At 73.6% G+C, this 57671-nt stretch carries 46 protein-coding genes and 1 pseudogene (1 of these 47 running past the window's edge); 33 read left to right on the top strand and 14 right to left on the bottom strand.

Annotated features, from left to right (window positions below):
* Positions 1-120, bottom strand: partial view of a hypothetical protein gene (locus ACFV3R_RS19895; RefSeq protein ID WP_385584353.1) — the 5' portion only. It extends 66 nt beyond the left edge of the window; the window shows 120 of its 186 coding nt (coding positions 1-120); the start codon lies at positions 118-120; the stop codon falls past the left edge of the window.
* Complete coding sequence (locus ACFV3R_RS19890; protein WP_385584350.1) at positions 66-758, bottom strand: phosphotransferase family protein; 693 nt, start codon at positions 756-758, stop codon at positions 66-68. The genes ACFV3R_RS19895 and ACFV3R_RS19890 overlap by 55 nt, the downstream gene beginning before the upstream one ends.
* A gap of 128 nt (positions 759-886) precedes the next feature.
* Between ACFV3R_RS19890 and ACFV3R_RS19885 the strand changes: the two genes are divergently transcribed.
* From ACFV3R_RS19885 to ACFV3R_RS19865, 5 genes are all read left to right on the top strand, one after another.
* Positions 887-1492, top strand: a complete 606-nt coding sequence (locus tag ACFV3R_RS19885; RefSeq protein WP_385584347.1) for a YdbC family protein — start codon at positions 887-889, stop codon at positions 1490-1492.
* Between the two features lie 333 nt (positions 1493-1825).
* Positions 1826-2485 (top strand): histidine phosphatase family protein, encoded by a 660-nt coding sequence (locus tag ACFV3R_RS19880; RefSeq protein ID WP_385584344.1) that lies wholly within the window; start codon positions 1826-1828, stop codon positions 2483-2485.
* Positions 2486-2496: 11 nt separating this feature from the next.
* Positions 2497-3501 carry an ADP-ribosylglycohydrolase family protein gene (locus ACFV3R_RS19875; protein ID WP_385584341.1) on the top strand — a complete coding sequence of 335 codons (1005 nt, stop codon included), beginning with the start codon at positions 2497-2499 and terminating at the stop codon, positions 3499-3501.
* Positions 3502-3627: 126 nt separating this feature from the next.
* Positions 3628-4329: a ribonuclease HII gene (locus ACFV3R_RS19870; RefSeq protein WP_385584338.1), complete on the top strand. Its 702-nt coding sequence runs from the start codon at positions 3628-3630 to the stop codon at positions 4327-4329.
* A 65-nt stretch (positions 4330-4394) separates the two neighbouring features.
* Positions 4395-5027, top strand: coding sequence for a hypothetical protein (locus ACFV3R_RS19865; protein WP_385584336.1), 633 nt, complete (start codon positions 4395-4397; stop codon positions 5025-5027).
* Positions 5028-5827: 800 nt separating this feature from the next.
* On the opposite strand, the pseudogene ACFV3R_RS19860 reads toward ACFV3R_RS19865, so the two are convergent.
* Together ACFV3R_RS19860 and ACFV3R_RS19855 are read right to left on the bottom strand one after the other, a co-directional pair.
* Positions 5828-6358, bottom strand: a pseudogene (locus ACFV3R_RS19860) (hypothetical protein); the annotation flags it as partial.
* A 313-nt stretch (positions 6359-6671) separates the two neighbouring features.
* A complete protein-coding gene (locus tag ACFV3R_RS19855; protein ID WP_385584333.1) occupies positions 6672-8834 on the bottom strand; it encodes a RecQ family ATP-dependent DNA helicase in 2163 nt (720 codons plus the stop codon).
* Positions 8835-9252: 418 nt separating this feature from the next.
* On the opposite strand from ACFV3R_RS19855, the gene ACFV3R_RS19850 reads away from it, so the two are divergent.
* The 6 genes from ACFV3R_RS19850 to ACFV3R_RS19825 all read left to right on the top strand — a co-directional run bounded on the left by ACFV3R_RS19850 (position 9253) and on the right by ACFV3R_RS19825 (position 18767).
* Positions 9253-10614 carry a DUF4192 domain-containing protein gene (locus ACFV3R_RS19850; RefSeq protein WP_385584330.1) on the top strand — a complete coding sequence of 454 codons (1362 nt, stop codon included), beginning with the start codon at positions 9253-9255 and terminating at the stop codon, positions 10612-10614.
* A gap of 111 nt (positions 10615-10725) precedes the next feature.
* Positions 10726-11487 (top strand): NUDIX domain-containing protein, encoded by a 762-nt coding sequence (locus ACFV3R_RS19845; RefSeq protein WP_385584327.1) that lies wholly within the window; start codon positions 10726-10728, stop codon positions 11485-11487.
* A gap of 256 nt (positions 11488-11743) precedes the next feature.
* Positions 11744-14458: an ATP-binding cassette domain-containing protein gene (locus ACFV3R_RS19840; protein WP_385584324.1), complete on the top strand. Its 2715-nt coding sequence runs from the start codon at positions 11744-11746 to the stop codon at positions 14456-14458.
* A gap of 198 nt (positions 14459-14656) precedes the next feature.
* Entirely contained in the window at positions 14657-15628 is a 972-nt protein-coding gene (locus ACFV3R_RS19835; RefSeq protein WP_385584321.1) for a FadR/GntR family transcriptional regulator, read from the top strand.
* 609 nt (positions 15629-16237) lie between these two features.
* On the top strand, positions 16238-17803 hold the full coding sequence (locus ACFV3R_RS19830) for an RNA polymerase sigma factor (RefSeq protein ID WP_385584319.1): 1566 nt from the start codon (positions 16238-16240) through the stop codon (positions 17801-17803).
* A gap of 133 nt (positions 17804-17936) precedes the next feature.
* Positions 17937-18767, top strand: a complete 831-nt coding sequence (locus ACFV3R_RS19825; RefSeq protein WP_385584316.1) for a S1 family serine peptidase — start codon at positions 17937-17939, stop codon at positions 18765-18767.
* A gap of 462 nt (positions 18768-19229) precedes the next feature.
* Here the strand turns inward: ACFV3R_RS19825 and ACFV3R_RS19820 are convergent, their stop codons facing one another.
* Positions 19230-19460, bottom strand: a complete 231-nt coding sequence (locus tag ACFV3R_RS19820) for a hypothetical protein (protein WP_385584314.1) — start codon at positions 19458-19460, stop codon at positions 19230-19232.
* A 466-nt stretch (positions 19461-19926) separates the two neighbouring features.
* Between ACFV3R_RS19820 and ACFV3R_RS19815 the strand changes: the two genes are divergently transcribed.
* The 5 genes from ACFV3R_RS19815 (at position 19927) to ACFV3R_RS19795 (ending at position 25387) form a co-directional block, all read left to right on the top strand.
* A complete protein-coding gene (locus ACFV3R_RS19815; protein ID WP_385584311.1) occupies positions 19927-22053 on the top strand; it encodes a type IIA DNA topoisomerase subunit B in 2127 nt (708 codons plus the stop codon).
* 196 nt (positions 22054-22249) lie between these two features.
* On the top strand, positions 22250-22999 hold the full coding sequence (locus ACFV3R_RS19810; protein ID WP_385584308.1) for a VC0807 family protein: 750 nt from the start codon (positions 22250-22252) through the stop codon (positions 22997-22999).
* Entirely contained in the window at positions 22996-23484 is a 489-nt protein-coding gene (locus tag ACFV3R_RS19805; RefSeq protein WP_385584305.1) for a DUF1453 domain-containing protein, read from the top strand. Before ACFV3R_RS19810 ends, ACFV3R_RS19805 begins: the two co-directional genes overlap by 4 nt.
* 80 nt (positions 23485-23564) lie before the next feature.
* The gene (locus tag ACFV3R_RS19800; protein WP_385584302.1) at positions 23565-24740 is read left to right on the top strand and encodes a sensor histidine kinase; all 1176 of its coding nucleotides are present in this window, start codon (positions 23565-23567) and stop codon (positions 24738-24740) included.
* On the top strand, positions 24737-25387 hold the full coding sequence (locus ACFV3R_RS19795; RefSeq protein ID WP_385584299.1) for a response regulator: 651 nt from the start codon (positions 24737-24739) through the stop codon (positions 25385-25387). Before ACFV3R_RS19800 ends, ACFV3R_RS19795 begins: the two co-directional genes overlap by 4 nt.
* A 45-nt stretch (positions 25388-25432) precedes the next feature.
* Here ACFV3R_RS19795 and ACFV3R_RS19790 read toward each other — a convergent pair whose 3' ends face one another.
* Together ACFV3R_RS19790 and ACFV3R_RS19785 are read right to left on the bottom strand one after the other, a co-directional pair.
* Positions 25433-26140 carry a response regulator gene (locus ACFV3R_RS19790; RefSeq protein WP_385584296.1) on the bottom strand — a complete coding sequence of 236 codons (708 nt, stop codon included), beginning with the start codon at positions 26138-26140 and terminating at the stop codon, positions 25433-25435.
* Complete coding sequence (locus ACFV3R_RS19785) at positions 26137-27756, bottom strand: ATP-binding protein (protein ID WP_385584511.1); 1620 nt, start codon at positions 27754-27756, stop codon at positions 26137-26139. The genes ACFV3R_RS19790 and ACFV3R_RS19785 overlap by 4 nt, the downstream gene beginning before the upstream one ends.
* Positions 27757-28122: 366 nt before the next feature.
* Between ACFV3R_RS19785 and ACFV3R_RS19780 the strand changes: the two genes are divergently transcribed.
* The 5 genes from ACFV3R_RS19780 (at position 28123) to ACFV3R_RS19760 (ending at position 34241) form a co-directional block, all read left to right on the top strand.
* Positions 28123-29145, top strand: coding sequence for a LacI family DNA-binding transcriptional regulator (locus ACFV3R_RS19780; protein WP_385584294.1), 1023 nt, complete (start codon positions 28123-28125; stop codon positions 29143-29145).
* 161 nt (positions 29146-29306) lie between these two features.
* Entirely contained in the window at positions 29307-30671 is a 1365-nt protein-coding gene (locus ACFV3R_RS19775) for an ABC transporter substrate-binding protein (RefSeq protein WP_385584292.1), read from the top strand.
* Between the two features lie 17 nt (positions 30672-30688).
* Positions 30689-31636, top strand: coding sequence for a carbohydrate ABC transporter permease (locus ACFV3R_RS19770; protein ID WP_385584509.1), 948 nt, complete (start codon positions 30689-30691; stop codon positions 31634-31636).
* A gap of 17 nt (positions 31637-31653) precedes the next feature.
* Positions 31654-32547 carry a carbohydrate ABC transporter permease gene (locus ACFV3R_RS19765; RefSeq protein WP_385584289.1) on the top strand — a complete coding sequence of 298 codons (894 nt, stop codon included), beginning with the start codon at positions 31654-31656 and terminating at the stop codon, positions 32545-32547.
* The gene (locus tag ACFV3R_RS19760; protein WP_385584286.1) at positions 32544-34241 is read left to right on the top strand and encodes a glycoside hydrolase family 13 protein; all 1698 of its coding nucleotides are present in this window, start codon (positions 32544-32546) and stop codon (positions 34239-34241) included. Before ACFV3R_RS19765 ends, ACFV3R_RS19760 begins: the two co-directional genes overlap by 4 nt.
* A 126-nt stretch (positions 34242-34367) precedes the next feature.
* On the opposite strand, the gene ACFV3R_RS19755 is transcribed toward ACFV3R_RS19760, so the two are convergent.
* Positions 34368-35612: a citrate/2-methylcitrate synthase gene (locus tag ACFV3R_RS19755; protein ID WP_385584283.1), complete on the bottom strand. Its 1245-nt coding sequence runs from the start codon at positions 35610-35612 to the stop codon at positions 34368-34370.
* Positions 35613-35785: 173 nt separating this feature from the next.
* On the opposite strand from ACFV3R_RS19755, the gene ACFV3R_RS19750 reads away from it, so the two are divergent.
* Both ACFV3R_RS19750 and ACFV3R_RS19745 read left to right on the top strand, forming a co-directional pair.
* Positions 35786-36955 (top strand): citrate synthase, encoded by a 1170-nt coding sequence (locus tag ACFV3R_RS19750; protein WP_385584278.1) that lies wholly within the window; start codon positions 35786-35788, stop codon positions 36953-36955.
* A 60-nt stretch (positions 36956-37015) separates the two neighbouring features.
* Positions 37016-38182, top strand: a complete 1167-nt coding sequence (locus ACFV3R_RS19745; RefSeq protein ID WP_385584275.1) for a CobW family GTP-binding protein — start codon at positions 37016-37018, stop codon at positions 38180-38182.
* Between the two features lie 31 nt (positions 38183-38213).
* Here ACFV3R_RS19745 and ACFV3R_RS19740 read toward each other — a convergent pair whose 3' ends face one another.
* Entirely contained in the window at positions 38214-38894 is a 681-nt protein-coding gene (locus tag ACFV3R_RS19740; RefSeq protein WP_385584272.1) for an ABC transporter ATP-binding protein, read from the bottom strand.
* The gene (locus ACFV3R_RS19735; protein WP_385584269.1) at positions 38891-39979 is read right to left on the bottom strand and encodes an ABC transporter permease; all 1089 of its coding nucleotides are present in this window, start codon (positions 39977-39979) and stop codon (positions 38891-38893) included. Before ACFV3R_RS19735 ends, ACFV3R_RS19740 begins: the two co-directional genes overlap by 4 nt.
* Before the next feature lie 171 nt (positions 39980-40150).
* Here ACFV3R_RS19735 and ACFV3R_RS19730 point away from each other — a divergent pair, with 171 nt between their 5' ends.
* A complete protein-coding gene (locus tag ACFV3R_RS19730; RefSeq protein ID WP_385584266.1) occupies positions 40151-41362 on the top strand; it encodes a sensor histidine kinase in 1212 nt (403 codons plus the stop codon).
* Positions 41359-41994: a response regulator gene (locus tag ACFV3R_RS19725; RefSeq protein ID WP_385584263.1), complete on the top strand. Its 636-nt coding sequence runs from the start codon at positions 41359-41361 to the stop codon at positions 41992-41994. The genes ACFV3R_RS19730 and ACFV3R_RS19725 overlap by 4 nt, the downstream gene beginning before the upstream one ends.
* 143 nt (positions 41995-42137) lie before the next feature.
* Here ACFV3R_RS19725 and ACFV3R_RS19720 read toward each other — a convergent pair whose 3' ends face one another.
* Complete coding sequence (locus tag ACFV3R_RS19720) at positions 42138-44588, bottom strand: DNA topoisomerase (ATP-hydrolyzing) subunit A (protein WP_385584260.1); 2451 nt, start codon at positions 44586-44588, stop codon at positions 42138-42140.
* Positions 44589-45090: 502 nt separating this feature from the next.
* Between ACFV3R_RS19720 and ACFV3R_RS19715 the strand changes: the two genes are divergently transcribed.
* From ACFV3R_RS19715 to ACFV3R_RS19705, 3 genes are all read left to right on the top strand, one after another.
* Positions 45091-46497: a M16 family metallopeptidase gene (locus tag ACFV3R_RS19715; RefSeq protein WP_385584257.1), complete on the top strand. Its 1407-nt coding sequence runs from the start codon at positions 45091-45093 to the stop codon at positions 46495-46497.
* A gap of 20 nt (positions 46498-46517) precedes the next feature.
* The gene (locus ACFV3R_RS19710) at positions 46518-47885 is read left to right on the top strand and encodes a M16 family metallopeptidase (RefSeq protein ID WP_385584506.1); all 1368 of its coding nucleotides are present in this window, start codon (positions 46518-46520) and stop codon (positions 47883-47885) included.
* Between the two features lie 275 nt (positions 47886-48160).
* On the top strand, positions 48161-48901 hold the full coding sequence (locus ACFV3R_RS19705; RefSeq protein WP_385584254.1) for a GntR family transcriptional regulator: 741 nt from the start codon (positions 48161-48163) through the stop codon (positions 48899-48901).
* Positions 48902-49300: 399 nt separating this feature from the next.
* Here the strand turns inward: ACFV3R_RS19705 and ACFV3R_RS19700 are convergent, their stop codons facing one another.
* Positions 49301-49582, bottom strand: a complete 282-nt coding sequence (locus ACFV3R_RS19700; RefSeq protein WP_385584251.1) for an HPr family phosphocarrier protein — start codon at positions 49580-49582, stop codon at positions 49301-49303.
* Positions 49583-49790: 208 nt separating this feature from the next.
* On the opposite strand from ACFV3R_RS19700, the gene ACFV3R_RS19695 reads away from it, so the two are divergent.
* The 3 genes from ACFV3R_RS19695 to ACFV3R_RS19685 all read left to right on the top strand — a co-directional run bounded on the left by ACFV3R_RS19695 (position 49791) and on the right by ACFV3R_RS19685 (position 54701).
* Positions 49791-52763 carry a GNAT family N-acetyltransferase gene (locus tag ACFV3R_RS19695; RefSeq protein WP_385584247.1) on the top strand — a complete coding sequence of 991 codons (2973 nt, stop codon included), beginning with the start codon at positions 49791-49793 and terminating at the stop codon, positions 52761-52763.
* A gap of 151 nt (positions 52764-52914) precedes the next feature.
* Positions 52915-53517 carry a DUF5998 family protein gene (locus ACFV3R_RS19690; RefSeq protein WP_385584243.1) on the top strand — a complete coding sequence of 201 codons (603 nt, stop codon included), beginning with the start codon at positions 52915-52917 and terminating at the stop codon, positions 53515-53517.
* Entirely contained in the window at positions 53517-54701 is a 1185-nt protein-coding gene (locus ACFV3R_RS19685; RefSeq protein ID WP_385584240.1) for an alkaline phosphatase family protein, read from the top strand. Before ACFV3R_RS19690 ends, ACFV3R_RS19685 begins: the two co-directional genes overlap by 1 nt.
* Positions 54702-54714: 13 nt before the next feature.
* On the opposite strand, the gene ACFV3R_RS19680 is transcribed toward ACFV3R_RS19685, so the two are convergent.
* Together ACFV3R_RS19680 and ACFV3R_RS19675 are read right to left on the bottom strand one after the other, a co-directional pair.
* A complete protein-coding gene (locus ACFV3R_RS19680; RefSeq protein WP_385584237.1) occupies positions 54715-55518 on the bottom strand; it encodes a VOC family protein in 804 nt (267 codons plus the stop codon).
* Between the two features lie 182 nt (positions 55519-55700).
* On the bottom strand, positions 55701-56159 hold the full coding sequence (locus ACFV3R_RS19675; protein ID WP_385584234.1) for a MarR family winged helix-turn-helix transcriptional regulator: 459 nt from the start codon (positions 56157-56159) through the stop codon (positions 55701-55703).
* Positions 56160-56238: 79 nt separating this feature from the next.
* Between ACFV3R_RS19675 and ACFV3R_RS19670 the strand changes: the two genes are divergently transcribed.
* Both ACFV3R_RS19670 and ACFV3R_RS19665 read left to right on the top strand, forming a co-directional pair.
* Complete coding sequence (locus ACFV3R_RS19670; protein WP_385584231.1) at positions 56239-56610, top strand: VOC family protein; 372 nt, start codon at positions 56239-56241, stop codon at positions 56608-56610.
* A 175-nt stretch (positions 56611-56785) separates the two neighbouring features.
* Positions 56786-57622: a sulfurtransferase gene (locus ACFV3R_RS19665; RefSeq protein WP_385584228.1), complete on the top strand. Its 837-nt coding sequence runs from the start codon at positions 56786-56788 to the stop codon at positions 57620-57622.
* The last annotated feature ends 49 nt before the right edge of the window (positions 57623-57671 follow it).

The raw sequence follows: 57671 nt of genomic DNA, 5'->3' as shown, positions 1-57671 counted from the left end.
CTCCCGTTCAGCATCGAGGGCCAGCAGGAAGAGCCACACGAGGGCGAGCAGGCGCCGGCAGTCCGTCAGCCGCTCGCGTTCCGCCGCGGAGAGGTCGAAGCGGTGCAGGAAGGACGCCACGTCCAGCGGCGGGTCCTCCCAACTGGCCAATGCTCGGTGATCTCCGCCAGCTCGAGGACACGGTCGCTGCGCCCCGAGTCCTCGAAGTCGACCACGCGCACCCGCTCCCCGTCCCACAGGTAGTTGGCGAGGTTGCCGTCACCGGCCCCGAACACGGGCCGTGCCCCCGCCGTGCCCCCGGCGTCCAGCCCCGACCCGGCCAGCCAGAGGAGCCCGCGTTCCGCGGCCCGGGCCACCTCCCCGCCGTGCGGTGGCCCGGGCCGCGCGGACGCCCAGGAGCGGAGGCGTGCGACCAGGTCCTGCTGGTGCCCGGGCCGGAGTGGGAGGGAGCGCACCACCTCGGACGGCACGGCGCAGTGGAGCGTCCGCACCGCCTCGGCCAGAGCGTCCAGTCGCCGCTCGTCCAGCGGACGGCCGCGCAGCGCTACGCCGGGCAGCCGCGACATCACGACGAGCGGTCGGCCGGCCGTGAGCTCCGCCCGCCGGGGGACGGGGGCGAGCCCCGGCGCGTACCGGGCGAGCAGCGTCAGCCCGCGCCACTCGCGCGCACACCGCCCCCGCTCGCCGGCGGAGAACTGCTTGGTCACCTTCCGGCCGCTCGGTTCCACCGCGTGCGTGCGCCAGGAGACGGAGGACATGGGAGGCATCCTGCCAGGGGCCTCCACGGCCAGGGGATGTGTGCGGAAGGTGATCTTCTCGGGACTCCTGTGGGGGAACCTGATCCAATCCACCCGAGCGGCCGTGCACTTGGCCCTACCATGGCGCGGTGCTGGTGAAGTGGATCCGTTGCTCCGTCGTGGACCGTCGAGGGTTCGAGCGGGGGCAGCGGAAATGGGCGGGCCTGCTGGGCGAACCAGGTTTCCGGGCGCAGGCCGGAGGCTGGAGCCGGCTGCGGCCGGGCGTGGCGCACCTGGTCGCCTTCTGGGAGAGCAGGGCCTTCTACGACTCCTTCATGGCGCGCTCCCACGACCGCCTGGCCGCCGCCCAGGCCGGTACCTACTCGAAGGTACAGACGCGGCTTTTTGAATACGGTTTCGACGTCAAGGTGGGGTTCGAGCCGGTCTTCGCCGACGCGGACGTGCTCCGGCTCGCCCACTGCCAGGTGCACCCCGACCGCGTCGAGCACTTCACGCTCATGCAAGAGAAGGTCTGGAACCCCGCCATGGCCGGGTCACCGGGCATGCTCCGAGGGCTGCTGGGCAGCGCCGCGGGCGAGGAGTTCCTGATCCTCTCGGTGTGGCAGTCCTCGGCCGAACGGGGCAAGTACCGCCAGGAACGGGTGGAGCGGCTGGGACTGCGGGCGCAGACGGAGGCCGACGTCCGAGCGGTGGACGGGGACGTGGTCGCGCTGGAACCCTCCTGGACGGTGTGAGCCCGCTGTTTCCCGCCCCCGGCCACCCGAGCAGCGGCCCGGACCGGGGAGGAGCCGCCCGCCGCGCGGACGGAGCGCTTCGGCCCCCGCTTGCGGACGCCTGGGTGGCCTCGGTGGGCGCAGGCGCAGTGGGCAGCGGCCTGGCCGGGACGGCGGGCCCGCTCCGGGGTACGGCGACCCCGCGCGTTGACCGCGCCCGAAGGGGCGCAGCTGCGGTCCCGGACGGCGGGTGCGGTGCGCGGGCCGGCCGACACGCCGGTGGTGGCGGGGGAGTGGCGGATGCCGGAGGGGGAAGGAGGCGACTTCCGTACCTCAGGTCTTAGGGTGGTTCGCATGGCAAGGCCGCGACGCATCGTCCTCCTCCGGCACGGGGAGTCGGAGGGCAACATCGACGACACGGTCTACGAACGCGAACCGGATCACGCGCTCAGCCTCACCACCGCCGGTCTGCACCAGGCGGAGGAGGCCGGCGCGGAGCTGCGCGAGCTGTTCGGCGGCGAACGGATCTCCGCCTACGTCTCCCCCTACCGCCGCACCCACCAGACCTTCCAGGCCCTCGCGCTCGCGCCCGAGCGGGTGAGGATGCGCGAGGAGCCCAGGCTGCGGGAGCAGGACTGGGGGAACTGGCAGGACCGGGAGGACGTGCGTCTCCAGAAGGCCTACCGCGACGCCTACGGACACTTCTTCTACCGCTTCGCCCAGGGCGAGTCCGGCGCGGACGTCTACGACCGGGTGGGCGCCTTCCTGGAGAGCCTGTGGCGCAGCTTCGAGCACCCCGACCACCCGCCGAACGTGCTCATAGTGACCCACGGCCTCACCATGCGGCTCTTCTGCATGCGCTGGTTCCACTGGACGGTCGCCGAGTTCGAGTCGCTGTCGAACCCGGGCAACGCCGAGTACCGCGTCCTCGAACTCGGCACCAAGGGCAAGTACACGATGGACCGGCCCTTCGAGCACTGGTGCAGCCCCGAATCGATCGGCTTCACCGGTTAGAGTTCAGCCCGATGAGCGCTGACCGCCCGAACCCTCACGACCGCCGCCGCGCCCCCGCCGCCCGCCCCTCCACCGGCCCCGCAGAGGGTGACGGCGAGGCCGCCGCGCCCAGGTCCCCGGAGCCCGCCACGGACCGCCTGGAGCGGGCCGTGGCGAGCCTGCGGGGGCTCTCGGTGGGAGACGCCTGGGGCTCCCAGTTCTTCGTGCCCGCCAACCACCCCCTGCTGCGACGCCGGGAACTGCCGCCCGGGCCCTGGCAGTGGACGGACGACACCGAGATGGCCGCCTCCGTGGTGGCCGTACTGGCCCGCCACGGCCGGATCGACCAGGACGCCCTCGCCTCCTCCTTCGCGGCCCACCACGACTTCGACCGCGGTTACGGTCCCGCCGTGAACCGCATGCTGCGGCTGGTGCGGGAGGGCGGGGACTGGCGGGAGCTGGCCGCCGCCCTCTTCAACGGCCAGGGGTCGTGGGGCAACGGCGCGGCCATGCGCATCGCCCCCCTGGGGGCCTGGTACGCCGACGACCCGGAGCAGGCCACGCACCAGGCCGAGATCTCCGCCTACACCACGCACCAGCACCGGGAGGCCGTGGTGGGCGCCATGGCGGTGGCCGCCGCCACGGCCCTGCTGGCGGGCGCCGAGACGGCCACCGGGCCCCATGCCCTCCTGGAGGGGGTCACGGAGCTGGTGCCGCGCAGTGCGGTGAAGGCGGGGCTGCGGCGGGCCCGCGACATGCTCGACTACGCCGATCCGCAGACGGTCGCCGCCGTCCTCGGGTGCGGTCGCCGGACCAGCGCACACGACACGGTCCCCTTCGCGCTGTGGGCCGCCGCCCGCCACCTCGACGACTTCGAGGAGGCTCTGTGGGCGACCGCCAGAGCGGGCGGGGACGTGGACACCACCTGCGCCATCGTGGGCGGCGTCCTTGCCGGCGGGGGACGTCTCGCCCCGCCGGCGTCCTGGGAGAGGCAGACCGAACCGTTGCCCGCCTGGCTGCCCGACCGACCCGCCTGACCGGGGCCGTTGGCCGTGCCGTCCCGGCCTGCCGCCCCCGCTGAGCGAGGGCCGCGCCGACCGGGACAGCCGTGGGGGAGACCGGTGGCGACAGCGCGACCCGGGAGGCGTAACCTGGCAGGCGCCATGCCGTACGAGCCTCCCACCCACACCGTCGAGCGATCACTGCGCGCCACGACCGGGGCGAAGATCGTTGCCGGAGTGGACGAGGTGGGGCGCGGCGCCTGGGCGGGGCCGGTCACGGTCTGCGCGGCGATCACCGGACTGCGTCGGCCCCCCGAGGGGCTGACCGACTCCAAGCTGCTGACCGTCAAGCGCCGCACCGAACTGGCCGAGGTGCTCAGTACATGGGTCACGGCCCATGCGCTGGGACACGCCTCGGCGGAGGAGATCGACGAGCTCGGTATGACCGCGGCTCTCCGCCTGGCTGCCGGACGCGCCCTGGAGGCGCTGCCGGTGCGGCCGGACGCCGTGATCCTCGACGGCAAGCATGACTACCTGGGCCGTCCCTGGCGGGTACGCACCGTCATCAAGGGCGACCAGTCCTGCGTGGCGGTGGCTGCGGCCTCGGTGCTGGCCAAGGTGTTCCGGGACGGAATGATGGCCGAACTCGGCCTTCAGCACGCGGCGTTCGCCTTCGGCGAGAACGCCGGGTACCCCTCGCCGGTACACCGCGCGGCCCTGGAGGAGTACGGTCCTACGCCGTACCACCGGGTTTCGTGGTCGTACATGGACGCCCTCACGCGCTGGCAGCACCTGAAGAAGGTCCGGGTCGTCGCCGAGAACGCCGCTCTGGAGGCCGGAGGCCAACTCGGCTTCGACTTCTGAACGGTAGGCACGTGAAGTGGCACCCGCCGACACGTTCCGCACCCACGTTTGATAGACATCCCTTTATGCCTCTCATCCCCGAGGAGCCTCAGATTCACGAGAGTGTCCCGGGTCCCCGCGCCTCTTCGGCCGCCGGCCGCACCGCGTCGACCCCCCGCCCCGTACCTGGCCCCGGCCCGCGTCCCGCACCGCCGCGCGGTGCTCCCGCCTCCAGCGCCCGACCGGGCAGGCCGGGCCCGCCGCGAGGTCCCGCCCCCACCCCGCCGAACCCGCGGGCAGGGGCAGCCAAGCCGACGGCCCAGGCCGCACCGGCCCCCCAACTCCAGCTGATCCCCGCCCCGGTGAACGGTGCGGTCGACGCCGCCGACGAGGCGGTCGACCTGCTGCTCGACTCGGGCCGTGCCCCCGAGGACGTCCTGGTGCTCACCGTCGGTGAGGTCCACCCCTGGGCGTCGCACGAGCTGTCCTTCGGCGAGCAGTCCTACTGGGCGCAGCAGGACGCCGCGGACGACGTCTTCTACGCCGACGCCTCCTCGGACCGGCTCAAGGGCCGCCCCGTGGTCGTCGTCGCCGTGAACGGCGGCACGGACGAGACGACCGCCCGGGCCCTGCCCGCCGCCATGGGACTCGCGGGCGTGCTGCTCGTGGTCTGCGGCGACCCGCAGCGCATCAACACGGTCCTCGGCACGAACGCCTGAGCTCCACCCGGTGGTGACCGGCCCTCGACGGCCGTGAGCCACCGGACCCGAGCATGTCCCCGGTGACGTCGACGCCGCCGGGGACTTCTGCGTACCCCGGTGCGGCACTCGTCCGTGCTCCTGGCCTGCGGCTTCTCCGTACCGCCGCTGGGTGTGCGTTTGCACCCGGGCTTCTGCGTGATGTGGCGGGGCGGTCGCCTGTTCCCTGCCGGTGGGCTCGGGTGGCCGGCCGGTCGGGGGCGTGAGTGGCGATGCGATGTGGTGAGAGGCGGCGGTGGGGCGCTGAGGGCGGCGTCTCAGCGCGCGCTTCGCCGGTGTGTTCAGCCGGCTCCGCCTCTGTCAGCCGGCTCCGGTGTTCACGCCTGCGGTGTTCAGCTTGCTCCGCCGGTCTTGCGCCGGGGCGGTTCGGGGTGGTTCGGGCCGGACAGTCCCTTCGGCGCGCTGAGGGGCGCGGGCTGGCGGGCGGTCTGGCGGGCCGGGCCGGGGCGCCGTCCCGGCGTCTGCCCCGGGGTGGAGCGTTGCCGGCTTCCCCCCGCCACCGGTATCAGGGTTTCGGGCGCCGCCCCGGACGGACGCGGGGCTCCGGGCTCGTGGGAGGCGGGGCTACTCTGCGGCGTGAGGCCGTCGTGGCCGGTGAATGTGGTGCGTACGGCGGGGCCGTCATGGCCGGCGGGGACGTCCTGCGGGGTGGTGTCGGCCTCGGCGGCAGGGACGGAGGCGGGTTCGGTGACTGAGGAGGGCCCGGCCGGCAGTGTGCGGCTGCGCACCGCCCGGGGCTTGGGAACGCTGAGCAGCCTTGAGGGCGACCCCACCCGGGGACGACGCCCGCTACGGTCCTCTCCCTGCACCTGCCAGCCCTCGCCGGTCATGACGACGTACGCGCCGCAGCGCAGTCCGTGCAAGCTGCATGCGTCCCGCAACCCCCACATCCAGGCGCCGTCGTACACCGTCCAGAAGGTCTCCCCCTCGCGGCACAGCAGGAGGACCGCGGTCCGTACCGGTGTCCGGCGGCGCAGGTCGTGAGGGATGACGAGGCGCAGTTGGGCCAGGATGGCGTTGCGGAACCGCCAGCCGTCGCAGGGGCCCTCGGAGACGCGGAACGAGGCGCTGGCGACCAGGCGTTCGTCCGGGTCGAGGACGGCGATCGTGGCGGTCGTCGGGAGGGGGACGTGGCGGTCGTAGAGGGAGGTCACGGTCTGCCGGGACCCGCGGAGCGGAGGGATGCCGGCGTCAGCCCATTCGGCGGGCGTCAGCATGCGGCTGGGGCCCGCCTCCGGGTCGGTGGCTCCGGGGTCGCCGGGCGTGGCGGGGGTGGGGAATCCGAGGGACACGGGCCTCCCTTCGTCTGCGCGGTGCGAGTCCGGGTCGTCCGCGGCGCTGCGGTCGACGAGGATCCCCGGACGAGCAGGTACGGTCGACAGGGGAGGCTTCAATTCTCGTAGGTGAACAGGCCGTCGGCAACGGATAGTTCGGGCGAGTGCGCCGTTATCGCGGGACAGGTCCCGTATGTTTCGCCGCGCGGAGTACGGAGTGCGTCCGTGCCTCCGGCCGTCCACGCCCCGGCTGGTCTCCTTCTCGTCACGGCTCCCCGGTGGAGTGCCGCCGCTGCCGACGCGTGACTCGGCTGCTCACGGCGGCTCCGCCTCAGCCCTGGACGGCCAGGACGAACGGGTACACCCCCGGTGCCCCTGCCTGTCGCAGCAGCCGTGCGGCCACGGCGAGCGTCCACCCCGAGTCGGCGACGTCGTCGACCAGCAGGAGCGGCCCCTCCGCAGCCGACACCCGGGCAGCCAGCTCCGGCGGCAGGATCAGCGAGTCGTGCAGTGCGCGCAGACGCTGGGCACTGTTGGTCCGGGACGGACGGAGCGCCTCGGCATCCCGGTACGCCAGCGTTCCCAGGAACGGCATGCGCCCCACCCCGGCGATGTGCTCGGCCAACGACCCCACCAACTGCGGACGGCCGGCGGAGGGTACGGCCACGACGGCGGCCGGGCGGGGCGGGGCGTCGGACGCTCCGGTGGCCCAACCGCCCTGACCCTTGGCCCAGTCCGCCAGTACCTCCACCACGGCCGCCGCGACGTCCTCGGGCACCGGCCCGTCCTCGCTCCGGGCGTCCAGCAGCGGTCGCAGACGGTTGCCCCAGCCGATGTCCGAGAGCCGGCCCAGAGCCCGACCGGTGGCTGCCTGTTCGGAGGCCGGGATGCGGCCCTTCAGCTCGACACCCACGGCGGGGAGCCCGGTGGGCCACATGCGCCTGGGTTCCAACTCGAACCCGGGCCTGTTCAGTTCCCCGCGCGCTGCGGCCAGGGTCGCGGGCGAGACAGCCGGATCGAACCTTCTCCCCACGCAGTTGTCGCAGCGACCACAGGGTTTGGCGGCCTCGTCGTCGAGTTGTTCCCGCAGGAACTCCATACGGCAGCGCCCGGTGCTGACGTACTCACGCATGGCCTGCTGCTCGGCGGTGCGTTGGCGTGCCACCCAGTCGTAGCGCGCGTGGTCGTACTCCCAGGGCCGGCCGGTTGCGGTCCAACCGCCCTTGACGCGCCGTACGGCACCGTCGACGTCGAGCACCTTGAGCATCATCTCCAGCCGGGAGCGGCGCACGTCCACCATCGGTTCCAGAGCGGGCAGCGACAGAGGGCGGTCCGCTGCGCCCAGGACGTCCAGAGCGCGCCGCACCTGTTCCTCGGGAGGGAAGGCGAGCGAGGCGAAGTACTGCCAGATCGCCTGGTCCTCCGGCCCCGGCAGCAGCAGGACCTCCGCGTGTTCGACGCCGCGCCCCGCCCGGCCGACCTGCTGGTAGTAGGCAATGGGGGAGGAGGGCGAGCCGAGGTGCACGACGAACCCGAGGTCGGGCTTGTCGAAGCCCATGCCCAGCGCCGAGGTGGCCACCAGGGCCTTCACGCGGTTCTCGAGCAGGTCGTCCTCGGCCTGCTGGCGGTCCGCGTTCTCCGTTCTGCCGGTGTACGAGGCGACCTGGTGGCCGCGTTCCCGCAGGAAGGCGGTGACCTCCTGGGCCGCCGCCACGGTGAGGGTGTAGATGATGCCCGAACCCGGAAGGTCCGTCAGGTGGTCCGCGAGCCACGCCAGGCGGTGTGCGGCGTCCGGCAGTGGCAGCACCCCCAGGCTGAGGCTCTCGCGGTCCAGCGGCCCCCGCAGTACCAGTGCCTCGCCCGCTCCCTCACCCGTGCCGAGCTGGTCGGCGATGTCGGCGGTGACCCGGGCGTTGGCGGTGGCGGTGGTGGCGAGCACCGGCACCCCGGTCGGCAGCTCGCGCAGCATGGTGCGCAGCCGCCGGTAGTCGGGCCGGAAGTCGTGCCCCCAGTCGGAGATGCAGTGGGCCTCGTCCACCACGAGGAGGCCGGTGGCCGCGGCCAGTCGTGGCAGCACCTGGTCGCGGAAGTCCGGGTTGTTCAGCCTCTCGGGACTCACCAGCAGCACGTCGACCTCGCCGGCGGCGATCTCCGCCTGCACGCCCTCCCACTCCTCGGTGTTGGAGGAGTTGATCGTGCGCGCGGTGATCCCGGCCCGCGCCGCAGCAGCCACCTGGTTGCGCATGAGGGCGAGCAGGGGGGAGACGATCACGGTGGGCCCGCCGCCACGCTCGCGCAGCAGGGCCGTCGCGACGAAGTACACCGCGGACTTGCCCCAGCCCGTGCGCTGCACCACGAGGGTCCGCCGCCGCTCGGCCACCAGGGCGTACACGGCTCGCCACTGGTCCTCACGGAGACGCGCCGTGCCGTCCGGGCTGCCGACGAGACGGCTCAGGACGGCGTCGGCGGAGATCCGCAGTTCTTCCTCGTTCATGCCCCCATGCAACCCGATGGCACTGACACCGCGCGACCTCCCGCGCCCGCCTGTGGACAACTCACGATCCGTTGCCCCTGCCTGAACGGAGAGTTATCCACAGGGGTGGCGGTGAGTGCCCGGCCCGCGGGATCTTCGAGTCATGAACGAGAACGCCGAACAGGCACCCCACACGTCCGACCACCCGGCAACCACTTCAGGTGAGATGCCGTCGTCCGAGGCGCCCTCCGGCCCCCGCACCAGCGCCGGAGCACATCCCGCCACCGGCACGCCCGGGGCCGGAGCGGATGCCCCCGGCGGTTCGCGGCCCGCCCGACCACCGGCGCCCGCCACCCCTGCCGCAAGGGCCCGTGAGGGCCGCACCCCCGGTCCGCTCCCGACTCCGCCCGAGGGCGAGGGGACCGGCGAGACGCGGGTGATGCTGCGAGGCTCATCCGAACTCGCCGACGCACTGCCCTACCTGCTCGGCTACTACCCGGACGACAGCGTCGTCCTCGTCGCGCTGCACGGACCTCAGGGCCGGTTCGGGGGGCGGGTCCGGATCGGCATCCCGAGGGACCGGGAGCAGTGGGACCAGGTGGCGGACCAGTTGGCCGCCTGCCTGGTGGGCGCTGCCGAGGAGCGGGGCGGGCGACCGGAGGGCGTCATCGCCTACCTCTGCCAGGACCCGGTGGGGCCCGAGACGGGCGGTGACGTCAAACGGCGGCTGCAGCCGTTCGCGCAGCGGCTGCGCACCGCCTTCGGTGCGCTGGACGTGCCGGTGCTCGAGGCGCTGTGCCTGTCCAGCGGCCGCTACTGGTCCTACTGCTGCCCCGACTACCGCTGCTGCCCCGACGAGGGCACCCGCCTCGCTCTGCCGGGCACCTCGGTCATGGCTGCGACCGCCGCCTATACGGGGATGCGGGTGCGCGGGTCGCTGCGGGACATGGAGGCCCGCTTCGCGCCCTTCACGGGCCGGCGTGCCGTCGAACAGGAGAAGGCACTGGACGCCGTGGCCTCCGCCCTGGTCCCGCGCCTGCTCGACGCGGGGGAGACCGATCAGGTCGCAAGGGAGACCTCGCAGCTGCTCCACCACGTCCTGGACCGGTTCCGGAGCGACGTGCCGTCCGGCAGCACACGCGCCCGTGACGCCTGCGACGACGCCCTCCTCACGCCTGGTGAGAGCGCCGAACTGATCATCGGCCTCCAGGACCGCGAGGTGCGTGACGAGGCGGCTCGATGGATGGAGGACGACGCCGCGGCTCCCGCCCTGCGGCTCTGGCGGGCGCTGTCCAGGCGCTGCGTCGGCGGCTTCCGCGAGCACGCCGCCGCCCCGCTGGCACTGGCAGGCTGGGTGGCGTGGTCCAGCGGTGACGAGCCTTCTGCCAGGGTCGCTCTCGGCGCGGCCGTGCAGGCCGACCCCGAGTACGTCTTCGCCAGGCTCCTCCAGCAGGCGATCAACCAGGGGCTCGACGCGGAGGAGGTCCGGCGCTGCCTCCGCGGGGCCGGGGAGCCACGCGGACCGAAGACCTCTTCCGGCAACGGCAGCTCCGACCTGCTGCCCGGGACCGGCGGCAGGGGGGACGCAGGGGCGGTGCGGGCCGGTCGCAGGCCCGTCGGCCGTACCTCCGCCAAGCGACGCGGGGCGAAGGCCGGGCGTGGCGCGGAGACCAAGGGCCCGGCCGGCCCCGCCGGGGTACGACCGGCCGGGCCGTCGGCGGTGCGGCCGAGAAGCGGGGGGCGGGTCCCGGCTCCGCGGGTGTCGCCCGAGGGGCCGGGCGTGCGAGGTGACCGACCGTGAGCCCGCTCCCGCCGACCGGTCGCCGTCACAGGGACGGAGCCGGCTCCACAGCCTGTCGGGAGACCTCGCACATGGCCTGTTTATCGTCAGGGGGACGACTATGATCACGGCATGCCTCGCTACGACCCGTCGGCCTTTCCACCGTTCGCAGTCACCGTCGACCTGGTCGTTCTCACCGTCAGGCGACATGCCCTGTGCGCCCTGGTCGTACGGCGCGGCGAACCGCCGTTCCAGGGGCGGTGGGCGCTCCCGGGCGGCTTCGTCAGGGTGGACGAGGACCTCGACACGGCTGCTGAGCGTGAACTGGCCGAGGAGACCGGCCTGCGTGCCCACAGTGCCTTCGAGCCACCGTCCGCCGAGGGAGCGCACCTCGAGCAGTTGGCCACCTACGGCGCTCCCGACCGCGATCCCCGCATGCGGGTCGTCAGTGTGGCGCACCTCGCGCTGGCTCCGGACCTCCCGACGCCTCGGCCCGGCGGAGACGCCCGCGGCGCCCGATGGGCGCCCGTCGAGGAGCTGCTGGACGGCGCTGCCCCTGGGGAGGCAGCGGAGGGACGGGAGCCGCTCGCCTTCGACCACGCGCGCATCCTGTCGGACGGTGTGGAGCGCGCTCGCTCCAAGATCGAGTACTCGGCCCTGGCCACGGCGTTCTGCCCGCCCGAGTTCACCGTGGGCGAGCTGCGGCGCGTCTACGAGGCGGTCTGGGGTGTGGCCCTGGACCCACGCAACTTCCACCGCAAGGTCACCGGTACGCCAGGCTTCCTCGTCCCCACCGGGGGCACGACGACGCGTCAGGGCGGTCGCCCCGCGCAGCTCTTCCGGGCCGGCGGGGCGACGCTTCTCAACCCTCCGATGCTCCGTCCGGAGATCTGAGCAGCGGCACGGCGGCCACGTTCCCCAAGCGGGTCGCCGCCGTTCCGCGGCCTTCGGGTCGCGGTGGCGCAGGGTGGGGGCCGGGGCGAGCGGTGGGGTGGTCTCACCGCAGCCCCGCACGGACGGCAGGGGCCGGACACGGTGGGGGATCAGGTTTGCCGGTTACCGGCAAATCGGACATATCGCGCTACCTTGGGGCGGTGAGCCCCCTCGTCCGCCGAGCTGCCTCCCCGAGGCCCCACCTGTCAGGGACGCGATGATCCAGGCCATCGGACTGACCAGCCAAAGCGACCGCGGCCTTCCGCCCGCGGTCGACGATGTGAGCTTCGAGGCCCCGCCCGGCCGTGTGACCGTCCTCCACGGTGCCCGGGGAGCGGGTAAGAGCACCGCACTGCGGCTCATGCTGGAGATGGAACCGGGTCGGGGTGTGACCCTGTTCCGCGGTCGTCCGTTGCACCGCGTCCCCAACCCGGCCCGCGAGGTCGGAGTGCTCCTGGGGGACGTCCCGGGCCACCCCGCCCGCACCGCCCGCACTCACCTCCGCATGCTCACCGCCGCCGCAGGCGTGCCCGCGGAACGGGCGGAGGACGTCCTGGACGTGGTGGGCCTCAGCGGACTGGCGGACCACCGGCTGGGCGGGTTCTCCCGCGGGATGGACCGCCGGCTCGGTCTGGCCGCCGCGCTGCTGGGCGACCCGCACACCCTGGTCCTGGACGAACCGGCCGAGGGCCTGTCGCCGCGGGAGGCAGCCTGGCTGCGCGGCCTCCTCCGGCGCTACGCGGAGCAGGGCGGGGCGGTCCTGGTGGCCCTCCAGGACGTGAAGGAGACGGCCCGGCTGGCCGACCGGGTCGTCGTTCTCCAGGAGGGACGCCTCACGGCGGACCAGGACGCGGCGGAGTTCGCCCGCACGAGGCTCCGGCCCCGCGTCACGGTGAGGTCCCCGCAGGCGGATCGGCTCGCCGACCTCCTGGTGGACGAGTCGCAGCGGGCACTCCCCGGCAGCACGCCGACGGAGGTGGTCCGGGAGAACGGCACCACCATCGCCGTCTACGGCAGCAGTTGTGCGGTGATCGGCGAAGTCGCGTTCCGCCACGGCATCCTGGTGCACCGGCTGTCGGAGGAGAGCGGGCATGCCGCCCCGGTACGTCCCCTCAGCCGCGCCGACGGCAGACCCTCCACGGCAGGCCCCGCGACGGCCGAGGGCGACCGCAGGCCGGGACTCGCCACCTCTCGCGCCCACGGCGCACCGGCGCGGTGCGGCATCTCGACCGGGAGCCTCGGCACACCTGTCGCGGCGGCGCTCCGGCGGGTGATGCACGAGGTACCCGCCGGCGGAACCCGGCGCGAGGCGACGCCTGAGGAGAGCCCTGCGAGCGCCGAGGACCGCGTCGTCATGGCAGGGGCCCGCACGGCGCACGCCGGGGCCGATGACGATGGCCTCACAGTCCGACGGTCCCTCCGGACGGCCGGTGCGGCGGAGGAGCGGGAGACCGCTCCCGCGGGCGGCTCGGCGGCGGAGGTGACGGCCACCGTCGTCTCGGCCGCCGAACGCCTCCGCCCCGCCACGCGGGTGGGGCTCACCCGCGTGCCACCCGACGCGCGGCACCCCCTCCCGTCCCCCTCCGGCTCCGGGCAGGCGGGGGCGGGGGAGACCGATGGTCCGTCGGCTGCGGTGGGCGCCGAGACGGCCGAGGAGGCGGCTTCCTCCGGACCGCGGTTGCCACCACCGACGCCCACCAGCGTCTTCCGGCCGCTGCACAGTGACCTGACGGCGGGTTCGCTTCCGGCCGCTTCGAGCCGCGGCACGGGGGCCGGTGCCGGCACGGAGGCCGGGAGGGTCACGGCGCTCACCGGCCGGCTCTCCGTCGCTGCCCCGGACCGGAGCGCCGAGACCGCTTCCGGGCAGACGGCCGCGAAGGACGGCAGCCGCACCGGCGCGGAGAGCGGTGAGGGGCCCGGACCTGACGCCGAGGGCACCCCGGGGCGGCCCGGCTCCTCGGGGCCCGGCCTGAAAGACCTCCTCACCGGCCGCGGCTCGGCGGAGAACCGCAGTGCGACACCGCCCGCGACGCAGACCGGCCTGCCGGAGGAGTCTCCCGGCCGGCTGCCGACGGACGCCGTGCACGTCACCGTGGAAGCAGGCCGGGGGGACACCGCGACCCACGACGAGGCCGAACTTCCGCAGGCTGTCATCCGCCGAACCGCACCCGGCCCGGCCTGGCCCGTGCGGTACGAGATGCGACGGGTCACCAGCGACAGGCCGACGGCTGCGGTTCTTCTGCTGAGCGTCGCCGTGTCGGTGGCCATCGCCGTGTGGTGGGCCAGGACGGGTGAAACGCCCGCTCCGCGGACGCTGGCCGGGTGGCCCGGCGTACTGCCGCTGCCGGTCGCAGCGGTGGGGGCGGGCCTGGTCGGAGCACTGGCCTACGGACAGGAGTACCGCTACCCCGCCCTGGCCCCGGCGCGCGGTACGGTGCCGCACCGGCTGCGGCTGCTGCTCGCGAAACTGGGCGTCAGCGCCGGGGCTGCCCTCCTTCTCGCGGCGGTGGTGCTGGCGGCGGACAGCGCGGCGATCCGCCTGCTGTGGGGAACGGCAGCGGCGTCCCCGCCCGCGGACCGGGCGTTGTTCGCCGGCGGCTGGGCGGTTCTCATGGTCGCCTGCGCCTGGACGGGAGCGCTGGCTGCCGCGGTGTTCCGGTCAACCACTGTCGGCCTGGCCGCCGTGGTGGCCGTACCGGTGCTGGTCGGCAACCTGCTGCGGCTGGTCCTGGACGAACCCGCCGTCCGCATGATGACGGGGCTGAGAGCGCGGCTCGAGTCGACAGCCGAGCAGCTGTGGCCCGCGCTCAGGGAGCCGCTGGACGTGCTGCTGCGCCTCGTGGGCCAGCCTGTCGGCGGGGCGATGGCTCTCTCGCTGCTGGCTCTGCTGTGCGCTTTCGCCGCCACCGGGCTGAGGCGGCGGGCCCGATGAACTGGCGGGTGCAGCGGAACGCGTCGGTCTCTCACCAGACGGATCCGTCAGGGCGGTGTCCCGCCGCCGACCAGGGGGTGGGCGCGGTGCCGGGCGGCAGACGCAGGTGAGCTCGTCGCTGTCCACAACCACACGCGGTAAGTTCATTTCTTTCCGATAAAGCGTCAATTGAGGGAGAGCGGTCGATCACCCTTTCGTGTGCTTTTCACCAAAGACCTCAAGACGGCTCGGGGTGTCGCCGACAAAGGACACGTGAGTACCCTTGCGCACACCATGATGACCTCGGCTCGCCCCGCCGACTCCGGCCTCGCAGGCCCGGGCGAGCTCGACCGCTACCCGTACCCCGTGGGAGGCGGTGCCGAGCGGCATGACCGCTCTTCCGCCTGGGAAGCCTCGGAGTCCGACCTCGGCCGGGTCGGCCGACGCGCCGCCGGCAGCCGCGGCCGCGGCCTGCACGGCCAACTCGTCCAGCAGCTCGGCCAGATGATCGTCTCCGGTGACCTCGGGGCGGACCGTCCCCTGGTGCCGGAGGAGATCGGTCAGCGCTTCGAGGTCTCCCGCACCGTCGTACGTGAGTCGCTGCGCGTGCTGGAGGCCAAGGGCCTGGTCAGCGCACGCCCCAACGTCGGTACCCGGGTGCGTCCGGTCAGCGACTGGAACCTGCTCGACCCCGACATCATCGAATGGCGCGCCTACGGCCCACAGCGTGAGGACCAGCGACGCGAGCTGGCCGAACTGCGGTGGACGATCGAGCCGCTCGCCGCCCGGCTCGCGGTCGGACACGGCAGGGAGGACCTCCAGCAGCGCCTCGCCGACATGGTCGAGATCATGGGGCACGCGACGGCCCAGGGTGACTCCCTGACGTTCGCCCGCGCGGACTGCGAGTTCCACGCCCTGCTCCTCCAGCTCGCCGGCAACCGGATGCTGGAACACCTCTCCGGCATCGTCGCCGCCGCCCTCCACGTCTCGGGCGGTCCGCAGTCCGGTGGCTGCGACCGGCTGACGGAGGCGTCCGTGGGCCAGCACCTGCGCATCGTGCACGCCGTCGGTGCCGCGGACGCCGCAGCCGCGGAGAGCGCCATGCGTCAGCTCCTCGCGGTCCCCGGGGACGGCGGCCAGAGCACAGGCGCGCCGCTGGACCGTGTCGTGCCGCCGCCGAGGGAGCACTAGGGGGCCGGCCGGTCACCCCCGCGCCGGGCCCGCCGGAGCCCCGTCGACGACCGGCTGGGAGCTGCCGACGGAGAGGCCTTCGGCCCACGGAAGGGGCCCGGGACGGTAGCCGGGAAGCGGAGGCGCGCCGACAGCCGCCGGGCGGCCGGCGGAGCGGTGTGCGGCGCGCCCTCCCGGGGAAGCCGGGCGCGGGCCGGACCCTGTTGGGCGGCTCCGGGGCGGCAGGGCATGCTCTCAGGAGCGGGCCGTGAGGGGCGGGCCGGGTCTGCCGCGCTCGCGCCGGGCACGTCCGGCCGGAGCGGTGGGGGCCGCACGGCGGACTCCCGGCGGTGGCGACCGGACTCGCGGGGGGTTGTGCAGCCTCTGAGGGGGAATGTGCCGTTATGAGGTGTGACTCGGGCCACGTGGATTGGGCGTAACGCTCCTCCGGCAAGCGCGATGACCTAAGAGGTGGCAGCCGAAGAGGAATGCACGCGTCGTGACCGGCGCTGTGTCTACCCCGAGAGGTTGCTCCTCCGCGCCGTCGGCCCACGCACCGCCGACGGTCGTCGGCTCCGGTCCACAGTGGACGGGGCCGGAAGCCGTATCCAACGTTCCGAGAGGTTGTCCGTGTCGGCCAGCACATCCCGTACGCTCCCGCCGGAGATCGCCGAGTCCGAGTCTGTGATGGCGCTCATCGAGCGGGGAAAGGCTGATGGGCAGATCGCCGGCGACGACGTGCGTCGTGCCTTCGAGGCTGACCAGATTCCGCCAACCCAGTGGAAGAACGTCCTGCGCAGCCTCAACCAGATCCTCGACGAGGAGGGTGTGACGCTCATGGTCAGTGCCGCAGAGGCGCCCAAGCGCACCCGCAAGAGCGTCGCAGCGAAGAGCCCGGCCAAGCGCACCGCCACCAAGTCCGTCGCCTCCAAGCCCGCCGTGCAGGCGGGGAGGACCACGCCCGCCTCGGCCGCGCCGGGTGTGGCGGCCCCGCAGGAGGCGGAGGAGGGCGAAGGCGCCCCCGAGAAGAAGGCGGCGGCCAGGAAGACCACCGCCAAGAAGGCCACGGCGAAGAAGACCGCCACGGCGAAGAAGAGCGCGGCCAAGAAGACGGCTGCCGCCAAGAAGGACGTCGACGAGATCCTCGAGGACGAGGCCGTCGAGGACGCGCCGGCGGCGCCCGGCAAGGGCGACGCCCCCGAGACCGAGGGCGCTGAGAACGCCGGTTTCGTGCTCTCCGACGAGGACGAGGACGACGCCCCGGCCCAGCAGGTCGCGGCGGCGGGAGCCACCGCCGACCCGGTGAAGGACTACCTCAAGCAGATCGGCAAGGTCCCGCTCCTCAACGCCGAGCAGGAGGTCGAGCTGGCCAAGCGCATCGAGGCCGGCCTGTTCGCCGAGGACAAGCTCGCCAACTCCGACAAGCTGGCGCCGAAGCTCAAGCGCGAGCTGGAGATCATCGCCGAGGACGGCCGCCGTGCCAAGAACCACCTGCTGGAGGCCAACCTCCGCCTCGTGGTCTCGCTGGCCAAGCGCTACACCGGCCGCGGCATGCTGTTCCTGGACCTGATCCAGGAGGGCAACCTCGGTCTGATCCGTGCGGTCGAGAAGTTCGACTACACCAAGGGTTACAAGTTCTCCACCTACGCGACGTGGTGGATCCGCCAGGCGATCACCCGCGCCATGGCCGACCAGGCCCGCACGATCCGTATCCCCGTCCACATGGTCGAGGTGATCAACAAGCTCGCCCGCGTCCAGCGGCAGATGCTCCAGGACCTCGGCCGTGAGCCGACCCCGGAGGAGCTGGCCAAGGAACTCGACATGACCCCCGAGAAGGTCATCGAGGTCCAGAAGTACGGTCGCGAGCCGATCTCCCTCCACACTCCGCTGGGCGAGGACGGCGACAGCGAGTTCGGTGACCTCATCGAGGACTCCGAGGCGGTCGTGCCCGCCGACGCGGTCAGCTTCACGCTGCTCCAGGAGCAGCTGCACTCCGTGCTCGACACGCTCTCCGAGCGTGAGGCGGGCGTGGTCTCGATGCGCTTCGGCCTCACCGACGGCCAGCCCAAGACGCTGGACGAGATCGGCAAGGTGTACGGCGTCACGCGTGAGCGGATTCGCCAGATCGAGTCGAAGACGATGTCGAAGCTGCGCCACCCCTCGCGGTCCCAGGTGCTGCGCGACTACCTCGACTAGTCGCCTCAAGCCCCGACTGCTACCGGGCCCGGTCCTTGACGTCAAGGACCGGGCCCGCGGCCGTCCGGGTGCGCGGGGCGCCGGGCTGGCTCACTCTGGGTGTGGAATCTCTGCCGCAGAGTAAGGAGCTCTTATGCGTCCGCACCTGAGAGCAGCAGCCACCGCGTTCGCCCTCGTGGTCGCCGGCACGGCGACGGCGATAGCCGTTCCGGGTACGGCGGCGGCGGACGGGTCCGTCGTCGGCGGCAAGCCCGTACACGCCTCCCAGACGCCCTGGGTGGTCGCTGTGGCCTCCCGCGCCCGGTTCGGGGGCACACGGTCCGGCCAGTTCTGTGGAGGCGTCCTGGTGGCGCCCAGGACGGTCCTCACTGCCGCGCACTGCCTCAGCCGCGAGGTGCTGGGGGTGACGCACGAGAAGGTCAAGGACCTCAAGGTGCTCACCGGCCGGGAGGACCTCAGGAGTTCTGAGGGACGAGAAGTCGCCGTCCGCAGGGCCTGGGTCAACCCCTCCTACGACAGCTGGACCAACGCGGGTGATCTCGCGGTACTGACCTTGACGCAGTCCCAGCCTGCGTCCCACCTCGTCCCGCTGGCGCAGGCCGGGGACCGCGGTTACACCGCCGGAGCGAGGGCCTCCGTCTACGGCTGGGGTGACACCACCGGCGGCGGCCGGTACGCCGACACACTGCACGCCGCACACGTCCACGTCCTCGCCGACTCGGTCTGCCGCAGGGCCTACCCGGGCAGCGCGGACGGCACGTACAAGGCGTCGACCATGCTGTGTGCCGGAGCGGTGCGTGGGGGGAAGGACGCCTGCCAGGGGGACAGCGGCGGACCGCTCGTGGCGGGCGGACGGCTCATCGGCCTGGTCTCCTGGGGCACCGGCTGCGGCGAGAAGGGCAACCCGGGCGTCTACACCCGCATCTCGGCCCTCTCCGCGTCAGTGGCCGCCCACAGCGGGTGACGGAAGCGGCGAAGCGCTACGGGCTGGCGGTGCCGCCGGCCCGTCGGTCGCGTGTCCGCCCCGGCGTGTGCGGGGCCACGACAGCTCTCCGGGCCGCCGAGCCCGGAGCCTCTGCCCGAGTAGGGCACCTGCCCCGGCCTGCGGCGCCGAGTCACGGCCGCCAGGGGGCGCGTTCCCGGCTGCGCCACCGGGGTGCGCCGCCCATGGGGGGAGGGGACGAAAGCCGGCCGCACCGGTGCGTGCGGCGGCCGGGCCGGGGGTGCACGGGTGCCGTCAGGAGTGTCCCGACCGCCGAGCCGGGGCCCGGAGGGCCCGGAGTGGGGTGCCCAGGTGCCGCGTCCCGCGCGGGCAGCGGGGGAGTGGGATTCCGGACACGAGTACGGGCGGTGACTCCCGGTGAGGGAGTGCACCGCCCGTGTCGCGACCCGCGGCCGCTACTCGCTCGTCGTGGGGCGCGATGTGTCAGCGTTCCTCTTCGGATGTGGACGCGGGAGTGGCGGTCAGCCGCTCCGTCTCGTCCTGTATCTCCGCGGCGATCTTCTTGAGTTCCGGCTCGAACTTGCGACCGTGGTGGGCGCAGAAGAGCAGTTCGCCGCCGGACATCAGAACGACGCGCAGGTATGCCTGGGCGCCGCAGCGGTCGCAGCGGTCAGCGGCCGTCAGCGGGCTCGCGGGGGTCAGAACAGTAGTCACGTCGCCTCTTCTCTAGCTCGACGAGCTGTCGTACCAGGGTCAACATCCAACCAGGCCGAAAACGTTCCCGCTCGTGCCTTCTCTCCGAAGATTCCTTGAAAAAGTTCCTCGTAGGTCGGGTGCAGACGGTGGCGGCGAATGAGCCGTGGTGCGTTGGGGCTGATTCAGTCGGTCGTCGTTCTTCTGGTTACCAGGGTTGCAGAGTTCGTCCGGTCCGGCTGGCTTGCCGGGTTTGTTGGTGAGGACGTGCCCGGAGCCTAAATGGTTCATGCCTCGAAGGGAACGTGATGTTCGCGTCACACTCCGAAGCTGATCGAACATACTATCGATCCTCTACTACGATAGGAGCCCTCACGGGTGGCGTCACATCCGCTCAACAGGGCCTCGGTACCCTCTTGGCGGTGACAACGCCACAACCGGGCCCGCGGAATGCGAGCCACCAGAAATTCAGCGAGGAGCGAACCGCGTGACCGCCGACACGTCCGTGCCGTCCACCGCCGTGCTGACCGGGGCCGACCGGGACGGTGGTTCCAACTACACCGCGCGGCACCTCCTCGTCCTCGAGGGTCTTGAGGCGGTCCGCAAGCGGCCCGGCATGTACATCGGGTCCACCGACAGCCGCGGGCTCATGCACTGCCTCTGGGAGATCATCGACAACTCCGTCGACGAGGCCCTCGGCGGCTACTGCGACCACATCGAGGTCGTCCTCCACGACGACGGTTCCGTCGAGGTCCGGGACAACGGACGCGGCATCCCCGTCGACGTCGAGCCCAAGACGGGTCTCAGCGGCGTCGAGGTGGTCATGACCAAGCTCCACGCCGGCGGCAAGTTCGGCGGCGGCTCCTACGCGGCCTCGGGCGGCCTGCACGGCGTGGGTGCCTCCGTCGTCAACGCCCTCTCGGCCCGGCTCGACGTCGAGGTCGACCGCGACGGCCGCACCCACTCGGTGAGCTTCCGCCGCGGCGTCCCCGGCATCTTCACCGAGTCCGGGGCCGAGGCGCCCTTCGACCCCTCCACCGGCCTCCTCAAGGGCAAACGGATCAACAAGTCACGCACCGGCACCCGGGTGCGCTACTGGGCGGACCGGCAGATCTTCCTGAAGGACGCCAGGCTCTCCCTGGACACCCTCCACGCCCGCGCCCGCCAGACCGCCTTCCTGGTGCCCGGCCTCACCCTGGTGGTCCGCGACGAGCGCGCAACGGACGGTGACGAGGGCCCGTCGGTGGAGACCTTCCACTACGACGGCGGCATCAGCGAGTTCTGCGAGTACCTCGCCCAGGACAAGGCCGTCTGCGACGTGATCCGCCTGAGCGGGCAGGGCACCTTCAAGGAGACGGTTCCCGTTCTCGACGACCGCGGGCACATGACGCCCAAGGAGGTCACCCGGGAACTTGGCGTCGACATCGCACTGCGCTGGGGCACCGGCTACGACACCACCGTCCGCTCCTTCGTCAACATCATCGCCACCCCCAAGGGCGGCACCCACGTGGCCGGCTTCGAACGCTCCGTGACCAGGACCGTCAACGAGGTGTTGCGCTCCCAGAAGCTGCTGCGGGTGGCCGAGGACGACGTCGTCAAGGACGACGCCATGGAGGGCATGACCGCCGTCGTCACCGTGCGGCTGGCCGAGCCGCAGTTCGAGGGCCAGACGAAGGAGGTGCTGGGGACCTCGGCGGCCTCCCGCATCGTCTCGCAGGTCGTCGCCAGGGAACTGAAGGCCTTCCTGACCTCCACCAAGCGGGACGCCAAGGCGCAGGCCAGGTCGGTCCTGGAGAAGGTGGTCGCTGCGGCGCGGACCCGCATCGCCGCCCGCCAGCACAAGGAGGCGCAGCGCCGCAAGACCGCGCTGGAGTCCTCCTCGCTGCCCGCCAAGCTCGCCGACTGCCGCAGCGACGACGTGGAGCGCAGCGAACTCTTCATCGTCGAGGGCGACTCGGCCCTCGGTACGGCGAAGCTGGCCCGCAACTCCGAGTTCCAGGCGCTGCTCCCCATCCGGGGCAAGATCCTCAACGTCCAGAAGTCCTCGGTCTCGGACATGCTCAAGAACGCCGAGTGCGGCTCGATCATCCAGGTCATAGGAGCCGGGTCGGGCCGGACCTTCGACATCGACGCGGCGCGCTACGGCAAGGTGATCTTCCTTGCCGACGCGGACGTCGACGGCGCCCACATCCGCTGCCTGCTCCTGACGCTCTTCCAGCGCTACATGCGCCCCATGGTCGAGCAGGGCCGTGTCTTCTCCGCCGTACCGCCGCTGCACCGGGTGGAGCTGACCAACCCCAAGAAGGGCCAGGACAAGTACCTGTACACCTACTCCGACAACGAGCTGCGGCAGACGCTGCTGGAGCTCCAGCGCAAGGGCGTGCGGTACAAGGACTCCATCCAGCGCTACAAGGGCCTGGGCGAGATGGACGCCGACCAGCTGGCCGAGACCACGATGGACCCCCGCCACCGCACCCTGCGCCGCATCAACATCCAGGACCTGGAGGCCGCCGAGCGGACCTTCGACCTCCTGATGGGCAACGAGGTCGCGCCGCGCAAGGAGTTCATCAGCGCCTCCGCCGCGACCCTGGACCGTTCCCGCATCGACACCTGAGCGCCCGCCCCGTGAGGGGGTCCTCCACCCACGGGTGGAGGACCCCCTCACCGCGTTTTCCACCTGGCTCCCACCCCGGCGACGATCCGCCTCCCCCCACCGGATCCGTAGCGTCGGCGACGCCCCGCTCCACCACCGGCCGCCCACTGCGGCGGCCGGCCGCGGGGCGCCCGTCGATCCGTGAAGGAGAGCCGTCATGTCCCACCCACCGCTGTCCCCCGACCGGGGAGCCCCGGCCGGCCCCGAGGCGCCCGTGAGCCAGGACGGAGCGCCGAGCACGACAGGGCAGAGCCCCGCCGCCGCTCCCCACACCGCTGCTCCCCGGGCCGGCGGCCCGGCGCCGAGCCGCTCCGAGCGGCTGCGGCCCTTCCTCCTCGACGTCGTACTGCCGCTGGCCGGGTACTACCTGCTGCGGGCGCGGGGCGCCGACACCGTGGCCGCCTACACCGGCGCCGTGTGCATCAGTGCGGCCTGGATCGTGGTCTCCTCGGTGCGTCGGCGGAAGCTCGACGTCTTCGGGATCTGCATGCTCGTGCTCTTCGGCGTCGAGCTGACCGCCGCGCTGGTCTCCGACGACATCCGGTACGCGTTGGCCGCCCACTCCCTGCTGAGCGCCCTGGCCGGCATCGCCCTGCTGGTGAGCCGCCTGCTGGGACGTCCCGTCTTCGCGCAGGTCATGGCGCGCTCCGGCGCCCCGCGGCCCGGCTCCCGGCCGGCCGGCGGCCTGGCGGGACACCCGGCGGCCCACACCTTCGCGGCCCGGCTCACCACGGTCTGGGGCGTGGTCCTGCTGGTCGAGGCGGGCACGAGGCTGGCGCTGCTGACCGTCCTCACACCGGACGCGCTGATGGGCTACTCCCGGCTGATGCAACTGGGCACGGTCGCCGCCCTCGTGGCCTGGTCGGCCTGGTACGGCAAGCGCCTGCTGCACAGGGCCGCCCGGTGAACGGCCTCTCCTCGGTGCTGGTCACCGTCGCCCTGGTGGGGCTCGTCCTGGTGCGGCTGTTCCGGCCGCAGCGGCTGGACACCGCCGACAACCGGTGGTGGGTGCTGCCCCTGGTGCTCGCCGCCGTCGCCGTCGGCCGGCAGGGCACGCTCGACGCCGCGCACCCCGCGCTGTCCGTGGTGCTGCTGGTGGCCGGCGTGGTGATCGGCCTCCTCACCGGCGCCGGCTGGGCGATGACCACGCGGCTGCGGACGGAGACCGGAGGCACGGTCCTCTCCTCGCCCACCCCGGCGACCTTCGGGGTCTGGGGCGTCGGCATCCTGCTGCGCCTGGGCACGTACGCCGCCGGTGCCGCCCTGGACGTGCACACCGGGAACGGTCCGCTGCTCCTCTCGCTGGCCGTGACTCTGCTGGCCCGCGGCGGCCTCCTGCACTGGCGGGCCCGGAGCGGACCCGGCGCGTACCGTGTTCCCGCCGGAACGTGAGGACCGACCGGCAGGCCGGCCCGCCCCGCACCCTCGCGGGGCACCGTCGCCGACAGGACACGGACGAGGAGAGGACGCGAGTGCGAGAGGCCTGGGCGGTGTGGCCCGCATCCGAGACCCTGTCCCGCGTCGAACTGGGCGCCACCCGGGTGCGCATGGTGCGCCTGGTCCGGGTGGCGCTGGTCGTCGGCCTCGTGGTGAGCGTCGTGGCGCAGCGGAACCTGGACGGCCGGGACGTCGCGCTGCGGCTGGGCGTGGCGTTCCTGGCCGCCGCCTGGCTGTGGACCTTCTACCGCACCACCCGGCGCCACTGGCTGGCGCTCTCCCTGGTGCTGGTCGCCCTGCTGGTCGGGATCGGGATCGTCCTGCACCAGGGGCAGATCCCGGTGGCGGGGCAGATCCTGTGGTGCGCCTGCGCGGTGATCTCCATGGAGCGGTTGCCGTTGGCCGCGGCGGTGCCCGCGGCCCTGACGTCGATGGGCGTCTACGCCGCCTTCGAACACAAGGACCTCTTCACCACCGTACTGATCACCGTGGGCCTGATGCTCGCCGGCTACGTGCCGCGGCTGGACTCCGAGGCGCGTGGCGTCAGCCGGCGGCTGCTCGTCCAGGAGCGCGCCGCCCGCTCGGCCGAGGCGGAGACGGCTGCCCTGGAGGAGCGGGGCCGCATCGCCCGGGAGATCCACGACGTCCTCGCACACAGCCTCAGCGCACAGCTGGTCCATCTGGAAGCGGCCAGGCTGCTGTTGGACCGCAGCGAGAACCTGGAGGAGGACCGGGAGCAGTTGCGGGAGCGCGTCGTCTCGGCACGCCGCATGGCCCGGGAGGGGCTGGACGGCACCCGTCAGGCGCTGTCGGCGCTGCGGGGTGACGTGGAGCCGCTGGAGGACCACCTGCGGCGGCTCACCGACGCGGACGGCGTCACGCTGGTGCTCGCCGGCACCGTGCGGCCACTGCCACCGGACGCCCACCTCACCGTGCGCCGTGTGACCCAGGAGGCCCTCACCAACGTCCGCAAGCACGCCCCCGGCGCCCTCGTCACCGTCCGCCTCACCTACGGCGAGCGGGAGGTGGAGCTGGAGGTCTCCGACACGGGGGCCACCTCGGTGGGTGAGGCGGTCCCGGCCGAACTGGGCGGCAGTGGTTCCGGGTACGGTCTGGTGGGGATGCGGGAGCGCGCCGAACTGCTCGGCGGGACGCTCCGGTGCGGCCCCGGGGAGGACGGGTTCACAGTGCGGATGAGGCTGCCGGCATGAGCAGGCGCGTGGTCGTGGCGGACGATCAGACGGTGGTGCGTGAGGGCATCGTGATGCTGCTCGGGCTGCTCCCGGGCATCGAGGTGGTGGGCTCGGCCGGTGACGGCGAGGAGGCCGTGCGGCTGGTGGCCGAACTCGCCCCGGACGTCGTCCTGATGGACCTGCGCATGCCGCGTCTGGACGGCGTGGAGGCCACCCGGCGGGTCCGCGCCGAACACCCCGGCACCCAGGTGGTGGTCCTAACGACCTACGCCGACGACGACTCCCTCTTCCCCGCCCTCCAGGCAGGCGCCCGTGGTTACCTGACCAAGGACGCCGAGGCCGAGGACATCGTGCGGGCCATCGACGACGTCCTGGCCGGTGCCGCGGGCCTCTCGCCCGGCGTGCAGAGCCGCCTGCTGGAGCGCCTCGCGCAGCCCGCCGTCCAGGAGCCGCAGGTGCCGGACGGGCTGACTGCCCGTGAGGTGGAGGTGCTGCGGCTGGTGGCGGAGGGGCTGACCAACACCGAGATCGCCCGGCGGCTGCACGTCTCGGTCGCCACCGTGAAGACGCACATCAACAACATCTTCGCCAAGGCCCAGGTCCGGGACCGGGCGCAGGCCGTCAGCTACGCCTACCGGCACGGCCTGACCGGACCGGACGCCTGACCGGCCCGGGCGCCCGACCGCGACGCCCGGCGCCCCGCCGCGGGTTCACACCCACGCGTACCGGTGCTCGGGGCGTCCGGTCTCCCCGTAGCGCAGGCTGAGGCGGACCCGCCCGGTGCGCTCCAGCAGCTTGAGGTAGCGCTGGGCGGTCTGGCGGCTGACGCCGGCCAGTTCGGCGACGGCCTGCGCGGAGAGCGGCTCGGGGGCTGCGCGCAGCACGGTGGTGACGCGGTCCGCCGTCGCTGTGGAGTGCCCCTTGGGGAGGGTGGGGGCGCCCGCGGTGCCCAGGGTGCCGAACAACGCGTCCACCTCGGACTGTTCGGCGCGGTCGCCCAGGGCAAAGGCGTCCAGCAGCCGTGCGTACGCCTCCATCCTGGCGCGCAGGTCCGCGAAGGTGAAGGGTTTGACGAGGTAGTGCAGCGCGCCCAGGCGCATGGCGGCACGCACCGTCGCCACGTCCCGGGCCGCCGTCACCATGATCACGTCGGTCTCGACGCCCTGCCGCCGGATCCGCGCCACCAGGTCGAGGCCGTCGCCGTCGGGCAGGTAGTGGTCGAGGAGGACCAGGTCCACCGGCTCGCTCCGCAGCAGGGCGAGCGCCTCCTGGCAGGTGTGGGCCACCGCCCGGACCCGGAACCCCTCGATCCGGTCGACGTACGCCGCGTGGACCCGGGCCACCGCCCGGTCGTCGTCCACGACGAGGACTTCCAGGCCGGGACGTTCGCCGCCGGGGGCCTGTGCGTGCTCGCTCACCACTCCTCCGCTCCGGGAACCGGGTCCTTGCCGGGCGCACCGGCCGCGGACGCTGCCGTGCCCCTTTCCACCAGCGCGTCGGGCAGGGTGACGGTGAAGCGGGCGCCGCCGCCGTGCCGCTCGCCGACCTCGACCGTGCCGCCGTAGCGCTCGGTCAGCGAGCGCACCAGTGCCAGCCCGATCCCGCGGCGGCCGTGGGCGGGCGGAGGCTTGGTGGTCCAGCCCTCGGTGAAGATCTTCTCGCGGGCGGTGTCGGGGACCCCCGGTCCGTCGTCCGCCACCCGGACCACGAGGTCTCGGCCCCGACTGCGGATCTCCGCCTCCACGTGGCCCGCGCGGTGTGCGCCGTGTGCCCCCGAGGCCGCGTCCAGCGCGTTGTCCAACAGGTTGCCCACCAGCGTGACCACGTCCCTGGGGTCGACGAGGCGGTCGGGCAGGCGGGTGCCGCTGCCGAGCCGGAGGCTGACGCCCCGCTCGGCGGCGACGGTGGCCTTGCCCACCAGCAGCGCGGCCAGCAACGGGTCGTGCACGCGCTCGGTGATCTGCTCCGCGGTGGCGCGGTGCACGCCGACGGTCTCGTCGAGGAACTCCTCGGCCTCCTGGTACAGGCCGAGGGTGAGCAGGCCCAGGAGGGTGTGCAGCCGTCCGGCGTGCTCGTGGTCCTGGGCCCGCAGCGCGTCGATGAGGCCACGGGTGGCGTCCAGTTCCCGCCCGAGCCCCTCCACCTCGGTGCGGTCACGAAGGGTCACCACCGCGCCGCCGTCCTGGGTGGCCATCCGGTTGGCGACCAGGACCCGGCGGCCGCTGACGGCGAGCAGGTCGGAGCCGTCGGCCCGGCCGGAGAGCACGTCGGCGGTGCGTCCGGCGGGCAGGACGTCCGCCAGCGGGCGGCCGACCGCGTCCCCCGACAGCTCCAGCAGGCGGCGCGCCTCGTCGTTGACCAGACGCACCCGGCCCGCACCGTCCAGCGCGACGACGCCCTCGCGGATGCCGTGCAGCATGGCCTCCCGTTCCGCGAGCAGCGAGGAGATGTCGGAGAAGGCCAGGTCGTGGGTGCGGCGCTGCAACCGGCGGGAGACGGCCCAGGCGGCCAGCGCACCCGCCGCCAGTGCGCCTCCCGCGTAGGCCAGGAGCTGGGGGACGGTGGCGAGCAGCCGGGCCCGCACGCTGTCGTAGGCGATCCCGACCGAGACCGCACCGACGACGTGCCCCGAGCTGTCCCGCAGCGGCACCTTGCCCCGTGCGGAGCGCCCCAGGGTGCCCTGGTCGATCTGCATCACCTCGTGCCCGGCGAGGGCGGCGGCCGGATCGGTGGAGACGCGGTGGCCGATGCGGCGCGGGTCGGTGTGGGACCAGCGCACCCCGCGGCGGTCCATCACCACCACGTACCCGGCGCCGGTGGCGTGCCGGACGCGTTCCGCGGCCCGCTGGACGGGGCCGTGCGGGCTCGGGGGGCCCTCGCGCAGGGCCCGGTCCAGGCCCGGCAGGGTGGCCGTGGTCTGCGCCACCGCCAGGGCGCGGCGCATCGCCTGGTCGTCGAGCTGGTCGCTGAGCGGAGCGAGGAAGAGGCCCGTCGCCAGGGCGGTCACCCCCGCGGCGATGAGCAGTTGCACCAGCAACACCTGGGAGAAGACCCGGCGCGGCCACGGGCTGCGCCACCGGAAGGTGCCTGGGCGTCCGGTGGCGGCCGTGCCCTCCTCCTGGTGCCGTCGTCCGGGGACGGCCCGCCGCCGTGGGGTGGATGTCACCGTCCCGGGTCTCCTTCCGCTCCCTGCCCTGTGGGGTGGCTGCTCGCAGCTGCGAACCGTTCGAAGGGTACCGAGGGCTCGCAGGGAGGTCGGGCGCGGAAGGCGAGCGAGGGGGCGCCGCCCGGTGCGGGGCCGGGCCGGAGCCGGCGCGGAGAGTCCGAGCGGTTCCGGCTGCCCCGCTCGCTCCCCGACGCACTGCAAGCCACTTGCGTCACTTGCACTAGGGTTGCGTGTATGACGCGACGACTTGCGGAAGTGGCGAAGAAGGTGGGGGTCAGTGAGGCCACGGTCAGCCGGGTTCTCAACGGCAAGCCCGGGGTCTCCGAGACCACACGACAGTCGGTGCTCAGCGCCCTGGACGTGCTCGGCTACGAGCGCCCGACCCAGCTGAGGGGGGAGCGTGCCCGGCTGGTCGGGCTGGTGCTGCCCGAACTCCAGAACCCGATCTTCCCGGCGTTCGGCGAGGTGGTGGGCGGCGCGCTCGCCCAGCTCGGACTGACGCCGGTGCTGTGCACCCAGACGAAGAACGGCGTCACCGAGGCCGACTACGTGGACCTGCTCCTCCAGCACCAGGTCTCCGGGGTGGTCTTCGCCGGCGGCAACTACGCCCAGGCCGACCAGCCCCATGACCACTACCGTCTGCTGGCCGACCGGCAGATCCCCGTGGTGCTGATCAACGCGGCCATCTCCGACCTGGGCTTCCCCGGGGTCTCCTGCGACGACGCGGTCGCGGTGGAGCAGGCCTGGCGCCATCTGGTCTCCCTGGGGCACGAGCGGATCGGGCTGATCCTCGGGCCGAGCGACCACGTGCCCTCGCGGCGCCGGCACGAGGCGGCGCTGCGGCACGTGCGCGAGATCGGCGCCGACCTGCCCGAGGCGCTGGTGGAGCGGGCCATGTTCGGGCTGGAGGGCGGGCAGGCGGCGGCCACCCGCCTGCTGGAGCGGGGGGTGAGCGCGGTGGTCTGCGCGAGCGACCAGTTCGCGCTCGGCGCGGTGCGGGCCGCCCGCCGCCGGGGCCTGAGCGTGCCGCGCGACCTGTCGGTGGTCGGCTACGACGACTCGGCGCTGATGAGCTGCACCGAGCCGCCGCTCACCACCGTGCGCCAGCCGATCGAGGCGATGGGCCGGGCCGCGGTGGACCTGCTCGCGCTGCAGATCGGGGGCAAGGCGATGTCGCCGGAGGAACTGCTCTTCGAGCCGGAGCTGGTGGTCCGCGGCTCCACCGCCCAGGCGCCGGAGCAGCCCCGGGGCGCCTGACGCGCGGACGGCGGTGTGGTGCAACCGCCTCGCGCAGGTCTGTCGATTATTTTCTCATCATGCGCGAGATATTGCGCGGCGCTGCCTGCGGTGGTTGAGTGTGCGCGCCCCCAGCTGACACCTGCGGGCGACCACGCAGCATGCCCAGAGGGGGCCCACCGATGACCAGATCCGCGTTCCGCACATCCCGCCTCACCGCGATCGCCGTCACTGCCACGCTGGCCTCGACGGTGGCGCTCACCGCCTGCGGTTCCGGCGGCGGCGGCTCCCAGGCGGGCGGTGCGACCACCATCACCGTCAACTGCCAACCGCCGAAGACCGCCGCCGTCGACCGCCGCAACTTCGACGCCGACGTGAAGACCTTCGAGGCGGAGAACAAGGGCGTCGACGTCGTCCCGCACGACGCCTTCCCCTGCGAGGACCCCAAGACCTTCGATGCCAAGCTCGCCGGCGGGCAGATGGAGGACGTCTTCTACACGTACTTCACCGACGTGCGGCACGTGGTCGGCATCAACCAGGCCGCGGACATCACCTCCTACGTCAAGGACATGCCCGCCTACCAGGCGATCGACAAGCGCCTGCGGGACGTCTACACCGTCGACGGGAAGATCTACGGCGTCCCCCGCACCAACTACTCCATGGGGCTGCTCTACAACAAGGCCCTCTTCCGCAAGGCCGGACTCGACCCCGACAAGCCCCCGACGACCTGGGCGGGGGTCCGCAAGGCGGCCAAGGCGATAGCCGGCCTCGGCAAGGGCTACGTCGGGTACGCCGACTACAGCGCCCAGAACCAGGGCGGCTGGCACTTCACCGCCGAGGTCTACTCCCAGGGCGGCTCGGTGGTCAGCGCCGACGGCAAGAAGGCCCGGGTCGACTCCGCCCAGGGCCGGGCGGTGCTGCAGAACCTCAAGGACATGCGCTGGCACGACGACAGCATGGGCAGCAAGCAGCTGCTGGTGATCGGTGACGTCCAGCAGATGATGGGGGCGGGGAAGCTCGGCATGTACCTCGCCGCACCCGACAACGTCCCGCTCATCGTCAAGCAGTTCAAGGGGAGGTACGCCGACCTCGCCCTCGCCCCCATGCCCGGCGGCAAGGGCACCCTCGCCGGCGGGGACGGGTACATGTTCAACAAGAAGGCCACGCCGCAGCAGATCAAGGCCGGCCTGAAGTGGATCGAGTACAACTTCCTCACCCCCGGCCAGGGGTACGTCGGCAACTACGCCCGCAGCAAGAAGCAGGGCGGACCGGTGGGCCTGCCCGAACCCCGCCTGCTCACCGGCGCCGCCGACGCCAAGGACCAGCAGCTGAAGAAGGCGTCCGCCAACGTGCCCGTGGCGAACTACCAGTCCTTCCTGGACGGCAACGCCGAGCTGGCGATGAAGCTGGAGCCGCCGCAGGCCCAGCAGATCTACTCGGTCCTCGACGGAGCCGTCTCCGCCGTCCTGACCAAGCAGGACGCCGACGTCGCGGGTCTCCTCAAGGACGCCCAGAGCAAGATCGACGGCATCCTGGCGCGAGGCTGAGCACGGTGAAGGCCTCCCTGGCAGCACGTCCCGCCCCCGCCGCCCCGGCCCCGCCCACGCGGAACCGGGCGGCGGCCCCCGCAGGCGACGGACGCCTGCGCCGGGCCCTGGCGCACAACGCCCGGGCCTACGCCTTCCTCGCGGGTGGAGTCCTCTGCTTCGCGCTGTTCTCCTGGTACCCCGCGGTCCGGGCCGTGGTGATCTCCTTCCAGAAGTTCACCCCCGGCTCACCGCCCCAGTGGGTCGGCACCACCAACTTCACCCGCATCCTGGCCGACCCCGAGTTCGCGGCGGCCTGGCGCAACACCCTCACCTTCACCGCGCTGGCCCTGCTCCTCGGCTTCGCCGTGCCCTTCCTCACCGCCCTGGTCCTCAACGAACTGCGGCACGCCCGGGCCTTCTTCCGGGTCGTGGTCTACCTGCCGGTGATGATCCCGCCGGTGGTCAGCGCGCTGCTGTGGAAGTGGTTCTACGACCCGGGGGCGGGCCTGGCCAACCAGGTGCTCGGCTTCCTGCACCTGCCCACCTCCAACTGGTCCAACGGCTCCGACACCGCGCTGGTCTCCCTCGTCATCGTCGCCACCTGGGCCAACATGGGCGGCACGGTACTGATCTACCTGGCCGCGCTCCAGAGCATCCCGGGGGAGCTGTACGAGGCCGCCGAACTCGACGGCGCGGGCCTGCTGCAACGGGTGCGCCACGTCACGGTCCCGCAGACCCGCTTCGTCATCCTGATGCTGATGCTGCTCCAGATCATCGCCACTATGCAGATCTTCACCGAGCCCTTCGTCATCACCGGCGGCGGACCGGAGAACTCCACCGTCACCGTGCTGTACCTGATCTACAAGTACGCCTTCCTCTACAACGACTTCGGCGGCGCCTGCGCCCTCAGCGTCATGCTGCTGCTCCTGCTCGGCGTCTTCTCCGCCTTCTACCTGCGACTGACCCGCTCCAACCAGGACTGAAAGGGGGAGCGCCGCCGATGGCGACCACCCAGCCGTACGCGATCCGCACCCTCGTCTCCCCCCTGGCCCTCGCCCGCCGCCGCGGGAAGATCCTCTACTGGCTCGTCTTCGCCGCCGTGGTGCTGGCCTTCGCGCTGGCCTTCCTCTTCCCGGTGTACTGGATGGTCGCCGGCGCGGTGAAGTCCCCGGACGAACTCGTCCAGTCACCACCGACGCTCGTGCCGCACTCCTTCCACCCGGGCCAGTACGTCGAGGCCTGGAACTTCATGAACCTCTCCCAGCACCTGCTCAACACCGTGGTGCAGGCGGCCGGCGCCTGGCTGCTGCAGATCGTGCTGTGCACCGCCGCCGCCTACGCGCTCTCCAAGCTGCGGCCGGCGTTCGGGAAGGTCGTGCTCGGCGCCATCCTGGCCACCCTCATGGTGCCGGCGCAGGCCCTCGTCGTCCCCAAGTACCTCACCGTCGCCGACCTGCCGTTCCTCCACACCTCCCTGCTCAACGACCCGCTGGGGATCTGGCTGCCGGCCGTCGCCAACGCCTTCAACCTCTACCTGCTCAAGCGGTTCTTCGACCAGATCCCGCAGGACGTGCTGGAGGCCGCCGCCATCGACGGGGCCGGTCCGCTGCGCACGCTGTGGTCGGTCCTGCTGCCGATGTCCCGGCCGGTGCTCGGCGTCGTCTCGATCTTCGCGCTGGTCGCCGTCTGGCAGGACTTCCTCTGGCCGCTGATGGTCTTCTCCGACACCGACCAGCAGCCCATGAGCGTCGCGCTGGTGCAACTCGCGCTCAACACCCCGCTGTCCGTCCTGATCGCCGCCATGGTCATCGCCAGCATCCCCATGGTCGCGCTGTTCCTCGTCTTCCAGCGCCACATCATCGCCGGCATCGGTGCCGGCGCCACCAAGGGATGAGGCCGCAGGGCCACCGCGCCCCGACCACGCCTCGCGTTCCGGTCACCGCACCGAAAGGCCACACCACCGTGGGACAGACCTCCTCCGCACCCGCCCCCGCCGCCGAGACCACGGCCGCCCCGTGGTGGCGCTCGGCCGCCGTCTACCAGGTGTACCTGCGCAGCTTCGCCGACGGCGACGGCGACGGCACCGGGGACCTCGCCGGCGTCCGCGCCCGCCTGCCCTACCTCGCGGAACTGGGCGTCCAGGCGCTGTGGTTCAGCCCCTGGTACGCCTCACCCATGGTCGACGGCGGGTACGACGTGGCGGACTACCGCGCCATCCACCCCTCCTTCGGCACCCTCGCCGAGGCGGAGAAGCTCATCGCCGAGGCGCGCGGGCTGGGCCTGCGCAGCATCGTCGACATCGTCCCCAACCACATCTCCGACCAGCACCCCTGGTTCCGGGCCGCGCTCGCCGCCGGCCCCGGCAGCCCCGAGCGCGAACTCTTCCACTTCCGCGAGGGCCGCGGCCCGGACGGCTCGCAGCCGCCCAACAACTGGGTCTCGGAGTTCGGGGGAGTGCCCTGGACCCGGCTGCCCGACGGCCAGTGGTACCTGCACCTGTTCGCCGCCGGGCAGCCCGACCTCAACTGGGCGCACCCCGCGGTGCGCGAGGAGCACGAGGCGGTACTGCGCTTCTGGTTCGAGCGCGGCGCGGCAGGTGTGCGCATCGACTCGGCCGGTCTGCTGCTCAAGGACCCGGAACTGCCCGACTTCACCGTCGGCGTCGACCCGCACCCCTTCGTCGACCGGGACGAGCTGCACGAGGTCTACCGGTCCTGGCGGCGCCTGGCCGACGAGTACGACGGCGTCTTCATCGGCGAGATCTGGTTGCCGGACTCCGAACGCTTCGCCCGCTACCTGCGCCCCGACGAGCTCCACACCGCGTTCAACATGGACTTCCTCAGCCGCCCCTGGGACGCGGCGGAACTGCGCGCCTCCATCGACCGCACCCTGGCCGAGCACGCCCCGGTGGGCGCCCCCGCCACCTGGGTGCTGTGCAACCACGACGTCACCCGCACGGTCACCCGCTACGGCCGTGCCGAGAGCGGGTTCGACTTTGCGGCCAAGGCCTTCGGCACCCCCACCGACCTGGCGCTGGGCACCCGCCGCGCCCGCGCCGCCGCCCTGCTGACGCTGGCGCTGCCCGGTTCGGTCTACCTCTACCAGGGCGAGGAGCTGGGCCTGCCGGAGGTGGAGCTCGCCGTCGAACACATCCAGGACCCCATGCACGCCCGCTCCGGTGGCACCGACCCGGGCCGGGACGGCTGCCGGGTGCCGCTGCCCTGGGCCGCCGCCGCCCCGAACTGCGGCTTCGGCCCGGACGGTGGGACGTGGTTGCCGCAGCCCGCGGGCTGGGAGGCGTACGCGGTCGACCGGCAGGAGGCGGACCCCGACTCGATGCTCTCCCTGTACCGCACCGCCCTGCGGCTGCGGCAACGGGAGCCCGGGTTCGGCGACGGCGGCCTGTGGTGGCTGCCGTCCGACGCCGCCGTTCTCGCCTTCAGCCGCCCGGAGGGGCTGATGTGCGTGGTCAACCTCTCCACCGAGCCCGCCGAACTACCGGTGCACACCCGGGTGTTGCTGGCCAGCGGCCCGCTGACGGAGGAGGGCCGGCTGCCGCGGGACACCGCGGTCTGGCTCCGGGCCTGAACCCTCGCGGCCCGCGCGGGCCGAGCACTCCCGCCGCGCCGCCACCTCACGGGGCCGCGGGCGGGCGGGTTCCTCCGCCCGGCCGCAGCCCGACCCGGCCGGCCCCGGCCGTCGTGGCCGTGCCCCTCACGGCAGCGGCTGCGGGGGGCGCGGGCCCTCGTACCGCCCGGCGGGCCGCAGCCGCAGGGGGCTCTCCCGGTACTCCTCCACGGCGTGCGCGATCCACCCGGCCGTCCGCGCGAGGGCGAACAGCGTCTCGCCGCCGGTGGCCGGCATGTCGTAGGCGACGGTGAGCACCGCCAGCGCGAGGTCGACGTTGGCGTGCAGGCCGGAGTCGCGCGAGGCCGTCTCGACCACCTCGCGGGCCGCGGCCAGGGGTGCCGCCGCCCGCGGGTCGTCCGCCAGCAGGGCGAACAGGCAGACGGCCCGGGGGTCCTCGCCCCGGTAGACGCGGTGCCCGAGCCCCGGGACCGGTCGGCCGGACCGGAGGTGCTCGGCGACCACCTCGCCCGCTCCGCGCTCTCCCACCGCCACCAGCATCCCGTGCGCCGAGCCGCTGGCGGCCCCGTGCAGGGGGCCGTCCAGCGCGCCGAGCGCCGCCGAGACGACCGCGTAGGGGTGGGCGCGTACCGAGGCGGCGACGCGGGCGGCCAGCGTGGAGGCGGCCAGGTCGTGGTCGACCAGGAGCACCATGGCGGCCTGCAGCGCCCGCAGCCCGGCAGCGTGTGGCGCGAGGGAGGTCAGTTTCGGCCACAGGCGTTCCACCAGGGGCGCCGAGGCGTCCGGTGGCGGAGCGTTCTCCGCGACCGCCGGCAGCGCGTCGACCAGGACGGGGAGCAGCGCGCGGGCCGTGCCCGCCACCGCCCCGGGGGAGAGGTCGAAGCGCAACGGGTCGGCCGCCGCCGCGGCCGTCACCGCCGCCTGCAACCGGTCGACCGGCCCGCCGCCCACGGGCAGGGCGGCGACCGCCGCGCGGGCCGCCCGCAGGGCTGTGGCCGGGGAGGTCAGGCGCGCTCCCGGATGCGGCTCGCCGGTCCACAGCCAGCAGGCCACCTCCTCGAAGGTGCGGTGGCGGGCGAGGGCGGTGACGTCCACGCCGCGCAGGTGGCAGCGGTCGTCCTCGATCAGCGTGACGGCCGTGCGGAAGACCAGCTCCGGGCTCCTGCGGGCCGGCTCCCGCTGGGCCGACCGGTGGGCGAGGGCGTCGACCTCGCGGGCGTCGAAGGTGCTGCCCCGGCCGCCGGGCACCCGCCGGCTGCTGAGCTGGCCCCGGCTGACGTAGGCGTACACCGTCTCCGGTTTGACGCCCAGCCGCCGGGCCGCCTCCTGCGTGGTCAGGCGCGGTGCGTCCGCGTGCTCGGGGTCCGTCATGCCGCTCACCGTAACCGGCTCCATATGTTGATTCAAGTCAATCAACATTGACAATGATTGATGGCCGACGGACAGTCGATCTCAGTGGCGCCGCGCACTCCGGCGGTGCCCGCACCGCAGGGCTCCGGGTCCGCCGCCCCCGACAGCCCGCCGCCGCGACCGGAAGGACTGCGATGCCTCTCCAGACGACCGACACCCGCACCCCGGCCCCGCTCCGAGCCCCGCGAGGACTCGCCGGCGTAGTCGTCGCCGACACCGAGCTGGGCGACGTCCGAGGCGAGGAGGGCTTCTACCACTACCGCCAGTACTCGGCCGTGGAGCTGGCCCGCACCCGGACCTTCGAGGAGGTCTGGCACCTCGTGCTCCACGGCGACCTGCCGGACGGAGAGCAGCTCGCGGACTTCACCGCACGCACCGCCGCCCTCCGCCACCTCCCCGAGGCGGTGGGCCAGGCGCTCCCCGCGCTCGCCCGCGCCGGAGCGGGCAGCGGCCCCCTCGCCGGCCTGCGCACCGCCCTCTCCCTGGTCGGCGCCGCGGCCGGGACCCGCCCGCTCTACGACAGCGACCCGGCAAGCCGGCGCGCCGACGCCCTCGCCGTCTGCGCGATGGTCCCCACCCTGCTCACCGCCCTGCACCGGCTCGGTGAGGGCCTGACCCCCGTGGCGCCGCGCGAGGACCTCTCGCACGCCGCCAACTACCTCTACATGCTGACCGGCGAGGAACCCGACCCGGCGCACGCCCGCGCCGTCGAGCAGTACCTCATCGCCGCCGTCGACCACGGTTTCAACGCCTCCACCTTCACCGGCCGGGTCATCGCCTCCACCGGCGCGGACCTCGTGGCCTGCCTGTGCGGCGCGATCGGCGCGCTCTCCGGGCCGCTCCACGGCGGCGCCCCCAGCCGGGCACTTCAGGCCCTGGACGCCATCGGCACCCCGGAGCGCACGGACGACTGGATCCGCGCACAACTGGCCGGCGGGGAACGCCTCATGGGGTTCGGGCACGCCGTCTACCGCACCGAGGACCCCAGGTCCCGGCTGCTGAAGGAGGTGGCGGACGGCTTCGGCGGACCGCTCGTCGACTTCGCCCGCCACGTCGAGGAGCGCGCCGAGGCGCTGCTGGCCGAACTCAAACCGGGCCGGGAACTGCACATCAACGTGGAGTTCTACGCCGGCGTCGTCATGGAGCTGTGCGGCCTGCCGCGCGCCATGTTCACCCCCACCTTCTGCGTCGCACGTACCGTGGGGTGGAGCGCGAATATCCTGGAGCAGGCACAGGACGCGAAGATCATCCGGCCGTCGGCGCGCTACGTCGGCCCGCCGGCCCCGCAGCCGGTGCCCCGTTGACAGCGGTCGGTGCGTCCCTGCGGGCCCCGGCCGATCCCGGCAGCACTGGAGGAAGCACCCTTGTCCCACCGGCAGATCCCGGTCGTCGTCCTCGCCGGATTCCTGGGGTCGGGCAAGACCACGCTGCTCAACCACCTCCTGCGCACCACCACCGGTAGCCGGATCGGGGCCGTCGTCAACGACTTCGGCGCCATCGAGGTCGACGCCATGCTGGTGGCCGGGCAGGTCGGCTCGATGGTCTCGCTCGGCAACGGCTGCCTGTGCTGCGCGGTGGACGCAGGCGAACTTGACCACTACCTCGACCTCCTCTCCGGCCCCGCCGCCGCGGTCGACGTCATCGTCATCGAGGCGAGCGGGCTGGCCGAGCCCCAGGAGATCATCAAGATGGTGCTGGCCAGCGAGAACGACCGCATCGTCTACGGCGGGCTGGTGGAGGTGGTGGACGGCGCCGAGTTCACCGCCACCCGCGCCCGCCATCCCGAGATCGAGCGGCACCTGCGCGTCGCCGACCTCGTCGTCCTGAACAAGAGCGACCGGATCGACCCGGGCCCGCGGGCCGCCCTCGCGGACGAGCTGGCCGAGCTGGTGCCGGGCACCCCGATCGTCTCGGCGGCGCACGGCCGCGTCGACCCGCAGCTGCTCTTCGACCGGGCAGCCGGGGCCGGCGGCGAGAGGACGGCCGGGCAACTCTCCTTCGAGGACGTCTTCCGGGAGGCCGCCGCCGAGCAGACCGACGAGGCCTCGCACGCGGGGCACCTGCACGAGGCCTACCAGAGCGTGTCGTTCACCTCCGAGCGGGCCATGGACCCGCGCCGGCTCATGGCCTTCCTCGACAGCAGGCCCGCCGGCCTCTACCGGGTCAAGGGTTTCGTCCACTTCGACGTCCCCGGCAACCGGCAGAAGTTCACCGTGCACGCCGTCGGCGACTTCCTCCGCTTCTACCCCGGGGAGTGGGAGCCGGACGAGGTGCGGCACACCGCGCTCGTCCTCATCGGCAGCGGCGTCGACGCCGAGGCCCTCCACACCGACCTGGCAGCCTGCCGGGACGACGGCCCGTCCGCCCGGGAGCCGGCGGCGCAGGAGGCGGCAGCCGCGATCCCGGAGCCCGGAACGGACGCGGCCGACCTCGACGACCGCTCGATGTGGGGCGTCCTGCGCTACGTCCGGGAGCCCGCGGCACCGGTCGTCCAGGGGGCCGGGGCGGCCGGGGACGGGCAGCCGGGCTGAGCCGCCGCCGCGCCGGCCCCTCCCACCTCCGTCAGCCCGTGCCCCCCGGACGCAGACGCCCGTCGCGCACCTCGACCACCCGGTCCACCGCGGCCAGGTGGGTGCGGTCATGGGTGACCAGCACGGTCGCTGCGGCCCGCTGGTGGGTGAGGCGGGTGAGCAGGTCGACGACGGCGGCGCCGCGTGCGTGGTCGAGCGCGCTGGTGGGTTCGTCGACCAGGAGCACGGTGGGGTCGTTCATCAGGGCACGGGCGATGCCGACGCGTTGACGCTGGCCGCCGGAGAGCTGGTGGGGCCGCCGGCGGGCCTGGGCGGCCAGGCCCACGGCGTCCAGCAGGGCCATGGCCCGCTCCCGGGCACGCCGGGGGCCGCGACCACCGGTTCCCGCCATGACCTGGAGCTGTTCGACGGCGGTGAGCGAGGGCAGCAGGTGCGGCTGCTGGAAGACGACGCCGATGCTGCGGCGGCGCAGGGCGGTGAGCTCACCGCGGGACAGGCCGGAGGTGGTGACACCGTCGACGGTGACGGTCCCGGCGTCCGGGGCGACGAGGGTGGCGGCGACTGCGAGGAGGCTGGACTTCCCCGAGCCGGAGGGACCCACGACGGCGGTCACGCTCCCCTGTGGCACCCGCAGGCTCACCCGGTCCAGAGCGGTCAGCCGGGAGTCGCCGTCGGGATAGGTCAGGGTGACGTCGGTCAGGTGCAGGCTCATCGGGCACTCCCCAGGGCGGTCAACGGGTCGACGGAGGTGATGCGGCGGACGGACAGGGCCGCCCCGAGCACGCCGAGCAGCACCATGACGGCGGCCGGGACGAGCAAGGTGGCGGGCGTGAGGAGGAAGGGCACGGCCGAACCGGCGAGGAGGGCCCCCAGGCCGGCGGCGGCACCGGAGCCGATCAAGGTGCCCCCGGCCAGCAGGACGACGGCCTGGCCGAGCGCGTCCCCCAGCAGGCCGGCGGTGGAGGCGCCGAGGGCCTTCAGGACGGCGACGTCGCCGCTGCGCTGGATGGTCCACACGGTGAAGAAGGCGCCGATGACGGTCGCGGAGATCACGAAGAGGAAGCCGCGCATCAGCTGCAGCGAGCCGTTCTCCGAGGTGTAGGAGCCGATCGCGGACAGCGAGGCGTCCCGGGCGACCGTCCTGGTGCCCGCCGCCCGGTCGGTGGCCGCGAGGTCGGCGCCGGCGCCGGTGGTCAACGCGATGACGCCGGCGGTCGGCCCACCGGTCCGGCCGGTGGGGGGCGCGGTCCTGCGCCAGGTGTCCAGGGTCGTCCAGACGACGGGGGTGTGACTGAAGGAGGCGTCGCCCCGCACCGCCCGGACGCTCAGGTGCCGCCCGGCAAGGGTGACGGTGCCGCCCGCCGCGACACCGAGGTCGTCGGCGGCGGTGGCCGACAGGACCACCACCCGGTCACCGTCCACACCACCACCCGGAACCAGCCGCGAACCGGGCCGGACCCCGAAGACCGACACCCCGGCGCTCGCGCCGCCCGCGGTCGCCCGGGTGGTGCTGATGCCCAGCGGTTCGGCGCTCTCCACCCCCGGAGCCCCGGCCCACCGCCGCCACTGCTTCTCGGTGACGGTCGACCCGGAGAAGGACAGGTCCTCGCCGCGGCCCGGCGCACCGAAGGCGATCTCGTCCGCGGGCAGGTCGGTGATGGCGGAGACGTTCTGCCGGCCCAGCCCGGCCGTCAGCCCGGACAGCAGGCCGACCAACAGGGTGATCAGCACGACGACGGCCCCCATCAGGGCGAACCGCCCCTTGGCGAACCTCAGGTCTCTCCAGGCGACGAACACGGCTCCGGCCTGCTCTCTGACGTGGGGAAGAAGGACGTCCCCACCCTCGCCCCCGACCCCCCAGCCGGGCATCCGGCCCAGGGCGGCAGTTTCCGCACCGAAAGGCGGCAGCCGGGTTGTCACTTTCGACGGAAGCGCCGAGGCGGGCCGGGTCCCTAACCTGGAAGGATCGTGAACGCCGCCGCCCCCGCCCCGATCCCCACCACCCGCGCCCTCGCCTGGTGCCTGCACCTGCTGGTCGCCGCCCTGCTGGCCCTCGCCGCCGGCCGGGCCGTCGTCGATCACCGCCCGAACGCCGGGGCCGTGGTCGCCGCCGCCCTGACCTGCGCCCTGGCCTACGCGGCCGGCCCCGCCCTGCCGGGCGTCCGCCGCTCGCGGCGGGCCGCCGCGGTGTGGCTGGCCGTCGTGGGCGCCGCCTGGCTGGTCCTGCTCGTCCTCACCGCCGACGGGGTGTGGATGGCGTTCCCGCTGTACTTCCTCCAGCTCCACCTCTCCTCCCGCCGCTCCGGGCCGGTCGCGGTGGCCGTCACCGCGGCGGCGGCCGTCGCCGGCTTCGCCGCGCACCAGGGCTCCTTCAGCGCGGCGATGGCGATCGGACCGGCGCTGGGCGCCGCCGTCGCCGTCGCGGTGGTGTGGGGCTACCAGGCGCTGTACCGGGAGAGCGAGCACCGCAGACACCTGATCGAGGAGCTCACCGCCGCCCGCGCCGACCTGTCCCGCGCCCAGCACACCGCGGGGGTGCTGGCCGAACGCGAACGTCTGGCCCGCGAGATCCACGACACCCTCGCCCAGGGCCTCACCAGCATCCAACTGCTGCTGCGCGCCGCCGAGCGCGCCCTGCCGGACGCCCCGCACCACGCCTCCCGCCACGTGGAGCAGGCCCGGCAGGCCGCCGTCGACAACCTCGCCGAAGCGCGTCGCTTCGTCGTCGCGCTCGGCCCGCCCGCCCTGGAGGGGACCACCCTGGCCGGTGCGCTGCAGCGCCTGTGCGCCACCACCAGCACCCGCCACCAGGTCACCGCGCGCTTCCACCTCACCGGCACCCCGGTGCCCCTGCCGACCGCCCACGAGGTCGCGCTGCTGCGCATCGCCCAGTCCGCCCTCGCCAACACCGTCCGGCACGCCCGGGCGACCACCGCGGACATCACCCTCAGCCACCCCGGCGGCCACGTCCTGCTGGAGGTCGTCGACGACGGACGGGGCTTCGACCCCGACGACCTGCCCGCGCAGGACCCCGAGGCCGGAGGGTTCGGGCTGGCCGCCATGCGCGCCCGGCTCCACGCGCTCGGCGGCACCCTTGCCCTCGTGGCCGCCCCCGGCCACGGCACCGCCCTGGCTGCCCGGCTTCCCCTGGCCGCCCCCGACTCCGAGGACCGCCCGTGACCGACGCCCCCATCCGCCTGCTGCTCGCCGACGACCACCCCGTGGTCAGGGCCGGGCTGCGCGCCGTGCTGGAGACCGAACCCGGCCTCGCCGTGGTGGCCGAGGCCGCCACCGCCGAAGCCGCCGTCGCCCGCACCGCCCAGGGAGACATCGACGTCGTCCTCATGGACCTGCGGTTCGGTGCGGGGATGGGCGGTGCCGAGGCCACCGCCGCCATCACCGCACGTCCCGGGGCCCCTCGCGTTCTGGTCGTCACCACCTACGACAGCGACGCCGACACCCTGCCCGCCATCGAGGCGGGCGCCACCGGCTACCTCCTCAAGGACGCCCCGCCCGAGGAACTGGCCGCCGCCGTGCACACGGCCGCCCAGGGCCGCACCGCGCTGGCCCCCACCGTCGCGGACCGGCTGATGAACCGGCTGCGCACTCCCGGCACCGCGCTGACCCGCCGCGAGAGGGAGGTGCTCACGCTGGTGGCCGAGGGCCTGTCCAACCAGGCGGTCGGCCGGCGGCTGCACCTCACCGAAGGCACCGTCAAGTCCCACCTGGCCCGCATCTACACCAAGCTCGACGTCGACTCCCGTACCGCTGCCGTCGCCACCGCCACCGGGCTCGGCCTCATCCGCCGGTGAACGGCCCGGGGCCCCTCGCGCACACCGGCGCGAGAGGCCCCGCACACCTCACGGACAGCAGTCCCGACGCCACCGGCCGCACACCGGTGAGCCTCCTGCGCCACATGCCTGCCGGCAGACCGCCGGCAGGCATGTGGGGCCTCCTACACCGGTCCCGCGACCACGGCCACGTTCTTGGCCAGCGGCGTTCCCGAGCCGTCCCGCCGCGGGTCCACCTCCGGCAGCGGCACCGGCCCGCCCTTGGCGTCGGCCGCGCGGGCGGGCGTGGGGCCGGCCCAGGCGAACGTCAGATGGTCCTCGCCCTTCAGGAAGCGGTGGCAGCGCACGCCGCCGGTGGCCCGGCCCTTGCGCGGGTACTGGTCGAACGGGGTGAGCTTGGCCGTGGTGGCCGAGTCGTCCAGCGTGCCGTGCGCACCGGTCACGGTGAACACCGCCGCGTCCGCCGCCGGATCGATGGCGTGGAAGGACACCACCCTGGCCCCCTCGCCCAGCTTCACCCCCGCCATGCCGCCGGCTGGCCGGCCCTGCGGGCGCACCACCGAGGCCGGGTAGCGCAGGAGTTGCGCCTCACTGGTGATGAAGACCAGGTCCTCCTCACCGGTGTGCAGCTCGACGGCGCCCACCAGGCGGTCCCCCTCCTTGAGGGAGATCACCTCCAACTCCTCCCGGTTGGCCGGGTAGTCGGGCACGACCCGCTTGACCACACCGCCCTCGGTGCCCAGCGCCAGGCCGGGCGAGGACTCGTCCAGCGTGGTCAGGCAGAGCACCCGCTCGTCGTCACCGAGGGAGAGGAACTCCGAGATCTGCGCGCCGCCCGAGAGGTTCGGGCCGGTGAGGTTCTCGGGGAGCTGCGGCAGGTCGATCACCGACAGCCGCAGCAGCCGGCCCGCGGAGGTCACCGCGCCCACCTCGCCCCGCGCGGTCGCCGGCACCGCCGAGACCACCACGTCGTGGCGGACCCGCTTGGCGTCCGTGGCGAAGGTGACGTCCCCGGTGGGGGTACGGGCCAGCAGCCCCGTCGAGGAGAGCAGCACCCGGCACGGGTCGTCGGCGACCTGGAGCGGCACCGCGGCCACCGTGGTGCCCGAGGACTCCACCAGCGTGGTGCGCCGCGGCGTGCCGTACTTCTTGGCGACGGTGGCGAGTTCGGAGGAGACCAGCTTGCGCAGTTCGGCGTCCGAGTCCAGGATCGCGGTCAGCTTCTCGATGTCGTCGGTGAGCTGGTCGCGCTCCGACTCCAGCTCGATGCGGTCGAAGCGGGTCAGCCGGCGCAGCGGCGTGTCGAGGATGTACTGCGTCTGGATCTCGCTGAGCCCGAACCGCTCGATCAGGCGCTCCTTGGCCTGCGCGCTGTTGTCGCTGGAGCGGATGAGGCGGATGACCTCGTCGATGTCGACCAGCGCGACCAGCAGGCCCTCGACCAGGTGCAGCCGGTCCCGCTTGCGCCCGCGGCGGTACTCGCTGCGCCGGCGCACCACGTTGAAGCGGTGGTCGACGTAGACCTCCAGCAGCTCCTTGAGGCCCAGCGTCAGCGGCTGGCCGTCCACCAGCGCCACGTTGTTGATGCCGAAGGACTCCTCCATGGCGGTCAGCTTGTAGAGCTGGGCCAGGACCGCCTCGGGGTTGAAGCCGTTCTTGATCTCGATGACCAGCCGCAGGCCGTGCTGCCGGTCGGTGAGGTCCTTCACGTCGGCGATGCCCTGGAGCTTCTTCTGCCCCACCAGGTCCTTGATCTTGGAGATGACCTTCTCGGGGCCCACCGCGAAGGGCAGTTCCGTGACCACCAGGCCCTTGCGCCGGGGGGTGACGTCCTCCACCGCGACCGTGGCGCGCATCTTGAACGTGCCGCGTCCGCTCTCGTACGCGTCGCGGACGCCGCTCAGGCCCACGATCTGCCCGCCCGTGGGAAGGTCGGGGCCGGGCACGAACTTCATCAGCGTGTCGAGGTCGGCGTTGGGGTGCTTGATGAGGTGGCGGGCGGCCGCCACGACCTCGCCCAGGTTGTGGGGCGGCATGTTCGTCGCCATGCCGACGGCGATGCCCGAGGCGCCGTTGACCAGCAGGTTGGGGTACGCGGCGGGCAGGGTGATCGGCTCCTGCTCCTGGCCGTCGTAGTTGGGGGCGAAGTCGACGGTGTCCTCGTCGATGGACTCCGTCATCAGCGAGGTGGCCGAGGCCATGCGGCACTCGGTGTACCGCATCGCCGCCGGCGGGTCGTCGTTGCCCAGCGAGCCGAAGTTGCCGTGGCCGTCCACCAGCGGCAGCCGCATCGAGAAGGACTGCGCCATGCGCACCAGCGCGTCGTAGATGGAGGCGTCGCCGTGGGGGTGGAGCTTGCCCATCACCTCACCGACCACACGCGCGCACTTGACGTAACCGCGCTCGGGACGCAGCCCCATCTCGTTCATCTGGTAGAGGATGCGGCGGTGCACGGGCTTCAGGCCGTCGCGGGCGTCGGGCAGGGCACGCGAGTAGATGACCGAGTACGCGTACTCGAGGTAGGAGCCCTGCATCTCGTCCACGACGTCGATGTCGAGGATGCGCTCCTCGAAGTCGTCCGGCGGAGGCGGGGTCTTCGTGCTGCGGCGGGCCATCGCGGCTGGGGCTCCTTCGCTTCGCTTGCTGCCGATGGTGGCAGCCTGTTCGGGACTCGGCGGTCGCGGTCACGGGGCCGGGCACCCGACGCGGTGCGGGGGCCGGGACCGCCGGGTGATCGGACGGACTGACGCCGACCATTGTGGACCTCCCCACCGACAACACCGACCACGCCCCGTGGACGCGGCCGGGTCGGGCGGCCCGCGGGCCCCGCCGGCGCGGGGGCGGCCGGCCGCCGCAGGGCACGTCACCGCGGCGTACGCGAGGGGCACGCGGCCGGGCGGTTTCCCGCCTCGCCGGGCGGATCCGGGGGGATTCTTCGCCACGGACCGACGTGCTTGCATACAGTGACGACGACCGAGACCGACCACGCGACCCGTCCCGGACGTGCCACTGCGTGACCTCCCACCGGGAGGCAGGGCGCTCCGGCGGCGGTCGCAGCATGAACCAGACATGACACCGATTACTGACGGACATCACCAGCGGATCGAAGGGACCCCCATGCCCATGGGTCACACGGCCACCGAACAGGCCGGCTCCGGCGGCCTCACAGCGACCGAGCACCGGCTGGACAACGGCCTGCGCGTGGTGCTCTCCGAAGACCACCTGACCCCGGTCGCAGCGGTCTGCCTGTGGTACGACGTCGGCTCGCGTCACGAGGTCAAGGGCCGCACCGGCCTCGCCCACCTCTTCGAGCACCTCATGTTCCAGGGCTCCGCACAGGTCAAGGGCAACGGCCACTTCGAACTCGTGCAGGGCGCCGGCGGCTCCCTCAACGGCACCACCAGCTTCGAGCGCACCAACTACTTCGAGACCATGCCCGCCCACCAGCTGGAGCTCGCGCTGTGGCTGGAGGCGGACCGCATGGGCTCGCTGCTCGCCGCCCTCGACCTCCAGTCGCTGGACAACCAGCGCGACGTGGTCAAGAACGAGCGCCGGCAGCGCTACGACAACGTGCCCTACGGCACCGCCTTCGAGAAGCTGACGGCCATGGCCTACCCCGAGGGCCACCCCTACCACCACACCCCCATCGGCTCGATGGCCGACCTGGACGCCGCCTCCCTCGCGGACGCCCAGGAGTTCTTCCGCACCTACTACGCGCCCAACAACGCGGTCCTCGCGGTGGTCGGCGACATCGACCCCGAGCAGACGCTGGCCTGGATCGAGAAGTACTTCGGTTCCATCCCCTCCCACGACGCCAAGCGCCCGCCCCGGGACGGCACGCTGCCCGACACCATGGGCGGCGAACTGCGCGAGGTCGTCCGCGAGGAGGTGCCCTCCCGCGCCCTCATGGCCGCCTACCGCCTCCCGCACGACGGCACCCGCGAGGCCGACGCCGCCGACGTCGCCCTGACCGTCCTGGGCGGCGGCGAGTCCTCCCGCCTCTACAACCGCCTGGTCCGCCGCGACCGCAGCGCCGTCGCCGCGGGCTTCGGCCTGCTGCGCCTGTCCGGTGCGCCCTCGCTCGGGTGGCTGGACGTGAAGACCTCCGGCGGGGTGGAGGTCGCCGCCGTGGAGTCCGCGGTCGACGAGGAGCTGGCCCGGTTCGCGCAGGAGGGGCCGAGCCCCGAGGAGATGGAGCGCGCCCAGGCGCAGCTCGAACGCGAGTGGCTGGACCGGCTGGCCACCGTCGGCGGCCGTGCGGACGAACTGTGCCGCTACGCCGTCCTGTTCGGCGACCCCCAGCTCGCCCTCACCGCCGTCGGGCGCGTGCTCGACGTCACGGCGGAGGAGGTGCAGGCCGTCGCCCGGGAACGGCTGCGGCCCGACAACCGGGCGGTGCTGGTGTACGAACCGACCGTCCCCACCGAGACCGAGGCCACCGGAGCCGAGGACGCGGTCGAGGGCGCCACCGTCACCGACGTCCCCGCCGACCAGGGAAACGCCGAAGAGGAGCCGGCCAAGTGACCGAGACCGTCAGCCCCCAGATGACCCTGCACCCCCAGCCGCAGGCGGGCCAGGCCAAGCCGTGGGCGTTCCCCGCGCCCGAGCGCACCTCGCTGCCCAACGGCCTGACCGTCCTGCACTGCGACCGGCCCGGCCAGCAGGTCGTGGCCGTCGAGGTCAACGTGGTCGCGCCGCTGGCCGCCGAGCCCGAGAGCCTGGACGGCGTCGCCACCATCATGGCCCGTGCCCTGTCGGAGGGCACCGACCGCCACGACGCCGAGGAGTTCGCCGCCGAACTCGAACGCTGCGGTGCCACCCTGGACGCCGGCGCGGACCACCCGGGCATCCGGGTCTCGCTGGAGGTGCCCGCCTCCCGCTTCACCCACGCCCTGGGCCTCCTCGCCGACGCCCTGCGCGCCCCCGCCTTCCCCGAGGGCGAGATCGAACGCCTGGTGCGCAACCGGCTCGACGAGATCCCCCACGAGCTGGCCAACCCCGGACGCCGGGCGGCCATGGCGCTGTCCAAGGAGCTCTTCCCGGCCGACTCCCGCCTCTCCCGCCCCCGCCAGGGCACCGCGGAGACGGTGGAGCGCATCGACACCGCCGCCGTCCGCGACTTCTACCGCGCGCACGTGCGGCCGGCCACCACCACCGCCGTGATCGTCGGCGACCTCTCCGGCATCGACCTGCCGCAGGCGCTGGCCGGCACCCTCGGGGCGTGGACGGGTTCGCTGGCCGAGCCCCGGCCGAAGGCCCCGGTGACCGCCGACGACACCGGCCGCGTGGTCATCGTCGACCGGCCCGGTGCGGTCCAGACCCAGCTCCTCATCGGCCGCATCGGCCCGGACCGCCACGACCGGGTCTGGCCCGCGCAGATGCTGGGCACCTACTGCCTGGGCGGCACCCTCACCTCGCGCCTGGACCGGGTGCTGCGCGAGGAGAAGGGCTACACCTACGGCGTGCGCGCCTTCGGCCAGGTCATCGACTCCAGCGCCGACGGCAAGGGTGCGGCCATGCTCGCCATCAGCGGCTCGGTGGACACCGCCTCCACCGGCCCGGCGCTGGAGGACCTCTGGAAGGTGCTGCGCACGCTCGCCGCCGAGGGGCTCACCGACGCCGAGCGGGACGTCGCGGTGCAGAACCTCGTAGGTGTGGCCCCGCTGCGCTACGAGACCGCCGCAGCCGTCGCCGGGACGCTCGCGGACCAGGTCGAGCAGGAACTGCCCGACGACCACCAGGCGCAGCTCTACCTGCGGATGGCGCAGACCGGAACGGTGGAGGCGACCGCCGCCGTGGTCGCGGCCTTCCCCGCGGACCGGCTGGTCACCGTGCTGGTGGGCGACGCCTCGCAGATCGAGGAGCCCGTCCGGGCGCTGGGCATCGGCGAGGTGAAGGTGGTCAGCGGCTGACCACCCCGGTGGGCCCACGCCCCCACTGCGCTCCCCGCTGCCAGGACCCGGCCCGCCAGGTCCTGGCAGCGGGTGCGTCCGGCGCCCGCCCGCTCACCGCCGCATCGCCCGCCCCGGTACTCGCCGGCAATCCGCCTCTTTTCCTCTGCGTGTCGGCCAAATATCGCCCGTCCTGCGGCTCATGCCTTCGAAAGAGCACCGGCGATCCAATAGAGTCCTCGGTGAATGGTGCCGTCCGGCGGCATTCGGAGAAATCTTCCGAGGGGGCGTGAGAAATGCAGGACCGTCTCCGGGCGCACACCGTGTGCACCGCCATGCGCGACGACATCGTCTCCGGCGCCCTCCCGCAGGGCAGCCGCCTGATCGAGGAACTGCTGGCCGGACGGTACGGCGTCTCCCGCGTCCCCGTACGGGAGGCCCTGCGCACCCTCGCCTCCGAGGGATTCGTCACCACCCGCCGGCACGCGGGCGCCGTCGTCGCCCACCCCTCGGCGCAGGAGGCCGCCGACCTCCTCGACCTCTGGGCGAGCGTGCAACCGCTGGGCGCGGCCCGCGCCGCGTCCCGCCGCACCCCCGCCCACCTCAACGTGCTGCGCGGGCTGGTCCGGCTGGGACGGGAGCAGGCACGCCACGGGCACGCCGATGACCTGCGACGACTGAACACCTGGCTGTACGGCACGCTGGCCCAGGCCTGCGGCACCCCCACCCTGACGGACCTGTTGGTGCAGCTCCACCGCAAGATCGACTGGATGTACACCGTCGATCCGGAACTGTTGCCGGACCCGCCGCCGCGCCAGGAGCGCCGCAGGCCGGGGACCTCGGCGACGGCGTACCGGGCCCTGGCCTCCTGGGAGGAGGCGGCAGCCGTGGTGGACGCGGTGGCGCGCACCGACGCCGCCCGCGCCCGCTCCCTGATGGCCTGCCACCTCCAGCGCACCCTGCCCGCCCACCGCCTGCGCCGACCGGCCGTGCGGACTGGGAAACACCCCGTCAACACGGAACGCTCCGGCAGTTAACAAAGGCCCCGTATACACAGTGGGGGAACCGGAGCGCGGGGAAATCCCGGCTGGTGCGCGAGGAGGCTGGTCGCGCTATCGCCGGCGCGCTCCACCGGGCTGAACGGAAGAATTCCGCACCCGTCGACCGGTGCATTCCCTCCTCTTCCTCGTCGCCTTTCCCTGTTCCTCCGCGTGCGTTTTCCGTCGTTTTCCGTGCACCTTCCCGGAAAGCCTTTCCGCACTGGTGACCCGGAGACGACGCCCACCGGCTTCCGCCTCGGCCGGTGACACCCGGGACGCGCCCGTGGACGGTGCCGGTGCCGCCAACGGCGACGGCCCCGTCCGGTGGGTCCGCCGTGGGGGGCGGGGGCCGGACGGGGCCGTACGGGCGCGGGCCCCGGTGGGGCCGGCAGAAGGTCAGACGGTCTCGGGGAGCTCCTCCAGCCCCTCGGCGACCAGCTTGGCCAGGCGGTCGAGCGCGGCCTCGGCGCCCTCGGCCTCGGAGGCGAGGACGATCTCCTCGCCGCCCTGCGCGCCCAGGCCCAGCACCGCGAGCATCGAGGCGGCGTTGACCGGAGTGCCGTCGGTCTTGGCGATCGTCACCGGAACGCCGGAGGCGTTGGCCGCACGGACGAAGATCGAAGCGGGGCGGGCGTGCAGGCCCTCGGCCCAGCCGACGTTGACGCGGCGCTCAGCCATGGTTCTGCCCTTCAGGTCGATACTGTTGTCTAGACCAGTCTCTCACGAGCTCCGGGACGCCCGAGGGGTCCCGGTGTGTCACCTCTACCACGTCCGACCGGCCGATTCCCACCGGCCGGGGGCGGCCCCGACCGGCCGGGCGCACCGCCCGCGCCCCCACCCCGGGCGTCCGGGGCCGCCGCCGGGCCGCTGCCCGTACGCTGGCCACATGGTGACTGCGGCGGACTCCGACCCCGAACACCCGGCTGCCTACCCGGCCCACTGGGAGGCGGACGTCGTCCTGCGCGACGGCGGCACCGCCCGCGTCCGGCCCATCACCCCGGACGACGCCGAGCGGCTGGTCGCCTTCTACGAGCAGGTCTCCGACGAGTCGAAGTACTACCGGTTCTTCGCGCCCTACCCGCGCCTGTCCGACCGGGACGTGCACCGCTTCACCCACCACGACTACGTCGACCGCGTGGGCCTGGCAGCCACCGTGGGCGGCGAGTTCATCGCCACCGTCCGCTACGACCGCATCGACGACACCGGCCGGCCCGCCACCGCGGACACCGCCGACCAGGCTGAGGTCGCCTTCCTCGTACGCGACGACCACCAGGGCCGGGGCGTCGCCTCCACCCTCCTCGAACACGTCGCCGCAGTGGCCCTGGAACGCGGGGTGAGGCGCTTCGCCGCCGAGGTCCTCCCGGCCAACACGAAGATGATCAAAGTCTTCACGGACGCCGGCTACACCCAGAAGCGGTCCTTCGAGGACGGCGTGGTCCGGCTGGAACTCGACCTCGAACCCACCGAACGCTCCCTGGCGGTGATGCGCGGCCGGGAGCAGCGCGCCGAGGCCCGAGCCGTGCAGCGGCTGCTCGCGCCGGAGTCCGTCGCCGTCGTGGGGGTCGGGCGCCGGCCCGGCGGCGTGGGCCGCACGGTGGTGCGCAACCTCCTGGACGCCGGGTTCACCGGACGGGTCCACGCCGTCAACCACGCCTTCCCCGCAGACCCCGGCACCCCCGGACCCGAGGGCGTACCGGGATACCGGTCGGTGCGCGAGATCCCCGAACCCGTCGACCTCGCCGTCGTCTCGGTGCCCGCCGACGCCGTACCGGACGTGGTCCGCGACTGCGGTGCCCACGGCGTGCGCAGCCTGGTCGTCCTCAGCTCCGGCTACGCCGAGACCGGCCCCGCCGGCCGCGACCGCCAGCGCGAACTGCTGCGCCTCACCCGCTCCCACGGCATGCGGCTCATCGGCCCGAACGCGTTCGGCGTCCTCAACACCGCCGCCGGAGTGCGCCTGAACGCCTCCCTCGCCCCCCTGCTCCCCGCTGCCGGACGGATCGGGCTGTTCACCCAGTCCGGAGCCATCGGCATCGCCCTCCTCAGCGCCCTGCACCGCCGCGGGCCCGCCGGTGCCGCCGCCTGGGAACCGCCCCGCCCGGCAGCCGGGGAGGACCAGACCCCCGCCGCGGGCCCCGACGGGCGCACCCCCGCCCGGGACGCCGCAGCCCGGCCCAAGCCGGGAGAGGGGGCCGGCGAGACCGCCTCCACCGACCCCGCACACCGCCTCGCCCCCGGCGGGCTGGCCGGCCTGTCCACCTTCGTCTCCGCGGGCAACCGCGCCGACGTCTCCGGCAACGACCTCCTGCAGTACTGGTACGACGACCCCACCACCGACGTCGTCCTCCTCTACCTGGAGTCCATCGGCAACCCGCGCAAGTTCACCCGCCTCGCCCGCCGCACCGCCGCCGTCAAACCCGTCGTCGTCGCCAAGGGAGCCCGGCACCACGGCATGACGCCGCCCGGGCACGCCGTTCCCACCAGCCACATCCCCGACGCCACGGTCACCGCGCTGATGCGGCAGGCCGGCGTGATCCGCGTCGACACCGTCACCGAACTGATCGACGTGGGCCTGCTGCTCGCCGCCGGCCCGCTGCCCGCCGGGCCCCGGGTGGCGATCATCGGCAACTCCGAGGCGCTGGCCTTCCTCACCTACGACTCCTGCCTCACCGAGGGCCTCCGCCCCCTCCAGCCGCACGTCCTGGCCGCCTCGGCCAGCCCCGAGGACTTCCACCAGGCACTGCGGCGCACCCTCGCCGACGAGAACTGCGACGCCGTCGTCGTCACCGCCATCCCCTGGGTCGGCGAGGGGCAGTTCAGCCCGCACGACCCCGCCTCCACCGCCCCCTGGGGCGAGGGCGCCGACCTGGCCGCCGCCCTGCGCACCGCGGCCGGCGGACCCAAGCCCGTCGCGGTGGCCCACCTCGCCATGGACGCGCTCGCCACCTGCCTGGCCACCCGCGACGAGGGCCACCCCGTGACGATCCCGGCCTACCCGGCGGCCGAGCGTGCGGTGCGCGCCCTCGCCGAGGCGACCTGGTACGCCCGGTGGCGGCGCCAGGCCGCGGTGCCCGGCCGGGTCCCGGAGTTCGAGGACATCGAGGAAGCGGCCGCGGGGGAGGACATCACCCGGCTGCTGGCGGACCTGGTGGACGAGGCCGACCCGCACCGTTCGATCCCGCTGCCACCGGCCACCAGCCGTGCCCTGCTCGCCCGTTACGGCATCGACGTGCGCCCCGCCCCGGCGGCGGCCGACGCGGACGCCGCGGTGGCCGCCGCCCAGCGGCTGGGCTACCCGGTGGCGCTGAAGACCACCGCACCCCACCTGCGGCACCGCGCCGACCTGGGCGGTGTCCGCCTGGACCTGCGCGGCGAGGACGAACTGCGCCGCGCCTACGCCGACATGACCGCCGCCCTCGGCACCCCCCGGGAACTGCGCCCGGTGGTGCAGGCCATGGTGCCGCGCGGGGTGGACACCGTGCTGCGCGCCGCCGTCGACCCGGTGGCGGGGGCGGTGCTCACCTTCGGGCTGGCCGGCGCGCCCTCCCAGCTCCTGGGCGACACCGCGCACCGCCTCATCCCGGCCACCGACCGGGACGTGGCCGAACAGGTCCGCTCGGTGCGCGCCGCCCCCCTGCTCTTCGGCTGGCGCGGTGCCGAGCCCGTCGACACCACGGCCCTGGAGGAGCTGATGCTGCGCCTCTCCCGCCTCGTCGACGACCACCCCGAGGTGGTGGGCGTCGACCTCGAACCCGTCGTCGTGGCCCCCCGCGGAGTTGCCGTCCTGGACGCCGCCGTCCGCCTGGCCCGCCCGCCGGCCACCACCGACCTGGGGCCGCGCAGGCTGCCTGCCTACTGAGACCCCGGCCCGCCCGCGCCCGCCCGTGCCCAGGGGAGGGCCCCGGGCACGCGCGGCGCCCGCGAGCGCCCGGCCCCCCGGCCCCCGGCCGCTCCCGCCCGGGGCGGCGGTCCGGGCGGCCGGGGTGTGCGCGGGCCGTAGGATGGGCGGCATGGCTAAGACCGGTACGACGACCCAGGGGCTGCGCACGGCGATCGAGCGCAGCGGCTACTACCCGGCCCTCGTGTCCGAGGCGGTGCAGACCGCGGTCGGCGGCGAAGCCGTGGTGTCGTACCTGGTGCACCAGGAGACCACCTTCGACGCCAACGAGGTGCGCCGGCACGTGACCGTGCTGGTGCTCACCCCGACCCGCTTCATCGTCAGCCACACCGACGAGCAGGGCCCCGAGGGCGGCACGACCGCAGCCCCCGCCGCCCCGTCCGCCACCACCTCCACCGAGTCGGTCAAGATCGGCCGGATCTCCTCGGTGGTCCTCAGCCGGGTCGTGGCCAACCCCGAGTCCTACACACCGGGGACCCTGCCGCGCGAGGTGGTCCTCACCATCGGCTGGGGCGCCGTCTCCCGGCTCGACCTCGAACCCGCCACCTGCGGCGACCCCGACTGCGAGGCCGACCACGGCTACACCGGCTCGGCCACCGCGGACGACCTCTCGCTGCGGGTCAGCGAGGCGGGCGACGGTCCCGACACGGTGCGCCAGACCCTCGCCTTCGCCCAGGCGCTCTCGGAGGCCACCGCAGCGGCCGGCACCCGCTGATGCCGACCCCCTCCGACCTGTGGCCGGAGCCCCTGGACCTCGCGACGGCGCCCCTGCCGCGCTACGGCTCGGGCTCGCTCGCGGACCTGCTGCCGACCCTCGCCGCGGGTCAGGGGGTGCCGGGCCTCACCGCCGGCCTCGACCTCGTCCCGGCCGACCGCGTCTGCGTCTTCCTCGTCGACGGCCTGGGCTGGGAGCTGCTGCGCGACCACCCCGAGGACGCGCCGTTCCTGCACTCCCTGCTGCCGTCCTCGCTGGGCGGCACCGGGGCCCCGCTGACCGCGGGGTTCCCCTCCACCACCGCCACCTCGCTGGCCTCGGTCGGCACCGGACTGCCGCCGGGGGCGCACGGGCTGGCCGGGTACACCACCCAGAACCCGGCCACCGGCGCACTGATGAACCAGCTCCGGTGGTACCCGTGGACCGATCCCACGGCCTGGCAGCCGCACCCCACCGTCTTCCGGCTCGCCGACGCGGCCGGCGTCGCGACCTGCCAGGTCTCCTCGCCGGACTTCGCCACCACCCCGCTGACGAAGGTGGCGCTCAGCGGCGGCACCTTCCACGGGCGGCTGTCCGGTGAGGACCGCATGGACCTGGCCGCCGACCGGCTGGCCGCCGCCGACCGCACCCTGGTCTACACCTACTACTCCGACCTGGACGGCAACGGCCACCGCCACGGCGTCGACTCCGACGCCTGGCGCGGCCAACTCGCCTACGTCGACCGGCTGGCGCAGCGGCTGGCCGAGCAACTCCCGCCCCGCTCGGCGCTGTACGTGACCGCCGACCACGGCATGATCGACGTCCCCTTCGACGACGAGCACCGCATCGACTTCGACGAGGACTGGGAACTGAGGGCCGGTGTACGCATGCTGGGCGGCGAGGGCCGCGCCCGGCACGTCTACGCCCACCCCGGTGCCGCCGCCGACGTCCTCGCCGTGTGGCGGGAGGTCGTGGGCGACCGCATGTGGGTGGCCGGGCGCGAGGAGGCGATCGACGCGGGCTGGTTCGGCCCCCGGGTCGAGGACCGCGTGCGGGAGCGGATCGGTGATGTGGTGGCCGCCGCCCACGCCGACGTGGTGATCATCGCCTCCGAGACCGAGCCCCGGGAGTCCGCGATGGTCGGCATGCACGGTTCCCTGACCCCCGTCGAGCAGCTCGTGCCGCTGCTGGAGGTCCGCGCCTGACGGGTGCGGGGTCTCAGGCCTCGATCACGGTGAAGGCTGCGCCCTCCGGGTCCGCCACCGTGGCCAGACGCCCGAAGGGCGAGTCCTGCGGGGCCTGCAGCACCCGTCCCCCCAGCTCGGTGACCCGCCGCACCGCCACGTCGGTGTCGGCGACCGCGAAGTACGTGCTCCAGTAGGGCACCTCCCCGCGGGGCAGGCGCTCCCCGGCGCCGAACAGGCCCGCGACGGGGCGGCCCGCGAGGTGCAGGGTCAGGTAGTCGAACCCGCCCTCCGCCGCCGCGCCGCCGCCCGCCCCAGCGCCTTCGGGGCCGACCGTCCCGGTGTCGAAGGGGAAGACGTGGGTGTAGAAGGGACGGCTGGCGCCGGTGCGCCAGGTCACCAGCTCGTGCCAGGCCACACTGCCGGGCTCACCCGTCACCGCGGCGCCCGTCATCGCCGTCCCCTGCCAGACCCCGAAGACGGCGCCCTGCGGGTCGGCGGCGATCATCATCCGCCCCTGGTCCTCGGCGTCCAACGGCCCCACCGCGACCGTACCGCCCCCGGACCGCACCGCCTGCGCCGTGACGTCGGCGTCCTGGGAGGCGAAGTAGGGCGTCCACGAGACGGGCAGCCGCCGGCCCGCGGGGAGCTCACCCAGCCCCGCCACCTCCCGGCCACCCAGCGTGGCCCGCACATAGGGCCCGAACTGGCCGGGGCCCTCGGTGAACTCCCAGCCGAACAGGGCCCGGTAGAAGTCCCGCGCCGGCTCCAGCCCGTGCACCAGCAGGCTCACCCAGCAGGGCCGACCCGCTGTACCGGCGGTCGCCTCGGTCGTCATCGTCTCGCTCCTCGCCAGGCCCACGCCGGGACGGCCGTGCGGACGCCCCGGTGACCTTCGCCAGTATGCAGCGCGACCACCCGCTCCGGCGCGGAGTGAAACGGCACCCCGGCGGGCGGTGAACACCTGTGCCGACCGGGCGCCGAGCCGTGTTGGTGCGCGGGGGAGCGGCCCGCTCCGGTTCAGCCCTTCAGGGCCACCGCGATGCTGTCGAGGTCCGCGAGAAGCGCGGTGACACGCTCCTGCGGAACCGCCCGGACCATGCGTTCTTCCACGGCGTAGACGGCAGCCTGCACCAGGGCGAGGCGGGCCCGGCCCTCCTCGGTCAGGTGGGCGGGCCGGGCCCGGCCGTGGTCGGAGTCGGCAGGGCGGGTGATCAGCCCGGCCTCCTGCAGGCCCCGCAGGACGACGTTGCCGGACTGCCGGGTGACGAAGGTCGCGCGGGCGAGGTCGGCGTTGGACATGCCGGGGCGCAGGGCCAGCATCTCGAGAGCGGAGTACTGCGGCACCGTCAGCCCGTGCTCGCGCAGGACCCCGTCCATGGCGCTGCGCAGTGCGGCCTGGGCGCGTTTGAGTTGGTAGCCCACATGGCGGGTGACGTCGGCCGTGGGATCGGGCGGCTGTGGCGTGCTCTCGTCCATGTCAGTATTTTGACATAGAGGTGCCGGGGTCATAGCCTCTCCTATGTCAAAGTTCTGACATCACCAGTGAGGAATGCCTGTGTCTGTCGCCGTAGACGGTCCCGACTTCATCGCCCTGCAGGTCCGCGACGTGGACGCCGCGGCGTCCTTCTGCGAGCAGCACCTGGGCCTGCGGCGGGCCGCGGTCTCCCCGCCGCACGCGGTCGTGTTCGACACCCAGCCGGTTCCGTTCGCCATCCGGGAACCCCTCCCGGGAGTCGACCTGGACGAAACCCCGAGGCCCGGCCTCGGGATGGTGCTCTGGTTCCGCACCGCGGACGCGCACCAGCTCCACGACCAGCTCGCCGCCGCCGGAGTCAAGATCCTCGTGCCGGTGACGCAGAGCCCCTTCGGGCCGATGTTCTCCTTCGAGGGTCCCGAGGGCTACACCCTCACCGCGCACGGCGGCTGACCCGCACCCTGCCGCCCTCTTCCGCACCTCCTCGAACGGCCTTGGCCACAGGAAGGGGCGGGGGAGGGCGCGGTGCTGCTCCGGGCGCGGCGGTGGACGAGCCCCGCCCCGACCTCCGGGCAGCGGGCGCGACACCGGCCCGCCCGCGCACCCCCGCTTGCGCGAAGATGGGCGCATGAACGCGATCGTCACTCCCGCCGCACTCGAAGCCGAACTGGCCGGAACGGCGCCCCCGGTACTCCTGGACGTGCGCTACCGCATGGGCGGCCCCTCCGGCCGCCCCGAGTACGAGAAGGGGCACCTGCCCGGTGCCGTCTACGTGGACCTGGAGAGCGAACTGGCGGGCCCACCCGGCCAGGAGGGCCGCCACCCGCTGCCGCCGCTCGACGTCTTCACCCACGCCATGCGTGCGGCGGGGGTCGGCGACGGGCGCGCCGTCATCACCTACGACGACGGGCAGGGCTGGGCCGCCGCCCGCGCCTGGTGGCTGCTGCGCTGGGCCGGGCACACGGCCGTGCGCGTCCTGGACGGCGGCCTCGCCGCATGGACCGCGGAAGGCCGGCGCCTGAGTACCGACACGCCCGCCCCGCAGGCGGGGGACTTCACCCCCAGGCCCGGCTCACTGCCCACCCTCACCGCCGACGGTGCCGCGCAACTCGCCCGGCGTGGGGTGCTGTTGGACGCCCGTGCGGGGGAGCGCTACCGGGGCGAGGTCGAGCCCGTCGACAAGGTGGCCGGACACATCCCCGGCGCGGTCTCGGCGCCCACGATGCAGACCGTCGCCGAGGACGGCACCTTCCGCCCCCGCGCCGACCTCGTCGCACACTTCACCGCCCTCGGTGCCACCCCCGACGCGGAGGTGGGGGTCTACTGCGGCTCCGGGGTGTCCGCCGCGCAGGAGGCGCTGGCACTGCATCTCGCAGGCGTCGACGCGGCGTTGTACGTGGGTTCGTGGAGTGAGTGGTCCAGGGACGCGAGCCGCCCGGTGGCCACCGGGGCCCAGCCCGGCTGAGCCCGGACGGCGGCGCGCGCCAGCACCGGCCGATCGGCCGGTGCTGGCG

Origin of the sequence: Streptomyces sp. NPDC059740, assembly GCF_042733155.1 — a bacterium.
GTDB lineage: Bacteria > Actinomycetota > Actinomycetes > Streptomycetales > Streptomycetaceae > Streptomyces.
The sequence above is the reverse complement of the archived record's forward strand: the minus strand, read 5'-3'. Positions and strand labels throughout refer to the sequence as shown.

Coding starts and splice junctions, on each gene's coding strand:
- ACFV3R_RS19740 (WP_385584272.1), bottom strand. CDS start 38,894: ATGAGCCTGCACCTGACCGACGTCACCCTGACCTATCCCGACGGCGAC.
- ACFV3R_RS19870 (WP_385584338.1), top strand. CDS start 3,628: ATGCCGTACGAGCCTCCCACCCACACCGTCGAGCGATCACTGCGCGCC.
- ACFV3R_RS19665 (WP_385584228.1), top strand. CDS start 56,786: ATGAACGCGATCGTCACTCCCGCCGCACTCGAAGCCGAACTGGCCGGA.
- ACFV3R_RS19765 (WP_385584289.1), top strand. CDS start 31,654: ATGGCGACCACCCAGCCGTACGCGATCCGCACCCTCGTCTCCCCCCTG.
- ACFV3R_RS19680 (WP_385584237.1), bottom strand. CDS start 55,518: ATGACGACCGAGGCGACCGCCGGTACAGCGGGTCGGCCCTGCTGGGTG.
- ACFV3R_RS19880 (WP_385584344.1), top strand. CDS start 1,826: ATGGCAAGGCCGCGACGCATCGTCCTCCTCCGGCACGGGGAGTCGGAG.
- ACFV3R_RS19775 (WP_385584292.1), top strand. CDS start 29,307: ATGACCAGATCCGCGTTCCGCACATCCCGCCTCACCGCGATCGCCGTC.
- ACFV3R_RS19865 (WP_385584336.1), top strand. CDS start 4,395: ATGCCTCTCATCCCCGAGGAGCCTCAGATTCACGAGAGTGTCCCGGGT.
- ACFV3R_RS19855 (WP_385584333.1), bottom strand. CDS start 8,834: ATGAACGAGGAAGAACTGCGGATCTCCGCCGACGCCGTCCTGAGCCGT.
- ACFV3R_RS19780 (WP_385584294.1), top strand. CDS start 28,123: ATGACGCGACGACTTGCGGAAGTGGCGAAGAAGGTGGGGGTCAGTGAG.
- ACFV3R_RS19890 (WP_385584350.1), bottom strand. CDS start 758: ATGTCCTCCGTCTCCTGGCGCACGCACGCGGTGGAACCGAGCGGCCGG.
- ACFV3R_RS19825 (WP_385584316.1), top strand. CDS start 17,937: ATGCGTCCGCACCTGAGAGCAGCAGCCACCGCGTTCGCCCTCGTGGTC.
- ACFV3R_RS19675 (WP_385584234.1), bottom strand. CDS start 56,159: ATGGACGAGAGCACGCCACAGCCGCCCGATCCCACGGCCGACGTCACC.
- ACFV3R_RS19840 (WP_385584324.1), top strand. CDS start 11,744: ATGATCCAGGCCATCGGACTGACCAGCCAAAGCGACCGCGGCCTTCCG.
- ACFV3R_RS19720 (WP_385584260.1), bottom strand. CDS start 44,588: ATGGCCCGCCGCAGCACGAAGACCCCGCCTCCGCCGGACGACTTCGAG.
- ACFV3R_RS19760 (WP_385584286.1), top strand. CDS start 32,544: ATGAGGCCGCAGGGCCACCGCGCCCCGACCACGCCTCGCGTTCCGGTC.
- ACFV3R_RS19810 (WP_385584308.1), top strand. CDS start 22,250: ATGTCCCACCCACCGCTGTCCCCCGACCGGGGAGCCCCGGCCGGCCCC.
- ACFV3R_RS19700 (WP_385584251.1), bottom strand. CDS start 49,582: ATGGCTGAGCGCCGCGTCAACGTCGGCTGGGCCGAGGGCCTGCACGCC.
- ACFV3R_RS19795 (WP_385584299.1), top strand. CDS start 24,737: ATGAGCAGGCGCGTGGTCGTGGCGGACGATCAGACGGTGGTGCGTGAG.
- ACFV3R_RS19690 (WP_385584243.1), top strand. CDS start 52,915: ATGGCTAAGACCGGTACGACGACCCAGGGGCTGCGCACGGCGATCGAG.
- ACFV3R_RS19705 (WP_385584254.1), top strand. CDS start 48,161: ATGCAGGACCGTCTCCGGGCGCACACCGTGTGCACCGCCATGCGCGAC.
- ACFV3R_RS19850 (WP_385584330.1), top strand. CDS start 9,253: ATGCTGCGAGGCTCATCCGAACTCGCCGACGCACTGCCCTACCTGCTC.
- ACFV3R_RS19755 (WP_385584283.1), bottom strand. CDS start 35,612: ATGACGGACCCCGAGCACGCGGACGCACCGCGCCTGACCACGCAGGAG.
- ACFV3R_RS19715 (WP_385584257.1), top strand. CDS start 45,091: ATGCCCATGGGTCACACGGCCACCGAACAGGCCGGCTCCGGCGGCCTC.
- ACFV3R_RS19695 (WP_385584247.1), top strand. CDS start 49,791: ATGGTGACTGCGGCGGACTCCGACCCCGAACACCCGGCTGCCTACCCG.
- ACFV3R_RS19750 (WP_385584278.1), top strand. CDS start 35,786: ATGCCTCTCCAGACGACCGACACCCGCACCCCGGCCCCGCTCCGAGCC.
- ACFV3R_RS19845 (WP_385584327.1), top strand. CDS start 10,726: ATGCCTCGCTACGACCCGTCGGCCTTTCCACCGTTCGCAGTCACCGTC.
- ACFV3R_RS19710 (WP_385584506.1), top strand. CDS start 46,518: ATGACCCTGCACCCCCAGCCGCAGGCGGGCCAGGCCAAGCCGTGGGCG.
- ACFV3R_RS19875 (WP_385584341.1), top strand. CDS start 2,497: ATGAGCGCTGACCGCCCGAACCCTCACGACCGCCGCCGCGCCCCCGCC.
- ACFV3R_RS19685 (WP_385584240.1), top strand. CDS start 53,517: ATGCCGACCCCCTCCGACCTGTGGCCGGAGCCCCTGGACCTCGCGACG.